This window comes from Gimesia algae (assembly GCF_007746795.1).
Taxonomy (GTDB): Bacteria; Planctomycetota; Planctomycetia; order Planctomycetales; family Planctomycetaceae; genus Gimesia; species Gimesia algae.
Genome location: NZ_CP036343.1, coordinates 2,460,711 through 2,518,381 on the forward strand (window position 1 = coordinate 2,460,711; position 57,671 = coordinate 2,518,381).

General features: G+C 48.4%; 52 protein-coding genes (2 of these 52 cut by a window edge). 25 read left to right on the forward strand and 27 right to left on the reverse strand.

The genetic code is table 11. The features are described from left to right. The 3 genes from Pan161_RS08890 to Pan161_RS08900 form a co-directional block, all read left to right on the forward strand. Nucleotides 1-834, forward strand: partial view of a DUF1553 domain-containing protein gene (locus Pan161_RS08890; protein ID WP_232103672.1) — the 3' end only. The gene continues 1,986 nt to the left of window position 1, outside the view; 834 of the gene's 2,820 nt are visible here — the last part of the coding sequence; its start codon lies beyond the left edge, outside the window; its stop codon occupies nt 832-834. A 44-nt stretch (nt 835-878) separates the two neighbouring features. Then, a complete protein-coding gene (locus Pan161_RS08895; RefSeq protein WP_145225975.1) occupies nt 879-2,333 on the forward strand; it encodes a DUF1501 domain-containing protein in 1,455 nt (484 codons plus the stop codon). 327 nt (nt 2,334-2,660) lie between these two features. Next, nucleotides 2,661-3,071: a hypothetical protein gene (locus tag Pan161_RS08900; RefSeq protein WP_145225977.1), complete on the forward strand. Its 411-nt coding sequence runs from the start codon at nt 2,661-2,663 to the stop codon at nt 3,069-3,071. Nucleotides 3,072-3,118: 47 nt separating this feature from the next. Here Pan161_RS08900 and Pan161_RS08905 read toward each other — a convergent pair whose 3' ends face one another. Together Pan161_RS08905 and Pan161_RS08910 are read right to left on the reverse strand one after the other, a co-directional pair. Next, nucleotides 3,119-4,480 carry a sigma-54-dependent transcriptional regulator gene (locus Pan161_RS08905; RefSeq protein ID WP_145225979.1) on the reverse strand — a complete coding sequence of 454 codons (1,362 nt, stop codon included), beginning with the start codon at nt 4,478-4,480 and terminating at the stop codon, nt 3,119-3,121. Further along, nucleotides 4,477-5,835 (reverse strand): two-component system sensor histidine kinase NtrB, encoded by a 1,359-nt coding sequence (locus Pan161_RS08910; RefSeq protein ID WP_145225981.1) that lies wholly within the window; start codon nt 5,833-5,835, stop codon nt 4,477-4,479. Before Pan161_RS08910 ends, Pan161_RS08905 begins: the two co-directional genes overlap by 4 nt. 650 nt (nt 5,836-6,485) lie before the next feature. Between Pan161_RS08910 and Pan161_RS08915 the strand changes: the two genes are divergently transcribed. Together Pan161_RS08915 and Pan161_RS08920 are read left to right on the forward strand one after the other, a co-directional pair. Further along, a complete protein-coding gene (locus tag Pan161_RS08915) occupies nt 6,486-6,944 on the forward strand; it encodes an Rrf2 family transcriptional regulator (RefSeq protein WP_145225983.1) in 459 nt (152 codons plus the stop codon). Next, nucleotides 6,944-7,639, forward strand: a complete 696-nt coding sequence (locus Pan161_RS08920; RefSeq protein WP_145225985.1) for a class I SAM-dependent methyltransferase — start codon at nt 6,944-6,946, stop codon at nt 7,637-7,639. Before Pan161_RS08915 ends, Pan161_RS08920 begins: the two co-directional genes overlap by 1 nt. A 409-nt stretch (nt 7,640-8,048) precedes the next feature. Here the strand turns inward: Pan161_RS08920 and Pan161_RS08925 are convergent, their stop codons facing one another. From Pan161_RS08925 to Pan161_RS31365, 6 genes are all read right to left on the reverse strand, one after another. Then, nucleotides 8,049-8,360, reverse strand: coding sequence for a P-II family nitrogen regulator (locus Pan161_RS08925; RefSeq protein WP_145225987.1), 312 nt, complete (start codon nt 8,358-8,360; stop codon nt 8,049-8,051). 108 nt (nt 8,361-8,468) lie between these two features. After that, nucleotides 8,469-9,452 carry a carbonic anhydrase gene (locus tag Pan161_RS08930; RefSeq protein WP_197995786.1) on the reverse strand — a complete coding sequence of 328 codons (984 nt, stop codon included), beginning with the start codon at nt 9,450-9,452 and terminating at the stop codon, nt 8,469-8,471. 109 nt (nt 9,453-9,561) lie between these two features. Beyond that, nucleotides 9,562-10,833, reverse strand: a complete 1,272-nt coding sequence (locus tag Pan161_RS08935) for a sodium-dependent bicarbonate transport family permease (RefSeq protein ID WP_145225991.1) — start codon at nt 10,831-10,833, stop codon at nt 9,562-9,564. Between the two features lie 633 nt (nt 10,834-11,466). Next, nucleotides 11,467-12,225, reverse strand: coding sequence for a TrkA C-terminal domain-containing protein (locus Pan161_RS08940; RefSeq protein WP_145225993.1), 759 nt, complete (start codon nt 12,223-12,225; stop codon nt 11,467-11,469). A 51-nt stretch (nt 12,226-12,276) separates the two neighbouring features. Then, on the reverse strand, nt 12,277-12,435 hold the full coding sequence (locus Pan161_RS08945) for a YqaE/Pmp3 family membrane protein (RefSeq protein WP_145232569.1): 159 nt from the start codon (nt 12,433-12,435) through the stop codon (nt 12,277-12,279). A 395-nt stretch (nt 12,436-12,830) separates the two neighbouring features. Next, complete coding sequence (locus tag Pan161_RS31365; RefSeq protein ID WP_145232571.1) at nt 12,831-13,073, reverse strand: Hpt domain-containing protein; 243 nt, start codon at nt 13,071-13,073, stop codon at nt 12,831-12,833. Nucleotides 13,074-13,116: 43 nt separating this feature from the next. Here Pan161_RS31365 and tnpA point away from each other — a divergent pair, with 43 nt between their 5' ends. Genes tnpA through tnpC form a run of 3 tightly spaced genes read left to right on the forward strand, consistent with a single transcriptional unit; the run spans nt 13,117 to nt 15,439 of the window. Continuing rightward, complete coding sequence (gene tnpA, locus Pan161_RS08955) at nt 13,117-13,464, forward strand: IS66 family insertion sequence element accessory protein TnpA (RefSeq protein ID WP_145225995.1); 348 nt, start codon at nt 13,117-13,119, stop codon at nt 13,462-13,464. Beyond that, nucleotides 13,458-13,820 carry an IS66 family insertion sequence element accessory protein TnpB gene (tnpB, locus tag Pan161_RS08960; RefSeq protein WP_145225997.1) on the forward strand — a complete coding sequence of 121 codons (363 nt, stop codon included), beginning with the start codon at nt 13,458-13,460 and terminating at the stop codon, nt 13,818-13,820. The genes tnpA and tnpB overlap by 7 nt, the downstream gene beginning before the upstream one ends. Before the next feature lie 44 nt (nt 13,821-13,864). Beyond that, nucleotides 13,865-15,439, forward strand: a complete 1,575-nt coding sequence (gene tnpC / locus Pan161_RS08965) for an IS66 family transposase (protein ID WP_232103241.1) — start codon at nt 13,865-13,867, stop codon at nt 15,437-15,439. An 82-nt stretch (nt 15,440-15,521) separates the two neighbouring features. Here tnpC and Pan161_RS08970 read toward each other — a convergent pair whose 3' ends face one another. From Pan161_RS08970 to Pan161_RS08985, 4 genes are all read right to left on the reverse strand, one after another. After that, complete coding sequence (locus Pan161_RS08970; RefSeq protein WP_145225999.1) at nt 15,522-18,752, reverse strand: PAS domain S-box protein; 3,231 nt, start codon at nt 18,750-18,752, stop codon at nt 15,522-15,524. 212 nt (nt 18,753-18,964) lie between these two features. After that, on the reverse strand, nt 18,965-19,261 hold the full coding sequence (locus Pan161_RS08975; RefSeq protein WP_145226001.1) for a hypothetical protein: 297 nt from the start codon (nt 19,259-19,261) through the stop codon (nt 18,965-18,967). A 130-nt stretch (nt 19,262-19,391) separates the two neighbouring features. Next, a complete protein-coding gene (locus tag Pan161_RS08980) occupies nt 19,392-19,559 on the reverse strand; it encodes a DUF1328 domain-containing protein (protein ID WP_002647858.1) in 168 nt (55 codons plus the stop codon). 647 nt (nt 19,560-20,206) lie between these two features. Beyond that, on the reverse strand, nt 20,207-21,673 hold the full coding sequence (locus Pan161_RS08985) for a sigma-54-dependent transcriptional regulator (RefSeq protein ID WP_145226003.1): 1,467 nt from the start codon (nt 21,671-21,673) through the stop codon (nt 20,207-20,209). Between the two features lie 450 nt (nt 21,674-22,123). Here Pan161_RS08985 and Pan161_RS08990 point away from each other — a divergent pair, with 450 nt between their 5' ends. Then, nucleotides 22,124-22,420 carry a PRC-barrel domain-containing protein gene (locus Pan161_RS08990; RefSeq protein ID WP_145226005.1) on the forward strand — a complete coding sequence of 99 codons (297 nt, stop codon included), beginning with the start codon at nt 22,124-22,126 and terminating at the stop codon, nt 22,418-22,420. 190 nt (nt 22,421-22,610) lie between these two features. On the opposite strand, the gene Pan161_RS08995 is transcribed toward Pan161_RS08990, so the two are convergent. Further along, nucleotides 22,611-24,071, reverse strand: a complete 1,461-nt coding sequence (locus Pan161_RS08995) for an ISNCY family transposase (protein ID WP_145232574.1) — start codon at nt 24,069-24,071, stop codon at nt 22,611-22,613. Nucleotides 24,072-24,366: 295 nt separating this feature from the next. Here Pan161_RS08995 and Pan161_RS09000 point away from each other — a divergent pair, with 295 nt between their 5' ends. The 6 genes from Pan161_RS09000 (at nt 24,367) to Pan161_RS09030 (ending at nt 28,602) form a co-directional block, all read left to right on the forward strand. Continuing rightward, complete coding sequence (locus Pan161_RS09000) at nt 24,367-24,753, forward strand: PRC-barrel domain-containing protein (RefSeq protein WP_145226007.1); 387 nt, start codon at nt 24,367-24,369, stop codon at nt 24,751-24,753. 128 nt (nt 24,754-24,881) lie between these two features. Further along, nucleotides 24,882-25,073: a hypothetical protein gene (locus Pan161_RS09005; RefSeq protein WP_145226009.1), complete on the forward strand. Its 192-nt coding sequence runs from the start codon at nt 24,882-24,884 to the stop codon at nt 25,071-25,073. A 109-nt stretch (nt 25,074-25,182) separates the two neighbouring features. Further along, nucleotides 25,183-25,389 (forward strand): CsbD family protein, encoded by a 207-nt coding sequence (locus Pan161_RS09010; protein ID WP_145226011.1) that lies wholly within the window; start codon nt 25,183-25,185, stop codon nt 25,387-25,389. 216 nt (nt 25,390-25,605) lie between these two features. Beyond that, nucleotides 25,606-26,577: a PRC-barrel domain-containing protein gene (locus tag Pan161_RS30495; RefSeq protein ID WP_197995787.1), complete on the forward strand. Its 972-nt coding sequence runs from the start codon at nt 25,606-25,608 to the stop codon at nt 26,575-26,577. A gap of 271 nt (nt 26,578-26,848) precedes the next feature. Further along, complete coding sequence (locus Pan161_RS09025; RefSeq protein WP_145226013.1) at nt 26,849-28,246, forward strand: DUF2254 domain-containing protein; 1,398 nt, start codon at nt 26,849-26,851, stop codon at nt 28,244-28,246. 80 nt (nt 28,247-28,326) lie between these two features. Then, nucleotides 28,327-28,602 (forward strand): GlsB/YeaQ/YmgE family stress response membrane protein, encoded by a 276-nt coding sequence (locus Pan161_RS09030; protein ID WP_145226015.1) that lies wholly within the window; start codon nt 28,327-28,329, stop codon nt 28,600-28,602. Between the two features lie 5 nt (nt 28,603-28,607). Here Pan161_RS09030 and Pan161_RS09035 read toward each other — a convergent pair whose 3' ends face one another. After that, nucleotides 28,608-29,213, reverse strand: a complete 606-nt coding sequence (locus Pan161_RS09035; protein WP_197995788.1) for an ANTAR domain-containing response regulator — start codon at nt 29,211-29,213, stop codon at nt 28,608-28,610. A gap of 504 nt (nt 29,214-29,717) precedes the next feature. Between Pan161_RS09035 and Pan161_RS09040 the strand changes: the two genes are divergently transcribed. Genes Pan161_RS09040 through Pan161_RS09055 form a run of 4 tightly spaced genes read left to right on the forward strand, consistent with a single transcriptional unit; the run spans nt 29,718 to nt 32,200 of the window. Further along, complete coding sequence (locus Pan161_RS09040; RefSeq protein WP_145226019.1) at nt 29,718-30,197, forward strand: alkaline phosphatase family protein; 480 nt, start codon at nt 29,718-29,720, stop codon at nt 30,195-30,197. Nucleotides 30,198-30,235: 38 nt separating this feature from the next. Continuing rightward, nucleotides 30,236-30,673 (forward strand): transposase, encoded by a 438-nt coding sequence (locus Pan161_RS09045; RefSeq protein WP_145226021.1) that lies wholly within the window; start codon nt 30,236-30,238, stop codon nt 30,671-30,673. Next, entirely contained in the window at nt 30,670-31,086 is a 417-nt protein-coding gene (locus tag Pan161_RS09050) for a transposase (RefSeq protein WP_197995936.1), read from the forward strand. The genes Pan161_RS09045 and Pan161_RS09050 overlap by 4 nt, the downstream gene beginning before the upstream one ends. A gap of 49 nt (nt 31,087-31,135) precedes the next feature. Next, complete coding sequence (locus tag Pan161_RS09055) at nt 31,136-32,200, forward strand: alkaline phosphatase family protein (protein ID WP_145226025.1); 1,065 nt, start codon at nt 31,136-31,138, stop codon at nt 32,198-32,200. A gap of 121 nt (nt 32,201-32,321) precedes the next feature. Here Pan161_RS09055 and Pan161_RS09060 read toward each other — a convergent pair whose 3' ends face one another. From Pan161_RS09060 to Pan161_RS09085, 6 genes are all read right to left on the reverse strand, one after another. Then, nucleotides 32,322-33,527 (reverse strand): AI-2E family transporter, encoded by a 1,206-nt coding sequence (locus Pan161_RS09060; RefSeq protein ID WP_145226027.1) that lies wholly within the window; start codon nt 33,525-33,527, stop codon nt 32,322-32,324. A 65-nt stretch (nt 33,528-33,592) separates the two neighbouring features. Next, the gene (locus tag Pan161_RS09065) at nt 33,593-33,808 is read right to left on the reverse strand and encodes a hypothetical protein (RefSeq protein ID WP_145226029.1); all 216 of its coding nucleotides are present in this window, start codon (nt 33,806-33,808) and stop codon (nt 33,593-33,595) included. Between the two features lie 44 nt (nt 33,809-33,852). Next, nucleotides 33,853-34,311, reverse strand: a complete 459-nt coding sequence (locus tag Pan161_RS09070; RefSeq protein ID WP_145226031.1) for a phage holin family protein — start codon at nt 34,309-34,311, stop codon at nt 33,853-33,855. Between the two features lie 201 nt (nt 34,312-34,512). Then, nucleotides 34,513-35,010, reverse strand: a complete 498-nt coding sequence (locus Pan161_RS09075; RefSeq protein ID WP_145226033.1) for a hypothetical protein — start codon at nt 35,008-35,010, stop codon at nt 34,513-34,515. 94 nt (nt 35,011-35,104) lie between these two features. Beyond that, on the reverse strand, nt 35,105-35,407 hold the full coding sequence (locus Pan161_RS09080; RefSeq protein ID WP_145226035.1) for a DUF883 C-terminal domain-containing protein: 303 nt from the start codon (nt 35,405-35,407) through the stop codon (nt 35,105-35,107). Between the two features lie 51 nt (nt 35,408-35,458). Further along, nucleotides 35,459-35,908 (reverse strand): CsbD family protein, encoded by a 450-nt coding sequence (locus Pan161_RS09085; RefSeq protein WP_145226037.1) that lies wholly within the window; start codon nt 35,906-35,908, stop codon nt 35,459-35,461. A 666-nt stretch (nt 35,909-36,574) separates the two neighbouring features. On the opposite strand from Pan161_RS09085, the gene Pan161_RS09090 reads away from it, so the two are divergent. The 5 genes from Pan161_RS09090 (at nt 36,575) to Pan161_RS09100 (ending at nt 41,909) form a co-directional block, all read left to right on the forward strand. Beyond that, nucleotides 36,575-37,549, forward strand: coding sequence for a PP2C family protein-serine/threonine phosphatase (locus tag Pan161_RS09090; RefSeq protein ID WP_197995790.1), 975 nt, complete (start codon nt 36,575-36,577; stop codon nt 37,547-37,549). Nucleotides 37,550-37,769: 220 nt separating this feature from the next. Further along, complete coding sequence (locus Pan161_RS30500) at nt 37,770-37,943, forward strand: hypothetical protein (RefSeq protein ID WP_197995791.1); 174 nt, start codon at nt 37,770-37,772, stop codon at nt 37,941-37,943. Nucleotides 37,944-37,946: 3 nt separating this feature from the next. After that, nucleotides 37,947-38,102, forward strand: a complete 156-nt coding sequence (locus Pan161_RS30505; RefSeq protein WP_197995792.1) for a hypothetical protein — start codon at nt 37,947-37,949, stop codon at nt 38,100-38,102. Between the two features lie 198 nt (nt 38,103-38,300). Further along, complete coding sequence (locus Pan161_RS09095; RefSeq protein WP_145226041.1) at nt 38,301-38,933, forward strand: sigma-70 family RNA polymerase sigma factor; 633 nt, start codon at nt 38,301-38,303, stop codon at nt 38,931-38,933. A gap of 54 nt (nt 38,934-38,987) precedes the next feature. Then, nucleotides 38,988-41,909 carry a serine/threonine-protein kinase gene (locus Pan161_RS09100; RefSeq protein WP_145226043.1) on the forward strand — a complete coding sequence of 974 codons (2,922 nt, stop codon included), beginning with the start codon at nt 38,988-38,990 and terminating at the stop codon, nt 41,907-41,909. 54 nt (nt 41,910-41,963) lie between these two features. On the opposite strand, the gene Pan161_RS09105 is transcribed toward Pan161_RS09100, so the two are convergent. From Pan161_RS09105 to Pan161_RS09115, 3 genes are all read right to left on the reverse strand, one after another. Further along, nucleotides 41,964-43,163, reverse strand: coding sequence for a serine/threonine protein kinase (locus Pan161_RS09105; protein WP_145226045.1), 1,200 nt, complete (start codon nt 43,161-43,163; stop codon nt 41,964-41,966). A gap of 418 nt (nt 43,164-43,581) precedes the next feature. Further along, entirely contained in the window at nt 43,582-45,960 is a 2,379-nt protein-coding gene (locus tag Pan161_RS09110; protein WP_145226047.1) for an ABC transporter substrate-binding protein, read from the reverse strand. Between the two features lie 486 nt (nt 45,961-46,446). After that, complete coding sequence (locus Pan161_RS09115; protein ID WP_145226049.1) at nt 46,447-51,642, reverse strand: PVC-type heme-binding CxxCH protein; 5,196 nt, start codon at nt 51,640-51,642, stop codon at nt 46,447-46,449. A gap of 353 nt (nt 51,643-51,995) precedes the next feature. Here Pan161_RS09115 and Pan161_RS09120 point away from each other — a divergent pair, with 353 nt between their 5' ends. Beyond that, nucleotides 51,996-52,616 (forward strand): GntR family transcriptional regulator, encoded by a 621-nt coding sequence (locus tag Pan161_RS09120; RefSeq protein WP_145226051.1) that lies wholly within the window; start codon nt 51,996-51,998, stop codon nt 52,614-52,616. A 65-nt stretch (nt 52,617-52,681) separates the two neighbouring features. Here Pan161_RS09120 and Pan161_RS09125 read toward each other — a convergent pair whose 3' ends face one another. The 4 genes from Pan161_RS09125 to Pan161_RS09140 all read right to left on the reverse strand — a co-directional run. Then, a complete protein-coding gene (locus Pan161_RS09125) occupies nt 52,682-53,863 on the reverse strand; it encodes a fasciclin domain-containing protein (protein ID WP_145226053.1) in 1,182 nt (393 codons plus the stop codon). Between the two features lie 180 nt (nt 53,864-54,043). Further along, nucleotides 54,044-55,066 carry a bile acid:sodium symporter family protein gene (locus tag Pan161_RS09130; RefSeq protein WP_197995793.1) on the reverse strand — a complete coding sequence of 341 codons (1,023 nt, stop codon included), beginning with the start codon at nt 55,064-55,066 and terminating at the stop codon, nt 54,044-54,046. A gap of 39 nt (nt 55,067-55,105) precedes the next feature. After that, nucleotides 55,106-56,911 (reverse strand): exo-alpha-sialidase, encoded by a 1,806-nt coding sequence (locus tag Pan161_RS09135; RefSeq protein WP_145226057.1) that lies wholly within the window; start codon nt 56,909-56,911, stop codon nt 55,106-55,108. 53 nt (nt 56,912-56,964) lie between these two features. Beyond that, a protein-coding gene (locus tag Pan161_RS09140; RefSeq protein WP_145226059.1) for a dihydrodipicolinate synthase family protein crosses the window boundary here: on the reverse strand, nt 56,965-57,671 show its 3' portion. It continues 181 nt past the right edge of the window; only the last 707 of its 888 coding nucleotides appear in the window; its start codon lies beyond the right edge, outside the window — the gene reads right to left on this strand; the stop codon is at nt 56,965-56,967.

A 57,671-nucleotide genomic window follows, 5' to 3' on the forward strand; every position in this document is an offset into this window, starting at 1 on the left:
CCATTGACCGCGCGGGTCATGGTCAATCGTATCTGGATGCATCATTTTGGTAGAGGAATTGTCAAGACACCCGAGAACTTTGGACGGGCCGGAGAACGCCCTACTCACCCGGAACTACTTGACTGGCTGGCAACTGAATTTGTCCAGCAGGGCTGGAGCCTCAAAGCCTTGCATCGACTGATGGTGACCTCCGAGACTTATCGGCAGACCTCAGCGGTGTCGGATGAGGCTTTGCGCAGAGACCCCGATGGCAGCCTGCTCTCGCGGATGCCTTTGAAGAGGATGGAAGGTGAGGTACTGCGGGATACACTGCTCTACCTGTCAGGCCAACTGGACGAAACTCCTTATGGTCCTGCAGATCCGGTCGATGTGCGCCGTGATGGTCTGGTAACATCTAAAGCTTCCGATCAGGGCTGGAGAAGAAGTATTTATGTATTACAACGCCGCACACAGATACCAACGTTGCTGGAAAATTTTGATTATCCACAGATGGGCCCGAACTGTATTCGACGCGGCGAATCACTGGTGGCGCCCCAGGCGTTACACTTATTGAACGATCAGATGATTCATCGACTGGCGACTGACTTCGCTGCAAAAATCCGCAGTCGGGCTGGCAAGAGTCCGGCTGATCAGGTGCAACAGATCTACCTGCAGGCATTCGGTCGGGAGGCATCCCAGGAAGAAATTTCCCTTGCTATCGAGACGATGAATGCATTGAATCAGGAATGGTTGAAAGCAAACCCAGCAACCAGAGCGGACGAAGCAGCTCTAAAATCGCTGGCCAATTATTGCCACGCGATCTTCAATCTGGCCGAATTTCAATATATCGATTGATTGAGTCTGTTGATCCATAATACTGCAGTAGAAAGTTTTGTCTTATGAATTCTGAAGCCTCTGTTCAAAGAGCAATTCCTCGACGCAGTTTTTTTCAGCAGGTCTCCACCGGTTTACAGGGAGCCGCCCTGACCTGGTTACTGCAACAGGATCTGTACGCAGAGAAAAAACCGAAACCAGTTCGTCAGACTCCCGTGTTCGGTCCCCAACATCGGCCCCGCGCCAAGTCAGTGATTCATTTATTTATGAACGGCGGTCCCAGCCAGATGGACCTGTTTGATCCCAAGCCTTATCTGGACAAACACCATGGCCAGGATTATTTTGAAAAAATCGCCGGTGAAGTTGAGTTCCCTGCGCAGGCAGGCGCGATCATGCGCAGCCCGTTCAAGTTCGAACAACATGGTGAATCGGGTATGTGGGTCTCGGATATCATGCCTCACCTGGCGAAGCAGGTCGATGAAATCACCATGATCCGATCTATGTATACAACCAATTTAACCCATGAACCAGCGCTTTACAAAATTCAATCAGGGAGTGAATTTACGGGGCATCCAGCCTTGGGGGCCTGGGTGTCTTATGGACTGGGAAATGAGAATCAGAATCTGCCCACCTATGTCGTTCTGGATGATCCACGTGGTCTTCCTGTAAACGGGATTGAAAACTGGCAGGCCGGATTTCTGCCGGCACAACATCAGGGCACACGCTTTCGCGCCACCGGTTCTCCCGTACTAAACCTCAAACCCGATTACGAACAACCTTCTGCAGTCACGCAACTCGAACGCGATCTGATTACCCGCCTGGATCGAATCCATCAGCGAAAACGGACACACCATCATCAACTGGAAGCGCGGCTTTCGTCATATGCTCTGGCTGCCCGCATGCAGATCGCGGCTTCCGATGCCCTTGATCTGTCACAGGAAACCCAGGAGACCCAGCAACAGTATGGTATTGACCAACCGGTGACAGAGTCTTATGGCCGTCGCTGCCTGATTGCCCGACGTCTGGTAGAACGAGGCGTGAGGTTCGTACAACTCTTCATCAACAGTCAGATCTGGGATACGCACAGCTCCATCGCAGCCAACCTGAAGAAAGCCTGCCAAAGAACTGATCAACCGGTGGCAGCATTACTTCAGGACCTGAAACAACGTGGTTTACTGGATGACACACTGGTAATGTGGGGTGGCGAAATGGGGCGTTTACCCATTGCCCAACTGGCTGCGAATAAAGATGCCAGTAAATCTGGTCGCGATCACAACAAAAATGCACTGTGTACCTGGATGGCCGGTGGCGGTATGAAAAAAGGCCTGGTCTGGGGCGCCACCGATGAACTGGGCTTCGCTGCGGTTGAGAACCGCGTCAGTGTTCCTGACTGGCACGCCACCATGCTGCATTTGCTGGGGTTAAACCACGAAGAACTGTTTATTTCACGCAATGGCCTGAAAGAACGTCTGACCGGAGTGGGGAATGACCCCCAGGTCATTCGAGGTATCCTGGCTTAACCAAACCCACTCAGACACAGCAGGCCCGTCCGAAGCCAGACGGAATCTCGATTTACTCAAGTGGTACCCAGACGATTTGCCTCTATCACATCTGGCAAAATGTTGTCTTAAAACAATTCTTAAAATATTCTCACAATTAATTAGCATTCCTAATCCAAAACGTTAGGATCATAGAAAACCCTCTCTAACCTGATTCTTTCAGAGTCAGGACAGTTGTCGATTATCATATTTAAAGTCCCAATTCGGGACAAACACAACCAATTTAACGTAGCAGCGAAAAAGCAGGCAGTTTCACACACAATTGATTCGGAACCGACAGGAGGCACCATGCTTAAACGTGTTACTTCGTGGTTGAATTCTTTACTGCTCAGCCCCCCTGCTTTGTGCGTTATGCTTGTTATTTTTTTTACCGGATCCCTGTTGCTCTGCAACAATTTGATCCAAGTCGATGCGGAGGGAAGACCGCTGACGCGAAAACGCACCGTGTTTGAAAACCACCCGGTTACCCAGGAATTAATTGAAGCCACCAGTGAATTAAACTGGCAAACAGATCCCGAGCAGGTAATCCGGGTAGACGAATTGTGTGAGGAACTTGCTCAAATGAAATTGGATCGAGAGCAGAATATCACTTCCGCTGCAGGCGTTTCTAAATCAACTGCCCATCAAGACTGGTTTGTTAATATCTCTGTTCCAGCCAGACAGACATCAATCGAGTCAATTCGACAGACGGAAATGTGACGTACCTTGCTGAACTGAGAGCATCAACACAGAACAGCAGCAGACGTTCAATGTAAACCGTAGCGGCTCATTTTATAGTGTAGCGTCCGCACACTGACGCCTAACAGTTTAGCTGTCTTTTCACGATGATAATCACAGGAAGCCAGAGCCGCAGTAATGGCTGCCTTCTCTGCTTCTTCGGTTACTTCCACAAGTGTTTTTACGGGAACCGATGCAGAAGACAAATCGGGATTCAATTCGACGGGTAAATCTGTCGCGTGAATGATTTCCCCCGGCAGAGTTACAACCAGTCGTTCAATGACGTTGCGAAGCTGTCGTACATTCCCAGGCCAGCGCGCCGTGATAAACTTCTGCATGGACTCGGGGGAAACCTGCTTCAAGGGACGGTTATGTCTCTGACAGAAGTGCGTCAGGAAATGCTCGATTAGCAGGGGGATATCATCTCTGCGTTCGCGTAAGGCCGGTATATGAATCGGGATCACATTCAATCGATAAAACAGATCCTCGCGAAACGAGCCGTCTTCAATCAGTGGTTCAACCGATTTGTTGGTCGCAGAAATAATACGAGCATCACTGATAAATATTTCTTCGCCACCCACCCGCATGAACTGCTGCGTTTCCAGAACCCGGAGTAAATCCACCTGACTTTTGGCTGGCATCTCTGTCACTTCGTCCAGAAACAGAGAACCTCCCTGAGCCTGCTCGAAGCAGCCTGGCTTCTGACGGGTAGCACCGCTGAAGGACCCTTTTTCGTGACCGAATAATTCGCTTTCAAGTAGAGTTTCGGGCATGGCACCGAGATTGACGGCAATAAAAGGACCACTGCAGCGATCGCTTAAATCATGTACGGCCCGGGCAATCAGCTCTTTCCCCGTGCCACTTTCCCCTTGAATCAGAATCGTCGCGTCGGTTCCTGCCACCTGACGAATCTGCTGAAACACATCATTCATCGCAGCGCAGTTCCCAATGATATTGGAAACTTCACCGGCATTAACAAGTCGATTCCTTAATTCCAGATTCTCAATCTGTAAACGATGATGCTCTCGCGCCTTGCGAACCTGATGCCGAATGAGGTCCAGATCCAGAGGCTTGGTGATAAAGTCAAATGCTCCCAGACGCATGGATTTCACCGCTGTTTCCACGGTTCCGTGTGCCGTAATGACAATCGCTGTTGTTTGGGGACGGATCCGTAGAATCTGATCAATCAGTTCCAACCCGTCCATTTCCCCCGGTAAGCGAACATCTGCAATGACCAGTTGAAAAAAACCTTCGCGGAATTTAGCAAGCCCTTCTTCCGCATTTTGTGCAGTCTCCAGTACATCGGCTTCGCGAGCTAAACCTTTTGCCAGCCCCGAACGAATATTGGGTTCATCATCAATGATAAGTATTCCAAATCCATCAGAGTTCATAGTTTCTCGTTTATTGGCAAGATCACAGAAAAAGTAGTTCCACCGGCACCCGTCTTCAAATCAATGGTACCATCATGCTGTCTTACAATCTTTTCACATAGAGCAAGTCCCATGCCGGTTCCCTCATTACGGGTTGTAAAGTAGGGGTCAAAGATGCGATCACGAAACTCGGCGGGAATCCCGTTACCAGTATCGGTCACCTTGATGCGAAGCCATTCCCCTTCTTGCTGCAAACCGATTGAAAGCGTCCCTCCGTCAGGCATAGCCTGAATCGCATTCAGTGCCAGATTCAGGAGCACCTGATCCATGTGAACAGAGTCAGCTTTGATCGCAGGGAGGGATTCCTCTGTAAGATTCACTTCCACTTTTACGTGTTGCTGTTCCGCCTGTGGACTCATGAACCTCGCTAATTTTTTGATCAAGACAGCTAAATCAACGTCTGAACGTCCCGGCTCAGACATGGAGGCATAGTCGCGAAATCCTTCCAGGACAGCAGTCAACCGTATAATTTCGGTATGGATCACTCCGAGCGTTTCATTGACTTCCGGGCTGGTTGTCTGGCCCATCAGAGCTTCATCCAACAGTTGAACATGCAGAGAGAGTGCGCTCAGTGGATTTTTAATTTCGTGTTGCAGTCCTGTAGCAAGTGAACCCAGGCCTGCATAACGTTCCATACGTCGCAGTCTCTGTTCCATCAAAGCACGCTCTGTGACATCACGAACGTGGATGACGGCCCCCAGTTCTTCCTGTTGTTCGTTCCTCAGTAAACTGCAACCCGCCCGGAGAGTCTGCTCATGCCCCTGAGTGGTAATCGTATAATCACAATCTCTGACGGGAGAATGATGCGCATTGACATGACTGCAGATCACCGAAAGTAGCGTATGCTCAATCCCAACCACAGATAATGGCTGATCAATAACATTACCATGTAGCCCGAGCAACTCAATTCCGCGCGGATTGATACTGGTGATGACTTCTTCTGGATCTGTCGTCAGGACTCCCTGATCCATGCTGGCCAGCACGTCGCTCGCCAAAACCTTGACCTCACGTAAAGAACGTTCACTATTCAGATAGGCGCGGACCAGCAAAGCCAGAGCAACAGCCGTAACACAGATATTCAGCACCAGCAGGATTGATAACTGTGACTGAAATCTTAATTCCCCCGCCAGTTCACGCGCTACAGCCAGATCACTGTCAGGCAGATCTCGAATGATATGCGCTACAATTTCCTGTTCATGTTGGAAATCCGCGAGAATCCAAAGTGTCACAATCAGTCCTGTCAGACTCAGGATGGTCAGACCACCAATCGCCAGTTGAAAACCGCGACTGACACGCGTCTCGTAGACATGAAACATCTATAGGATCTCTGGCCTCCCCACTTTAATCATTCAAGCGTTGATATATGCGTATACTTCTAAACCCACTGAGAACCACTGTGCGTCTGAAACAAATCAGACGCAACCCTTTTGTATACAAAATATTATACTCACCGTTTTTAATTTCTCAATCATTTAAAAACGGTGTCCTACTTGACTCACCACTCTGCAATTTATTGCAGGTGACATGCAGTTGTTTGCATGGACCGTTAATAAAAAAATAATCCATTTCAGGATTTCACATGAAATAACAACGAGAGTTAAAGGTTATACCGACAATCAAAACCAACTCTGTTATTCAAGTAACAGTCATAGCCCCTGAAAAGACTTGTGTTCAATCTGGACCGCTTTGCGATCTCCAAAGGAGACTTGATCGCCTGAAAAAACAAAGAATGATCGACTTGGGAATTTTTAAATCCATCAAAAACATACTTTTGGAAAGCAACGATCTGTTAAGAATCCAAAGTATCAAAAAGTGCGCCAATCGTTGAGAACTTTTCATAATCGTTCGTTCTTGGTTATGACAATTCTCTGGTGATTCGCCTTTCAACTGCCCGGTGCGGGAACACAGCTTCCCGAGAGTGATGAAGCCTTGACATTGATACGCTTCATGTAATACATTATGTTACATGAAACGCGGCAGCAAATTATCCGGTGTGCTTCACATCCTGCTCCACATGGCTGAGCAGACGAGTCCTATCACGTCCGAAGACCTTTCCAGGATCATGGCCACTAATCCGGTGGTCATCCGACGAACCATGGCAGGTCTCCGGGAGCGGGGGTATGTACAATCAGAAAAAGGGCATGGCGGTGGCTGGACTCTGTCGTGTGACCCATCAAAATTAACACTGCGGGATATCTATGACGCGCTGGGCAGCCCTTCGCTGCTTGCCATTGGCAATCGTACTGAATCGCCGGGCTGCCTGGTGGAACAAGCAGTAAATGCCGCTCTCCAACAGACATTTAAACATGCTGAGGAGCTGCTGCTCTCCCGCTTTGCTGAAATAACGCTGTCCAATTTGAGTGCCGACTATCACGCGCGATTCATTACACGTGGAAGTTCATCCCGATGTCACGGAGCACGTTGATGTCGCCTGACCCAACTGAATCCCCCTTCTCTGATGCGCGCGTTGTCGCTAACTATGCGGAAGGTCCCCCGCGGATTGTCCCAGGGTTTGCTGATATGCAGCGCATGGCGAGTCTCCTCCTGGCTGAGTGTGTACCGGAAAGAGGTCGTGTGCTCGTCCTGGGAGCAGGCGGAGGATTGGAGTTACGAACATTTGCGCAAGCTTATCCGAGTTGGATCTTCGACGGAGTTGACCCGTCAGCTGAAATGATCCGACTTGCCGAGCAAACTTTGGGACCGCTTGCATCGCGTGTCCGATTGCATCAGGGGGAGATTGACGTCGCTCCGGAAGGTCCATTTGATGCGGCGACCTGCCTCTTAACCATGCACTTCATAGAACGGAAAGAGCGGCGACGTGTAGCAGTCGAAATTCGCCGCCGATTGCGCCCTGGATCGCCTTTCGTGGTAGTTCACTTGAGTATTCCACATTATAAAGATGAAGCAGAGCGGGCCAGATGGCTGTCGCGATACGCTGCCTTCGCTGTCAGCTCCGGAGTCGAAGCCCAGAATGTGAATACTGCCCGTACCACAATTGAATCACATCTGAAAATACTCATGCCGGAGCAAGACGAAGCAATCTTGCGAGAAGCAGGATTCTCGAACGTCAGCCTGTTCTACGCCGGATTTACATTTCGAGGCTGGGTGGCATATGCCTGAGGTGATTTAGTCAGGTCCCTGTTACAGCGAGACCATCGGCCTTTATCTGAGACCGAAAGCGTATCACCTGCCAAAGTACTGACAGGCAGAAATGAGCAAGCCGATCGCTGTTGAGAAAAGAGAAACGTGCCCGCCGTGAAGCTCAGATCAATTGACAGAAATCACGCAGTTGCCAGTCACCCATCATGCTAGCTACCCGCCAAAGTAAGCACATGAAGGTGACTGGCAAACTACGTTAACTCCTGTTGAAGACTAAACGGAACATCCCACTTGCATAGGCATTGGTCATGCGCAACTGATTAAACTCAGAAAACCAGCACGACGGAACACAGCTCCTCATTACTATGATCAAACACGCTTTCAGACAACCATTTACTGGAACCGATTTGATCACAAGATGATTCCTGATTCAGGCAATAAACTTTCCGGGATCACGAACGCGAACGGACTCAAGATAAGCAGTGATCGCGTGTGTTTCGAAACGTGGCTGACGACAATAATCAATAATGGATTCCGCAATTTCAGCTGTTGTAATGATTTCGATCCTGGTTTGTGAGTGGCCAATAAATGGTTCATCATATACCTGGTGATGCCCCTGCCCCCAGCAGTTCATACATGTAAATCCTTTGATACCCAGTTCACGAAATTTATTTAACATCTCCTGTTCGAAATGAGTCTCAGTGATGATAATCACTTTTGCCAATTCTACTGTCGTAGCCATGTCACTATTTCCTGTGAGCGTAAGTTCAACCTGGATGTATCAATAAAATGAATGAGTGGATTGTCAAACTGAATGCAATGGAGCAGCACCACTTTCCAAGCCACTCATTCACTGGTGAAGTCTGCTGGTATTTTCCCTGTTCAATTTATTTTTCTGAACGGCTGCAGAAGAATCATTTCTTCCGGAAAGTCTCTCCCACACCTCCTCTGTATTCCGGTTAAGTCCATTGCTTGCAAACCGGGCTGCATCAAATGTATTCATCTTTTTCAAATAGAGTGACAGACACTTTGCCACATCATTTAAATCAATCACTCCCGGTGCGTTCCCCAGACCAAACAATAAAGAACCATCCCGGTGTTCGAGATCAACATGTAAGATACGGCAGGACGCCAGGTCGTATATGCCATACCAGACTGGAACTTTACGCGACAAACGCTTTACATATTCCTGGATTTTCCAGGCCATTACCGCCGCATTCACAAAGATGGAAGTATCAATCAATCGAGTTCGATCCAGTGATTCACGCAGTAAACGCCCCTGTAATAAGTCCGGATTGGAAGATAAAGCTGATGCCGCAATTTCAACCGATGGTGTAATTGAACTAATCAGTGAGCGAATCGTATTGTCTGCCGGTGTCGTATCCGGCCTGGGATTCAAATACTGATCGACGGCAGCTGAAACTGCACCACAGCCGGTATGCCCCAGGACAACAACCCCCTCGACAGTGGGAAAATGCTCTACAGCATAGGTAATACTTCCCAAACACTCCGTAGAAGCGACATTCCCTTCTAACTGAACTTCAAATATCTGGTTTGGCTGCTGCTGGAACAACTCCAGTACAGGAACACGAGCATCAGAGCAAGCCAGCACCGCAGCCTTGGGAAGTTGAGGTGGTATTTCTCCTGGTAATCCCAGTGGTTCAAGATAATTTTTTGCGATCCGTGTTTCTGTTTGACTCTCGGAATCAGTATCTGTTTTTGAAATCTGCATTTGCTGATGTTCACTTCTCAGTAATTCAACAAATTCCATATTGCCATGATTCAAGGCTTCTTTCATACATTGACATGTATGTTTCAAAGTGAAAGGAACCATCTGCATCTCCTTGCCACAGGTTTTGTTTAGATCCATTTCAGAAGTAATCACAAGTTTTAAAAACATGCTCTGGCTGGATCTCAGGACGTTCCAGCCAGAGCGATCATGGTCATGCCACTGGAAAAGTTTTCATGACCACCTGTGCAACCAACATGTAGACGGGAATACCGATGGTGACATTGTAAGTAAACGTGAGCCCCAGTGATGCTGCCAGAGGCAGCGTGGGGCTGGCTTCGGGGATGGCGAGTCTCTGCACAGCTGGCACAGCGATATAGGATGCTGCCCCACACAAAACGGCAAAAAGTGCATAAGTCCCCAGGCCAAATGGTTGCCCCAGAACGAGACTGTAGGCATGGGCAACCAGAATTCCTGTTATTGCAAAGACATTAGGAGCGAGGACACCAAACATGATGAATCGCCAGCCTGCGGTCTTCAGGTCTTGTAAACGACGGCAGGCTGTGATCCCCATTTCCAACAGGAACAGACATAACATGCCATGAAAAATATTAACAAACAGAGTATCGTCTGCCCGCGTGACAGCCTCCCCCTGCAGTCTCCCCAGAAATCCGATGATAATCCCGCCAAACAGCAGGTAAAGCCCGGGATTCAGAAAGACTTCATGCAGAAGTTCTTTACTGAAAACCGGTTGTTTTTCCGTCTCCCTATCCAGTTCAGCGGCCAGTTCACGCTTTGTGGCAGTGACCGTTTGCGTTTTCTCAGCAACAGCGGCGGAAGTATGACTATAAGTGGAATTTCCCCCATCTCGAGTTAGCGGCTTGCCTTCTTCGTCGACAGTAAATTCCCCACTACTGCCTGCTCCCTCCCAAGCCAATGCAGGCTGGATGGCAGGCTGATAGCCAGCTTCATGGGGCATATTCCCCTGAGGGTCCATGCCTTTCTGTCGTAAACGCGATACAAGATACAGGGCAACCAGGCAGCCCGGAATTTCCATCACGGCTAACATGACAGGCATATAAGCAGCATAGGCGATGTTGGCAGCAGCAATCACTCCCAGACAGGTCACAAAAGTACCTGCAGAGTCAGACCCATAAAATCCGGCCACCGTAGCCGCATCAACCTGACGCAACTTTGTAGTACGTCGTAAAATGAAATAAGCGATAAGACCAATACAAAGGTTCGTTACGAAGCCAATCGCCATAAAACCCAGAGCCTGACCAAACTCAGACAGAGAAAGCGAAGCCAACTCTTCACCACCATGCCAGCCAATTGCTACCAACAGGTAAAGCGTCAAACCCTGATACACGGCTTTCGGAAATTCAAATGGCACTTTCAGAATTGGAATCAAAAAACCCATATAGAAAAACAGAAGCAAAGGTTTGAAAAGATTATGAGCAAAATTATGAATGAACTCTTCTAACAATCCAGTGCTCCTCAGGGTGGCAGGTCTTGTCGGGACTTTGACCGAACAAGGAATTTAACAGCAGTGTAATTCACTCAGTATTGCGAACATGAAATAAACAACTTTCCCTAATGCAATCAGCATACCAGCAGAATCAATTTATTGATCACGTTGTCTCCAGATGCAATTACTCCCTGAAATGCAGCTGTTTTCATTAGAAATATTTTATTTTCGTATCAGTTCCCGGACCAAAAAAACGCGAATCATTTCGATCCCGCACGCAAACCCATGCAAGATACTGCACCCTGAATGCAATCCTGTGCAGAACAGACGAGTGAATGATTGGACGATCTTTGCCGCCCGCTAAACACACCCCAATCAAAGACAACAGCTTGAACTAAATAACGAGCGCAATGGCAGATAACGCATGTGAATATTTTTCTGCTGAGGTGAATTCAGAATGTTCAGCTCAAATGGGCTCGGTAAGATCTGATAGGATCTGTCTACATGGAAGCTATGCATGACCAGCTGTAGATGCCCTTAGAGACATCAATAGGTCATTTAAGACTGAGCCCTGTTTTACTGTAGCATCTCCAGGGCCATTTGGACCGAGGATATTAGATTGAGAGACGCTATGGTTAAATGTGATGCGTTCTAGATCTGAGAGACCTGTTCCTGTTCGCTGCGTTTCTGTTCATCCACCGCTTTATGGTGTTCCCAGTTACCGGCAGCTCCGGAACGTCGCTCATCCAGGTTTCTCAACACATCGGCTTTTCCATAAAGCAGGACGCGATCGTCGATCTCCAGATGTGTCTCACCCCTGGGAGCACCGATGTAGCTTGTGTCCGGTTTTTCAATCCCCAGTACCAGTATCCCTTCAGAATCCAATTTGAGTTCAGTCAGTTTTTTTTCAGCAAGCCAGTCGTCCGGGTTAACATTCAGCTCCACCACAATGTAGTCTCCCGTCAGATGTAGCAGCCCCGCATAATCTCGAATTTCAAGATCAGTCCAATGCTGCAGCGCATTCTGAATAATTCTGGAAATATGACGGTCAATCCATTCGCTGTAAGCAAGCATCCACAGGAGTGATAAACCACCGGCAAGAAGAGCAATGCGGACCCAGAGAGTTGAACTCGACTCAGCCCCGACAAAGGAGATAATGAGAGAAGAAATGGCCGTTACAATTCCCGCGTTTCCCAGAATCATCAGCGTCATAATGATCCGGCGACGAACAGGGTGACGCATGACTTTTTCCGTCTCAGTGGTTGTGAAGCCTGTACTGGTAAAAGCAGACCTCGCCTGGAATCGTGCCAGTGGAGTGGAAAGTCCTGTCAACGTTAACGCCACTGTCGCCACTCGAACCACAATGATCGATACGACAATAATCACTATCAGTGAAATGATTGCAAACATGTTTCTACAAAATTCATTCTTTTAAATTGAAAGGGATGACCTACGGTGCCGTTATTTTTTCGCAATGACCCATACGGCGTGGACAAGCCCGGGGATATAACCGCACAGAGTCAAGACAATATTCAACCAGAAATGCATTCCCAGTCCGACCTGCATTAATACTCCCACTGGTGGCAAAATGATTGCCAGGATAATTCTTAAAACATCCATGAAAGTAGAGGACTGAGGCTGAACGTGTTGAGGGTACTGAGTTGACATATTCTATTTCCTTTCTGAGAGGCAGAGTACAATCTGCTGGGACGGCACTTGAAACGGATTCTGATTTCACATTAGTTTAAAAACGATTCAGATTCACTTCCGGATCAAATTTTCAATGTGACTTGGTAGAGTTAGAAAGCACATCCCATACCAATCCCACGACAATGTGAACACAAACTGTACAACCGTGAAAAGCAAGGGTTTTTTTAAGATTTTGAACTGGAAAACACCGGAAATGGAGCGCGACCCTGGCAGCATGGCAACCGGTTTGAATGCAGATCCCGCAGTTCAGAACTACAGGGTGAGGAGATTCTGACTCGATAAAAATCAGCCCGACCGTGTGTCAATCAGGAATTCTCAGACTTCCAGGCGGAAAGTTCCTCACTTAGTCGAGCGACCTCTGACTCAAGCAAGGGGATCGCAGGAGGTACTTCCAGCAATTTTCCCTGATGGCCGTAGTCCTCGATTGTTTTTGCTGCTTCGACTGCTGGATAAGCATTAAAGTTGGCACAAAGTCCTTTCAGACTGTGTGCTGCCCGCGTCAGTTCTTCGTAACCGGCCCACCAAATACACCTTGACGTGTATCGTATTCTGAATGTGTTTCAATCACCAGCATATTCAGGAGCAAAAGCGATGTCCGCATCCCAGCCAACCCCGCGTGCCGACCAGCGACGGAACCCGAACCGTGAAGCGTTCTGGCGACAAACCCTTTCAGACCGACTGCAGTCCGGACTCTCGATCCGTGCCTTCTGTCAGCGTGAGGGACTCAGCGAACCAGCTTACCACTACTGGCGGCGGGAACTGAAAAAACGCGATGCCGCGAAAACCGCTGCAGCTTCCTTTCTGCCCGTTGAAGTCCATCTCCCTGCCACGTCGATTGAAATCGTCTTCTCCCATGGCACCACGGTTCGCGTCGGTAACGGCTGTGATCGGACCACGCTCGAAACCGTGCTCGCCGCATTGGAGCAGCGCGCATGCTGAATCTGCCGACCCGCATTTATTTCTGCACGGTCCCCACTGATATGCGTAAAAGTTTTGACGGCCTGCTGCGAATGACCGAAGTCTACCTGCAGCAAAACGTACTCGACGGGGGATTGTTTGTGTTCCTCAACAAAAAACAGGATCGCATCAAGCTGCTGTACTGGGACCACGATGGTCTGGCCATCTGGTACAAGCGGCTGGAAGCGGGCACATACCAGCGTCTCTCCAGCCCGGAGGGCATACACGGCCTGCAACTGTCCTCTACCGATCTGGCACTCCTGCTGCAGGGCATCGACCTGACCAGCGTGCAGCGCAGAAAACGCTATCAGATTTCAGAAAAAGCATCGACTTCATAAAAAAACAGTTCCCGCCTGATAACGATTATGTTAAGACGTGGGACATGAACCAGAAACGATCTTCACTGCCGAACGACGTCCAATCCTGCCATGACATGATTCATAAACTGGGTGAGACCGTGGGAGAGCAACAGCGGGAAGTCGAGCAACTCAAACATTTCATTGATCGGCTGCTGCGACAACGCTTTGGTGCCCGTTCTGAAAAGATCGCCCCCAATCAAATGAGTCTGTTTGACGAACCCGATACCCTGGAGGAAACAGCCGATCCTGAGGACGATGAACCTCCTCCCACTGTGGTTTCCGCACATCGCCGTCGTGGCGGCGGCCGCAACAAGCTACCCGATCATCTACCCCGGGAACGGGTAGAACATGACCTGACCGAATCGGAAAAACGCTGTCCCTGCTGTGACCAGACACGGCAGCGGATCGGAAAGGTCAGCCACGAACAACTGGAATTCATTCCCGCCAGCCTGAAAGTGATCGAACACATACGTTTCAAATACGCGTGCCGGGAGTGTGAAGAGCATGTGGCGCTGGCTCCAGCTCCTGCCCGGCCGATTGCCAAAGGCTTTGCCGGGCCCGGCCTGCTCTCAACGATCCTGGTGGGGAAATACTCAGACCATCTCCCCCTGTATCGTCATGAATCGATTCTCAGCCGGAACGGCGTGCAGCTTTCACGGAGCACGATGAGCCGCTGGGTACTGGAAACCGCGGAATTACTGCAACCGTTAACCGATCTGATGAAGAACCGGGTTTTACAGTCGCATGTCGTGCATACGGACGACACGACGATTCCCGTCCAGGACCAACGGCTTTCCCGCACGCGGACCGGCCGGTTCTGGGTTTACTGTGGCGATGCCGCGCACCCGTATTCGGTCTATGATTTCACACCGAACCGGGAGCGCGCCGGTCCCCAGGCGTTTTTAGAACACTTTTGCGGTTATCTGCAGGCAGACGCGTATGCCGGCTATGAAGAACTATACCGGTCAGGCAGGATTCAGCAGGTCTTGTGCTGGGCGCATGCGCGACGTAAGTTTTACGATGCGCGGACCGTGCAGCCGGAAGCCGCCCATCGGGCATTATTGTTTATTCAACAGTTATACGCGATTGAACGGGAAGCCGACGAGTTGAAGTCGGATCTGCCACAGCCGGAGGGTCGTGAACGCTGTTGGCAGCACCGCCGGCAGTTACGACAGGAAAAGGCGTTACCGATTCTGGAACAGTTCCGTGACTGGTTGACGGAAACCGTGCGCAGTCTGTTGCCGAAAAGTCCGGTGGCAGCGGCGATTCAATATCTGTTAAGTCGTTGGTCCGGTTTTACGCGGTATTGTACAGAGGGCATTCTGTCGATTGACAACAATCTGGCCGAACGCACCTTGCGTCCCTGTGCTATTGGCCGGAAGAATTATCTATTCGTCGGCAGTGATCGGGGCGGCGAGGCCGCCGCCGTGCACTACAGTCTGATGGCCAGTTGCAAAGCAAACGAAGTAGAACCGTTTGCTTATCTGAGAGATGTGCTGAGTCGGATAACCGATCACGCCTCCGATCGTCTGGAAGAACTGCTGCCGGACCAATGGCTGAAGCAACACCCCGAAGCTCACTACACCCGCCGACGCTGAACCGACAGTGATTCAGTTACTCATGACTCTCAAAGGCATATCTTTCGATGCCCGTTGATAGACCGTGTATTTCCTGAAACGGTTACAGTTCTTCTACATCACCTGCTACTGCCTGATCATTGATTTCTTTCAGAAGCCCGGGGGCGTCCTCGAAAAAGAAATTGACCATATCGTTCAGGATTGCCATATCATCACCAACCCGTTTGAGGGCTGCCCGCATATCGATGACGGGCCGGGCATCTGCCTTCGGCTGATTAGATGGGGAAGCATTTTGTAATGATTCGTTTTCCGCCTCCTCATAGGAGAGTTTTGAACCAGCAAAACTGCTCCCGCGTAAGCTTTTCTTCTGATAACGCATTGCCAGTCGCTCCAGTACCAAAATCAGTTTTTTGGCATCAATCGGTTTAGAAATGTAACTATCCATGCCAGCAGCAATACACTTATCGCGATCCCCGCGCATCGCGTAAGCCGTCATAGCAATAATAGGAGTGTGCTCCCCAGAGTCATATTCGTTCTCGCGTATCATGGCAGTCGCCTGCAGACCATCCATCGTTGGCATTTGCACGTCCATCAGCACCACGTCAAACGACTCATTTCGCAGATAATCAACGGCTTCCCGTCCATTATCGGCAATCACACACTGATGCCCCCGCTTCTTCAGAATCGCGGTAATCACTTTCTGGTTCGCAGGAGTATCTTCAGCCACCAGAACTCTCAAAATCTGTTTTGATTCTCTGATTTGGGACACACTGGACCGTTCCAGTTGAGGGCCTTTCAAAGCAGTCATGATGGCATCCAGAAGATCAGATTGAGAAACCGGTTTTTCCAGAAACGCGGAAATATCAAGCCCCTGGCATCGTTCACTGAAAATCTGGTGATCGGCTGAAGAAAGCATGAGAATCGTCGCGGAATCAAGCAAGCCTTGCTTACGAGCCCGCTCAAGTAGCATAAAACCATCTGTTTCAGGCATCAGAGCATCAACAATCACCAGAGGATAAGCCTTGTTCTCGTCATTAACTGCGGACAGTCGATCCAATGCTTCTTCCGCTGAGTCCACTGGAGTCGGCGACATGGACCAGTTCGACAGCATTTCTTCCAGAATCACACGATTTGTCTGGTTATCATCCACCACCAGTACCGGCAGATCGCGTAATTCAGATACGGATGATTTTTCGTTTTCGCTATCAGATTCTTCAGGTTCGGCGACTGTCAGGTTGACCTGAAAAGAAAAGCAACTCCCTTTTCCTGGTTCACTTTTCAAGTACATTTCCCCTTCCATCAAACCGATCAGTTCGTGACAGATCGCCAGACCTAAACCCGTGCCAGAATAGTGTCGCGTAGTCGAAGCATCAGCCTGTGCAAAGGGCGCAAATATTCTTTGCTGATCTTCTGCAGCGATTCCAATACCAGTATCAGATACGCTGAATTCCAACTGGGTCATTTCTCCCGGCTGAAGTTGAGGTGGTGAATTTGCCTCGGTCTGGTTTGGGGGATCTCCAGTCGTTTCGTCAGTCAACTCAATCAGTTTGACATCAACAACCACTTCACCCTGTTCTGTAAATTTAATTGCATTTCCAGCCAGATTTGTCAGTATCTGACGCAAGCGAACCGGATCGCCCAGAACTCGAGAAGGTACCCGCTTATCGATGCGGCAGATTAATTCCAGTCCTTTCTCACAGGATCTCAACGAAAGTGTTTTCACCGCTTCGTCGAGCATATCTCGTAGATTAAACGGCACGGGTTCCAGCTCAAAACGTCCCGCCTCCAGTCGAGAAAAATCCAGTATGTCATTCACCAGCAAGAGAAGGGAATCTGCTGAATCTTTGGCTGTCTGTAAATAATCCCGTTTGAGTGGCGTCAGGTTTTCCTGCAACGTCAATTCGAGCATACCCAGTATCGCATTCATCGGCGTTCGAAGTTCATGGCTGACATTGGCCAGGAATTCGCCTTGAGCACGGGTAGCCTGTTCGGCTTCATCCTTGGCTTTGCTGAGTTCCTCTTCACGGCGACGCCTGGCGGTGATATCTCTTTCGATGCTTGATGAACCCACAACCAGATGATCTATCCCACGTATAGGGGAAACAGTAATGGCGACATCGATAATAGTACCGTCTTTTCGCATTCGTTTCGTCTGAAACTGATCCAACCTGCGCCCTGTTTTCATCGCTTCCAGAATTTCAGATTCTTCCCGGCCCATTCCCGGAGGTAGCAGAATTGAAACGGTTTCACCAATTACTTCCTCTTCCAACCATCCGTATATTACCTCTGCTCCGTTATTCCAGGAAGTGATCGTGCCATTGGGAGCTTTACCGATGATCGCATCCCCCGAAGAATCCACAATAGCAGCCAACCTGGTTCGTTCTTCCTGCCATTGAACACGTTCGATCACATGTCTGATCAGGTTGCTGACTCCGCGCGACAGCGCCAGCAGATTCGGATCGGGAGAAGCAAGCTTGGTATTAAAGAACTCGACCACAGCAATCACATCGCCATCGAGCTTAACAGGAAATGCAAAAGCAGATCGAACTCCCAGTGCTGTAAAGTCTCGCTTCTGATTTATGATCTCTTCATTTTCAAAGTCCGTAATCCAGACAGGTTCGCCACGATTCCAAACGTACCCGGGCAGATCTTCGCCGCGTTCAAATGTCTGTTTCTCTGATTCGGCGCGTAATTCCAGAAAATGATCTCGACTTGCCAGATACCAGATACGAGATGAAACCAGTCGATTCCCTCCCTGGTCTCGCAGGTAAGCATGACCAACGGGCCAACCTGAAATTTCGCCCAGATTGGCGACACAAATTCGCAAAGCATCTTCCAGGGCATCGCTTGTCGAGGACGAAAAACTCGCCTGTTGCAATAAAGCCGCCTCAAGTTTCTCGCGTGCAATGAGCTGCTCAGCTTCTTTTCTGTCAGATACATCTCTTATAAAAGCATTGAAGATAATCTGATCATGCCAATCGATCTGTGTGACAACCAGTTCAATCGGAAACTCGTGTCCGTTTCTGCGAAGAGCCGTCAACTCCAGTTTGTTGTTGATTACCCTTCCTTTTCCCGTAGTTTTATATAACCGCAGGCCATCCAGATGCTGCTCTAGATACTGAGAAGGCATGATCAATTCCGAAACCGCATTTCCGGTCGCTTCCTCTTGGGACCAGCCAAATATTTCTTCGGCCCGCCGATTCCAGTCAACAACATAACCGTCCATGTTCATGGTAATAATCGCATCCATTGCGGAATCGACAATTGTCTGCAACCGGTCATCGGAAGCCCATAAAGCATTATTCGGGGATTCTGGCTTTGGAGAGAGTTCCATTCGTTTTTGTGCCCGACTGGAAAAATTGATTAGTAATTTTAGTGAATTCTCTGAAGAAGAATGGCATTAATTTAACAGAATGGAATTAAAATATCCACGACCACCCAGAGTAGGCGGGAACTCTAAAGAGGGGCTAGTTTAAAAAAACGCGATTATAAGAAACAAATTCCAGCATTGCATATCCCGAATACAAATTCAATCCATTTGTTAATTCACTTGGGTGTTTCTAAAGCTTCTGATTGATCACGATTGAGATCTGATTCTCCCTTAAAAGGCTCATCAGAATTTGCAGCATCTTCTGTATTGTCGAGTAACTTGCGTCCCTCTCTGGCTGCATCTTCAACGAATTCTTCTCCTTTTTTGACTGCCTGTTCCGTATCTTTTTTGACTTCATTTTTATGGATCGTCATGGTTGCACTGTCATCCATCTCAGCAAACGAAATCCAACCACCTAATACCATGGCAGCAACCGCGACAATGATCAGAACGATAATGATTACGTTTTGCATCTGTTTTCTCCAGCAAATTGACCTGCGACTTGACAGGTATGATAAACCGGACCGACGACACTCTTTTGAATGTCGCCGGTCGGTCGTCTCAGCAGTTTCGAATCAAGCACTTTAGGCTTTATTCAAACACTTATTCTGTGGGAACTCTCTTACCCGTCAGCAGGCTGATTACCGCTAATACGAGGAAGATAAAGAAGCAGATCTTTGCTGCGCCATAGGCCATTCCGCCAACCAGACCAAACCCAAACAGACCTGCTACCAGAGCAATTACTAAAAACATTAATGCCCAACTCAACATGGTGATACCCTTTCAATTAGTGGGATTGTAAGTTCCTTTGAAACCGGGTTTTCAATTCCGATCCGGCTGGGAGTATTGAATTTCAACTTCACCAACCGACCAGGAATACCCTGGCTCACTCAATTTACATGTTTCAATTTCAATCACATTCCTGCGATGTTAGAGGACTTCGCAATCGCTGTGCCAAGTTAAAACCACAAGACAATAAATTGACATAAGGCTTTACAAGAAAACATGATAGAACTTTGCTAAATTCTGTACATGAATCGAGAACTCATGGTTTCAATGAGCATGATCGATTGCTGATCGCTCGCTGGGAAGCTTGCTTGCGCGTTAAGCGACCGTTTGCAGATCTGTTAAGAACTGGCTCCCCGGTCCAGAACTGTATGAGTAAATACAGGAATCACGGGGAGCATTTGAGCGGAAAATCTCGCTGCCTGCCGACAGAAGCGTTTTCAAAAACGGCTCAACCTGGAGCGCATCCATTAACGTCTCTCGATCTATGAGACTCAACCCAGAGATTCCTGAAGACGCTACATTAAACCCGAGCAGAGGCTAGACTGTGTCCAGTTTTACTGTAGCGTCTCCAGGGCCATTTAGACCGAGTATCATAGATTGTGAAACGCTATGGTTAAATGTGATGCGTTCTAGTCATCATCAATACTGACGGTTTTCTCAAGAGAGATGCCAAACTGGGCAATACGATCTCGAATCTTGCCGCGAGTGATGCCAAGAATTTCTGCGGCGCGAGTCTGATTACCGCCCGTTTCATTCAGAATTCGCGTCAACAGATAGCGTTCCATGGCTTCCAGTGTTTCGCTGTAAAGATCTGTTGATTGTTGCGCGAGTCGTTGATCTACAAACAAACGTAAATCAGCTAATGGTAAATCATCACCAACGACGTCAGTTTGGGGCTCTAACGAGGCAGTCTGCGTGCTGAATCGCCTGGACAATTCATCCGGTAAAAATGAAGGAACAATGATCGGAGAAGTACTCTTCAACAGAGACTGCCGAACCACACTTTGAAGTTCCCTGACATTTCCAGGCCAGGGATACTGAATCATCAACTCCAGAGCCTCTGAAGAGACCCCTTCTGTTTCTGTACGCCCCATTTCGAAACAGGCTTCATTCAGATAATGCTCGACCAGTAATGCGATGTCATCACCCCGTTGACGTAAAGGAGGCAGCGAAATCGTCATTCCATTGAGACGGTAGAACAGATCTTCTCGAAATGAACCAGCTTTAACCATCTCTTCCAGATTGCGGTTCGTGGCTGCGATAATGCGGACGTCGGTTTCGATCGTTTTATTACCACCGACCCGTTCAAATCTCTGTTCCTGCAGCAGACGTAATACCTTTCCCTGCGTCAGTTGTGACATATCTCCCACTTCATCGAGAAAGATTGTCCCGCCATTACATTGTTCGAATTTACCGATTCGCTGTCTGTCTGCACCTGTAAATGCCCCCTTTTCATAGCCAAACAGTTCACTTTCCAGGAGTGTTTCCGTGAGAGCGGCACAATTAACGGCCATGAAACTTTCTTTAGAGCGGGGACTGTGCTGATAGATTGCCCTGGCGACAAGTTCTTTACCAGTACCACTTTCTCCACGGATTAGAACGTTGACGTTTTCCGCAGCAACGCGTCCGATTGCCTTGAATACCTCAAGCATTTGTGGACTGCGACCTACAAACTGATCTCCTTTACTGGATTTAGTATCGCCTACCGGCAATGCAACCGGGATATTCATCAACCGACGTGTCTCAATCGCCTTGTGGACCAGTTGGTTCAGTTTGGGAAGATCCAGTGGCTTGGCAAGATAATCAAACGCCCCCAGTTGCATGGCTTCGATGGCAAGGTTACTTTCGCTGGAAGATGTAATAAACACGACTGGTAAACGTCGATCCAGTTTATGGATATCACGAAAAACATCTAATCCAGAAACACCGGGCAACATGATGTCCAGTAGCACAACTTCAGGAGAACTCGCGCGAATCGCTTCCAGAGCCTCATCAGCTGTGCCTGCAGTGGTGACGTCTACATTCACTTTTTCGAGTGACCGTCTTACCATTTCCCGTACCGTACGGTCATCATCCACAACTAATGCCTGAGACATAATTTATTCCGAACTGATTATTTATTTGAAAGTATCGCTAGTGCTGAACTGCGCCATTCTAGCAATACAATTTCTGCATTACAAAGATAAGAAACGAAAATCCATGACAATCCGTTTTCCTTCTCTGCTAAAAGAAGAAATATAAATGGAAATCCGATTTATGATAGATTGACTGTATATAGCCCCGCGTTACACTTTAAGTATCAATGACCAGCTCCCGGAGTAGGTCACGAGCAGGCCTATGACAGCCCTGCGGCGAACTAACCATGTACGCCGCAGGGCTTTTTTTATTGACTGACTGGGTTTCATTGACGTGCTGACTGATTGTCAAGCATCCCGGTTTCTCAGCGGTCGATCAGAATATGTAATAAATGAAATCTCCGAGGCAAAGATTAAGACCAAGAATAATATGAAAACAGTAATTTTGACAGAAAATAAAGAGCCTTGTGCATGGTAAACAATGAAATCCCTCCTAAATCAATGGAAAATCCACCGACTGGCACACGATCTGCATTTCGTCTTCAGACAGAACCAGGAAAGGAGACAGAAATGTTTCGAAGCACAAATGAACTCAAAGGATACCAAGTTCTGGCTACCGATGGAGAGTGCGGAACCGTTAATAATTTTCTATTTGATGATGAAACAAACATCATGCGTTATCTCGTGGTAGATACCGGAGGATGGCTTTCAGATCGTCAGGTTCTCATCTCCCCTGTCGCTATTGAACAGCCAGATTTAGATAGCTAGTGGGTGTCCCGAAAGTGGGTTCGTGCTGAATTTTATGTGTTAACGCGATGGTAGTGGATCGTGGAGATTGTTGATATCGGGTCTCCGCTGGCTGCGTTCGGGTGATTTTGGCCGGGATTTCGATTTTATCTGGCACTACAGCGCGTACGCTCTTCCCTGGCTTTGCTCTCTCGTATGGATCGCGACTGTCTCAGGCCGCTTTGCGGCGACTGTGAGCGGCGGCCGCGTTTTGGTTCTCCCGGGCGATGAGCATCCGACCGAGCGTGTGCAGGTTTCGCCCCAGAATACCCAGTTGCATGTAGCGTTCAAAACCGATCTCCGAACGGTCGCGACATCGCTTCATCGCGTTCCCGCTCTGCAACGCTCCGATCATTGATTCCACTCCCGAATGATTCTGCTGAGCCGATCGAAACTCGTCATCGGCCTGGACCAGTTGAACCGCCGACTGCTTGACGCCGGTTCTGGGAAGACACAGATGATCGACAAGCTCAGACAATTCTCTCTGGTTGTCGGGCGAATGAAATCCACGGTCGAACGACAGACGCTTCACACCGTTTTGAAAGTCATTTTGCAAAGACTTCGTTTCACGGACTGCCACTTGTTTGTCGCCTTCATCGCGTTTCATCAAAACGGCGCGCACAATGAAGCCAGCCGCATCTTCGAATACCAGAACCTGTCGACCAAACTGCATCGGCTGACCGGCTTTGCCACGTTTGTAAAGCTGAGTGTGCGGCTCGAAAATACTGAAGAGCTTGTCGCTGTTGGCAACTGCTTCGCCGTGGATGATACGTCGCCGGGTCGTGTCCGCGACGCGTTCTGTGCGTAGGATCAACGCCTGCAGCGTGTTCGGCCCGAACAGGTCGGCGATCTCCGGTAATCGCTGGCCCGTGACCAGGCAGAGGTCGCGCGCACGCTGCGTCAAGATGTCCGCTTTCTGCAGGAGTTCGCGGTAAAGCGGCTGGAGCCGCTTTTTGTAGCGGGGGCCTTTCTTTGTCGCGATGCGATTGATGTCTCGATTGAGTTGTTTGATTTTTTTCAAGAGGTGAGCATACTGACGCCATCCGTTCACGCCATGTGCTTCGGCCAGCCTCACGCACTGAGGAATGATTTTCCGCAGCCCGTCGTACAGCAAACTGCTTTCCGTGGGATAATGAATGTTCGTTTCCATCACGAACGAATCGGCGCGGACCTTTTCGATCGCAGTGGGATCAAACGAGTGTCCTGCACTGACGATGGCCTGGTTGATGCGTGCGATGGTTTCCGGTCGCAGGAGTCGAATGTTGTTGCGGATGGTTCGCCATTTGAAGGGCCTGTCATCGCAGTCGCCGACTCCCATGACGGCGCGCAGCTTGCGGTGATTTTCAGCAAGGTCCTGCAATTGATCGTAGGTGAAGTTGCAACCCAGTCGCACGGCTGCCAGCACACAGATATGCCAGTATTCCATCCCCGTTCGACCTGTGTCGGTGCGACTGTCACCGTTAACGTCGGCGGCGATCCACTGCAGAATGTCATCGACAAGCCTGCGGTCCGAATACAGGAACTGCAGAGCGCGAAGAATGGGAACGATGCGATCCCGCGATTCCAGATTTAACTCCACCTGTTCGATCGGAACGCTGTCCAGTCGCAGCTGATTCGAGTATGATTTTCGCATCATTGGCTCCTCGAAGATTGAACGTGTTGATTCCGTTTTAACTGTCTTTTCAACAAGTAATACGGATCAATGCCTCATCTTCGAGGAGCGTTCTCACAATTTCACGCTATTATTTACGAACCAAAACGCTTTCGGGTCAGACACTAGCTATGAATTACCAACGGTACTTTCAAAGGCAAATATTGAATCAGCGCCTTTAGTGGAGACAGACCAGCCTGTTTCACGTCAGTACGAATCAGCATTAACGTCATTCTATAATTGGCCTGTTTACTGGGGGAGTTCACCCACTCCTATTATGAATCGGCCCACGGCGACTGCTGAACTTGAAGAACGCGTGGCTTCGAGGAATGGTGATCCCCACTTACGGAGTGTTGAGGAAATCACTGGTTACAAAATTCAATGTATGGAAGAGTCGCTCGGGCATGTAGAAGACATGATCGTGGATACAGAAAGCTGGAGTTTACGATATCTTGTAATTGATACCCGTAACTGGCTGCCAGGTAAGAAAGTGATCATTGCATTCGACTGGATCACTCATTTTACCTGGGACGATCGCAAGGCACATGTGGATTTAACAAAATCACAGGTCGAGAATGCTCCGGAATATGATCCTCGCCTGCCTGTCAATCGTGCATATGAAGCTCAACTCTATGATTTTTATGGACGTCCCACTTACTGGTAGAACAGCAGGAATTTCCTGAATACCAATCTGGCGTGACAAAGCTGTCTAACCTTAGTTTTTAACGGGCTACCGGTGCGCCTATAGCGAGCCAGGTCAGTTCTAAGAATGATAAATAAGAGGAAACCGTTATGAGAAATCACATCATCAATTCATGTTTTTTATCGCTGTCTCTGCTACTGATGTCGGCAACTTCGTTCACCCTGGCGGGCTGTGAAGAAAAAGAAAAAGTTCTTGATATTGAAACTCCCAACGGAGAACTCGAAATTGAGCGAGACAAATCCGATGGTGACATCGGTGTGGATCTCAAAAAGAAAGAATAGCTCCCAAGGAGCTGTTCTCAAGATTGATGTTCGCTGAGCATCGTTCTGGTCTCAGCAGCATGTTACTGATTTAAAAATTTTACTTCCAAAATTTTAATGTAGGAGAAAAATGATGAATTCAGATCAATTCGAAGGAAAATGGAAACAGATCAAAGGTCAGGCTAAACAGAAATGGGGAGAGCTGACTGATGATGAAATTAACCAGATTGATGGTAAACGCGAAGACTTGGTCGGAAAAGTCCAGGAACGCTATGGCATCGCTAAAGAAGAAGCAGAAAAACAGGTTGCTCAGTTTGAAAGCTCTTGCCATTGCTAAGACTATAAAACATGGTCGTTAATTAAACTATCAACAGCTGATAATAATCCATGTAGATAACTCAGGACTGCCGGCGAATATTCGCTCATACGGATTTAAATACCTATCGTTTAGATTCAGTCTGCTGTCTTATCTCATTCAAAATATTATCAGCTGTGATAGTTACTTCTGGTCATATCTAACTTCAATTTCTAAGATTCCCGAGGGAGAAATAACATGAAACGTTCTACTGCACTCGCAAGTATTTTTGCGTTTAGCGTCGCTACTCTATGCCTGGCCGGAAGCACCTGTGCTTTTGACAATCCGAATGAAGAGAAAGCAGCAACGCCTGATAATTCCAAAGCACACACGGGTGATAAATCTGAAACGAAACGTATGAAAAAAGCGGGAATTGTGACTCGCTCAAGTAAATTGATCGGTATGAACATCGAAAACCCTCAGGGACAGAGCCTGGGCGAAATCAGCGATCTGGTTATGAATACTTCGACAGGGGAAGTCCGATATGCGGCTGTCACCTACGGAGGTTTCCTGGGTTTGGGAAATAAAATGTTTGCAGTGCCCTTTGAAGCCTTCAACATCAAACAGAAGACTGATTCACCAAATGAGCACACACTGATTCTCAATGTGACGCAGAAGCAGCTGGAAGGTGCGACTGGTTTTGATGAGGATCACTGGCCAGACTTCGCGGATGCAAGCTATCTTGCTGATATTAACAAACGGTATGATGTAAAACGTAAAAAAATGAGCAAGAACGAAAAGCGTCAGGCCAAAACCAGTAAATTAGACTCCAAAACATCGGGAACGAATGTACGAGTCAGTCAGTTAAATGGCATGAACATTCAGAATTCACAAGGAAAAAGCGTTGGTGAAATCAAAGATATTGCCATCAATGTTACACAGGGAAATGTTCAATATGCAGCAGTCACCTACGGTGGATTCCTCGGCGTCGGTAACAAAATGTTTGCAGTGCCGTTCAAAGCCTTCAAATTGAAACAGAATCCAGAAGACCCTGAAGAGCAGATTCTGATTTTAAATGTCACACAGCAACAGCTGGAAGGTGCACAGGGATTTGATGAGGATCACTGGCCTGACTTCGCAGATCCGGATTTCTCCAAAGAACTTCATAAACGTTACCGCATTGATATCAATGGTAAAGATCGTGATTTGAAAGTAAAACTCGATACCTGAGTCAGTGCCAGAGCGTATTACATTTAACCCTGGCGTCTCTCAATCTATTGTACTCGGCCCAATGGCCTTGAAGACGCAACAGTAAAACTGGACACACTCTAGAATTTAACAAAGCTCCAGAGTTCCGAACGCTGTGAGGAGTGATTTACTGCTCACAGTGTTTTTTTCTATCATTTTTAACCATCACCGTATCATAATTGAATACACTTCATTCGTAACTATTCCTGAACCACTTAAGCAACACAGCAACGATGAGGAGGAACATCTGCGGATGAGAGCTCGATTTGAGAATCTATGGGATTCATTCCGGACCAGCTTCTGGTTCGTCCCCACGATCATGTCCTTGATGGCCATTTTGCTGGCGTTCGGCACGAATCAGTTGGATAGTATGCTGATTACGTCAGACCATTCACTCACTTGGTTTTCTACTACTGCGCACGCTGCCCGCTCGACATTATCCTCGGTAGCCGGAGCAACCATTGCGCTGGCGGGGGTCGTATTTTCCATCACAATCCTGTCTTTATCAATCGCGTCTTCGCAGTATGGTTCCCGGCTGGTGCGAAATGTCATGGGAGCCAGCATTGCTGATCTGGTGATAGGTCAATATGTTGGTACCAGTCTGTATTGTATGCTGGTCTTGCAGAATGTAAGAGAAGCCCATGGAGACAGTCCTGCATTTACTCCTCAGGTAGGAACTGCTGTGGGATTGATTCTGGGACTGATCAGCATGGGCATGCTGATCTGGTTTATTCATCATGTAGCAACCGCCATACAGGCCCCCACCATTATCACTGAAGTCTCTCGTGATCTGGAAGAAGCCATTAATCGCCTGTTTCCAGAACGAATGCAAGAGGAAGCACAGAATAAAGCTGATGTGGAACAGCCTGAAGATCTGAAACGTCAGACATTCAAGGAAATCTTATCCGGAGTAGGGAAAAATAATGTAACCGTTCCCTCAGAGCAGGAGGGCTATATCGAGGGGATCGATGGCGGCAGCCTGATCTCTCTAGCGACGGAACTGAACGGTGTCGTTGAATTGCTGTGTAAACCTGGCGATTACATTACCAAAGAACGATTGCTGGCGCGCGTCTGGTTCCAGGATCCGACTGAAACAGAAGAGGAGCGGGAAGAGCAGGCAACATCAGTTACCAATACCATTCATCGTGTTATCATTATAGGGTCCCGTCGCACTCCACGGCAGGATGTGAGTTATGCAGCACTGGAGCTGGTTGAAATCGCGGTGCGGGCACTTTCTCCGGGTATCAACGACCCCTTTACAGCGATGAATTGTGTGGATCGACTGGGAGGTGCAATGGGTCGGTTTGTAGAGCGTGCCAGACCTGCTCAGATTCAGCGGGACAGCGAATCAGTACCACGGGTATTAGTAACCTCTGCAGATGATTTTGCAGAGGTTTTGACTTGCTCATTCGGAATGATTCGCGAATATGGCGCCAGTAGCACCGCAGTTGCTCTCAAGATGCTGGAGGCCTTGTCTGGAATTGCCAGCCATGCCTCTCGCCCCGAAGACCTGAAGGTGATCCGTGAGGAAGCCGAAGCATTACAGAACGCATTTGAAGACCACCACACTATACAAGCAGACCGAAATAAATTTCAGCGGGCCTTACATCACTTAAAGGAGATATTGGAACCGGGACTTCCTTCTAAATAAGAGCAGAACCTGTCGTAGGCTGGGGCCTATCAATTTTTTTTCCCACTTAAAAATGTCAATCACGAGAGAGGAACACGATTATGGGAATCTTTCAATTTTTATTATTACTTCTCGTTGCTGCCATCTGTGGCGGTATTGCACAATCACTGGCAGGATATTCGCGTGGCGGTTGCCTGACTTCCATCGCACTGGGATTCATTGGCGCTTTGTTAGGCACCTGGCTTTCCAGTATACTGGGGCTACCTGAATTAATGACGGTGGACTTTGGGGATCAGCCATTTCCGATTCTGTGGTCGATCATCGGAGCTGCATTATTTGTATCGCTACTGAGTCTTATTTCATTTCGCAAGAAATGAAAGGTTCAGTCTTTCTGAATAAGATCGAACGCGCCTTCGGCGGCAATGATTGCCTGGGCAATTTCAATCAGTTTCATGCGTTTATGACTGGCCATTTTTTGAAGTTGTCGGAATGCTGTTTCTTCATCCAGACCAGCTGTTTTCATCAGGATTCCCTTTGCCTGTTCGATAGTTTTCCGAGCACATAAAGCGGCACGCAGGTCCTGGTTTTCCTGTTTGAGTTCAGCGAATTCTGCAGCTCGACGATGCACTAATAGAATACTGGGAGCAAGGTCGATTACCCGAATTGGTTCTACGAGCCAGGCCATAATATGATCAAGTGCAGCAGTCTCAACCAGTTCCAGATCACTCTTGGGGGTGACGATGATTCCCGGAATCGGAGTATCTTTTCCCACCAGAGTCAGTGCGCGTATTCCATCCATATCTGGCATTTTCACACCACTGATAACGAGATCCGGAAGCTGACGGGTGCAAGCCTGGATAATCGCCTCCCCTGTTTGAACAGTCCCCATGATCTGATGGCCCAGTTTACGAACTGCTTTCTGGATAAGCTGCAGAGTTTCACTGTTACCATGTGCAATCAGAACCTGCAGAGATTCCATCTCCATCATCGAAATTTCCTGCCCCCTGATAGATTTCAAATTCATATAAAAAAATACAATCAGGTCCTATTAAACCATATCGTCAGTGTTTACACCATCTCTCCGGTTTTTAAAATACGCGATATTTTTATGATATCGATTAATCGAATCAGAGTTCTATTTTTGAACTTCAGGAAGTACCGGTAGACTCAATGTTTAATATTGCTGAGACATCTAGACTGTGTCCAGTTTTTTGTAGCGTTTCCACGAGCATTTGGACTGAGTATAATGACACGAGAGGCCCTATGCTTAAATGTGACGCGATCTAGACTGTGTCCAGTTTTACTGTAGCGTCTTCAGGTCCATTTGGATCGAGCATATTAGATTGACAGACGCTATGGTTAAATGTGATGCGCCAAAGTTACTCGAATTGTCCTTTCTATACTGAAATGGTAATCCCATTATTTCTCTCTTGATTTATTGGTCGGTACTCACACAGAAACCAGAATTCCGACCTGGAGCGATATCGCGAATATGAAAAAAGTCATATTAGTCATTATTGATGCACTGGCATCCCGAGTTGTCCAGCCAGCGTTGAGAAAAGGCTTGCTGCCTCATTTCCAGCAACTCATTGAACATGGTGTATTGAGCGAGGAATGTACCTCCATTTTCCCATCCATTACACCAGCTGCCACCTGTACCCTGGCTACAGGAGCATATCCGTTCGAGCATGGAATCAGCGGTGCTTACTGGTATGACCGCGATTGGGATGAAATCGCTTATTTTGGTTCCGATCTGCAAGCAATCATGAATGAGGGCATGGGACGTTATATTAATGATTTTCAAATTAAATTGAACAGAGATCGTCTGCTGGTTCCTACGATCTTCGAATACATCGAGCAGCATGGATCTCTGACGGATGCGGTAGTCAACTTTATGTGGTATCGAGGTACCGTGGCACATGAGACTAGAGGGTATCCGAAAACTAAGAAAAGGGTGAACAGTCTGGCCTGAGATTTGCATGATTCTGCTCTCTGAAAGGAGGCTTTATCATGCCCACACGATCCCGTACAGAGCTAAGCCGGCTCGTCGACACGGGATCCAGGACGGACCCAACTGTAGAATTAACCGATAAACAATGGAGTTTAATTGAGGATTTATTCCCTTGGGAACCTCCGGCGCCCCAGGGTGGACGTCCCAAAGCAAAACCCAGAGCCTGTTTCAATGGTATAATGTGGATACTTCGGACAGGAGCCCGCTGGAAAGATTTACCAGAGAGGTATCCTCCAAAATCGACCTGTCACGACCGTTTGAAGGAATGGTCGGAGTCAGGTCTGTTCGATCAAGCATTAGAACGATTATTGAGAGCCTTGGAAGAATCGGAGATATTAGACCTGACAGAAACCTTTGCCGATGGCACATTTGCTTCGGCAAAAAAAGGGGTAAACAGGTTGGACCGACACGCCGTGGCAAAGGAACTAAGATTATGATTTGCGTGGACGCCCAGGGGATTCCCCTAGCAGTCGAGACGGAATCAGCCAACCGTAATGAAGCAATTCTGGTCGAACCGTTGATTGCAAAAATGACATTGAAAAAACGACATCCTCAGCGATTGATTTACGATAAAGCGGGAGATTCACAAAAATTGCGAGACTGTTTGGCTGAGCAGAATATCGATTTTATTTGTCCCCACCGGGACATCAAAAACCGAAAGCAGAAAAGCCAAGATGGTCGCAAGCTCCGACGTTACAAGCGACGTTGGATTGTTGAGAGGACGATCTCCTGGTTACATAATTATCGGCGAGTGGTGACACGATGGGAGTACCACAATCACCTTTACACAGGCTTTGTAAAGCTGGCCTGCCTGTTCACCATTATTAAACGGTTTTCGGACCACCTCTAGTACTCCACTGCTCCTGAACCTGACTCCCGGGGTGAAACTGGCGGAATCGATGACCGGGCCGCATACCATGTTTCTGGGCGAATTTGTTTCGACGCCGCTCTACGGCAATACCCTTTCGGCACGAGGTGGAGTAATGAGAAGATTCGGCTTCCACGATGATACCACGGCCGACTATCTACTGGGGATGGCTGAGCAGAACTGTCTACCCGATTTTACCCTGGCTTATTTTCCCAACAATGATTTTGACAGCCATTCAGAAGGACCAGAAAACGCGGTTTCGACTCTGCAGGCAGTCGACACTCACCTGGGAAAACTGATAGAAATCCTCGGCGGCATTGACCAGTTTCTGGAGAAGCATGTCATCCTGATTACAGGAGACCATTCACAGAGTGATCTGGATGATGATCCAGGAATCGATTTAAATGAAGTACTCGAGCAGTTCCAGGTCGTAGAAGCGGGGAAACCCTGGAATAGCTCTGAAGATTTAATGGTCTGCCCGAATATGCGATCCGCGCAAATCTATATGCAACCGGAATTATGGCAGCGTCGACATTCGGTGATTGACTGTCTGTTAAATTGTCCGGAGATTGATCAGGTTCTGTGGTGTGATCATGACAGTGGATTGAATGGCACAGATCAGCCAGCGTTTTATGTCCATACTCAGGATCGTGGAAATCTGGTGTTTAAACCGGCTCCAGACTCAAATGGTCATGCCCGCGATATCTATGGAACGGGCTGGATCTGGGACGGTGATTTAAATGCCGTTGATGCAAGTGTTACATCAGATCATCAAATTGAATTTGGTGATTACCCCAATGCATTTGAACGAATCGCAACTGGCTTTTCTGAAAAGACCGGGAATATCTGGGTGACTGCCCGCCTGGGTAAAGAATTCTGCCTACCGGGCATTAAGTGTAACCCTGAGGGGTCACACGGTTCGCTGCATTTCTTAGATTCAACTGCCCCCCTGATCGCAGCGGGACTGCCAGTTAATTTCGCGTTGCCGGCTGCACCTCGTATTATCGATATGACGCCGATCTGCCTGCAGTTGCTGGGACTGAAACCATCACGCCAGCCTGGCGACAGTGCGATTAACACTCCTATGAACGGCTAGGCTGTGTCCAGTTTTACTGTAGCGTCTCCAGAGACATAGGGACCGGGTTTAATAAAACGTGAGGCGACATCATCAGTTGAGGTGTCAGTAGTTGTAGAGGATACAGTTCAAGCCGGGCAGCTTAACCGGACAGAATGCGGGCGACAGGCTGCAGAGATTTAAAATGATCACAAGAGATCTTGACCATACCGATCAGGGGAACAGCCAGTAGAATACCACCGACTCCCCAGGCCCAACCCCAGAAAATAATACAGATAAATACCAGTGCCGGGTTAAGCTTCATCGAACGCCCTAAAATCATGGGCGTAAATACATTCCCTTCCAAGGTGTTAATCACGATATACATCAACGGCCCAATAATGGCTTCTGCTGGCGTATTCAAATAGACAATCCCGATCAAAAAAGTAACTGCTGCACCAATAAATGCTCCCACAAATGGTATGAAATTGAGAGTGGCTGCCATGATCCCCAGAAGGATGGGATCGGGGAGCCCAAGCAACCACATCACAGTTCCGATGATAATACCCAGACAAATATTGATTGCTGTAATGGTCACCAGATACCGGGAAATACCGAGCTCTACGTTACGAATCATCGTCACGAGGCCTCGTTTATCTTCGAGGGTCGGCATTAATTCGACAACGGAATTCAAGGTCCGATGCCCCATCGCCAGTAGAAGATAGACCAGAACCACGGTGATGGTAACACCCGCCAGAAAATTAACAGTTGAGCTCAAGAGGTAACTGGTTACCGGGGGCTGTTGAATTGAGACCTTGACTACATCGTCTTTTTCTTTTCCCGAAGCAATATCAGAAACCTGAGAGGAAGCCTGATCGATTTTATCTACCGGGTCGATGATAAAACGCAGCTTCTGCTCTGCTTTTCTAAATGTGGCTGGAGCACTCGACAGCCAATCAGATACTGGAGACGCCAGTACATAACTCATAAAACCAAGGGAAAAAGTGAGGGAGAGTACAACGATCGCAGCAGCAAGCCACTCAGGTATGGGAGTGATCCGTGTCAGAAATCGAACTAATGGTGCCAGAAGAAAGAATAGAACAATCGCCAGGGCGATGGGAATAAGAATAGCCCGAGCAAAATACAAAGCGTGTACCACGCCTAATGTTGCCAGAATGGCCAGAGAGACCCGCCCGTAGTTTCTATTTTTGATCTTGTCCATCAAAACAAGAGCAGACACAGCTTGTTCTTCCCTGAGCTGCTCTTGTATCTGAGAACTCGACGGATCAGTATCAGTGTCATCGTTCACCTGAGATTCACCACGCTTGGTCTGGCAATCAGGTTCTTGAGAGGACGTAGTCAGGGACATGGGCAATTCTCCTTACGGGCAAGCATCAAAGCAGAGAGTTCCCCCCCTGATACACTGATGAATTCTTACCAGGGTTTTAATTTCCAACCCACGATAAATCCAATTCCAAAACACCAGAGAGCAGCTGTCCCAGGATTCTGCTTAGCATATGTGGAAACATAGTCGACCAGATCATCTACCGGTTGCAGCTGTTCAGCAACTCCGGCGGACGTAGCATAGTTTTCTGTTGACTGGCCCGTTGATTGGGCATGTTGAGAAGTAGTAGCATTCATATTCATCATTGATTTCCTTTCAAATACCTAGTTTAAAATTGTGAGCACGCATGTCAGACAGCATTTTGCCGATTACGATGCTTTTGAGAAATGATCGTTTTAATCCATTGGATATTACTGCGTAATTCCCTTCCGGAGCGTTGCACTATACTTAAGCTTTTAAGCAAACCCCTCCAGGCATAAAATAATAAACCGGCAGCAATGCACAAGCCTGATACTGCTACGGTCAGCATGGAAGATGCCAGTGTAAACTCAAAAGTATTACTGAGCCACCACGAGCAAGCCAGCAGTAATACTGGAAACGCGCCAATACACAAACCCAACCCCAGCGCCATAAAAACTACAGGTATTACCGACTCCCGCATCGCATCTCGCGTATCAACTGAGAGTAATTCAACCTGTAACTCTCCGAGCGCCAGCAGATCTGCTCCCAAGTCTCCCAGGTCACCTCTCATGTCAGGCTTAGATTCTGACTGAAATGTTCCATTTTGCCCTATCATCGTTTCACCCACCAACCTGCAAATAATCCTGCCAACAAACTGAACTTCAGAGCCTCGCCTGGCTGATTACAGATCTCCTCTCGCAAATGCTCTTTCCATTGCGTAATGAGAGACATCGGACTAATTTCGTTTGGGGCACGTTCAGGCTGAGAGATTCCCTCTGCCATCTGATTTGCATGTTTTCTGTTTTGAATTTGACCATGGTACATGTTATTAAAATCTCCGGTCGAGCTGATTCTCATACGAGTTAGAAGAAGTAGAACCTGTATCATAAGCTGTAGCGCCTGACACACCACTCCCTCTCTGCTCCTGACTTAATATGGATGTCAAATGTCTGGCGACTTGTGCGGCTGCAGCCCGCATCGCAAGTCCGGATAAAAATGTAAATGCTGTTCTGACAACCCCTGTTTTCGCATCATCGTCAGCATCTTCAGCTTCTTTATTGATTACCAGACGTTTCTTTTTAGCCAGCTTTAACAGCTCTTCAGTGTAAGGATTACTAACCTTTAACTTCCTGGGGACGATAAGAAAACCAAAAGCAGCAGCAGCGCCGACGCAGGCCCAGGGATAATGCCTGATATAATATTGCCAGTCAGTAAGTTTCGAAGCAGATTGCTTAATATGATAAACATCATCGTCCAGCTCCCGCCGGATTTCATGCATGGTACGGCGAATCTCTTCTGCTCGATTGTTTTCAGGCTGACTGGCCACTTTTTTGGCTCCTGTCTGATAATTTATATCGTCCCGTTAATTGCTAATCTGTTCAACGCTGGATCGTACTGATGTCACTTAGACTGAAAGCGAATCAGGAACGAAAATGCTTTCTCAGAGAGGCTGGCACAATCTCAGACAGAGAATCACGGACGCTGTTTCCCACGCGGTCCATAAAGGCTTCATCGCGTGTAAAGTATCTTGATGACCCACGAAACATTGACCCTAATAACAGCCCTGCTCCTATTCCGACTCCCAGGCTAATCAGTACTGATTTGACCGGTTCCTCTTCCACATAATGACTTACCTGAGAAGATTTAGAAGTTACAGACTTCTTAACCTGATCATGCGAGGCAGGTACAATGTGTTTTTCCAGATCTTCGTATTGATGAATCATGTTTCACTCCCTGTTAGATTCAGATTTGACTATTTGCTATTTAATTATGAATTAGCGACGCCAGACCAGGCTTACAATCACACCTGCGATCAAACCAGTACCAAAGGCAACTGCCACTGACTCGGCAGGATGCTTACGAACGGTCTGCTCTGCTTCTCGATACCCTTTTTGAACAGTCTGATTCACCTGCTCATATTGCTCTCGCGCCGCTTCTGAAGCATGTGAGAACTGTTCTCTCGAGTTTTTGACAGCTTCGTTGAACGTTTCTCCGACCTTTCCCGCCATCGATGATGCCGAATGGGAAAGACTTTCAACCATGGAATCGAGTTCTCGTTGGATGTCGCTTCTTGTTTCACCTGTTTTCTGCTGAATCTTCCCAACAAGTTGATCCGTCTTGCCTTCCAGTCCATCTAGATCACTCGAACTGAGCTGGCTCCATTTTTCCTCAATACGCCCCCGAATTTCATTCCAGTGACCGCGAAGTTCTTCTCGAGTGGTCATTTTCCTCTCCTTATCTTATCAGTTGGATTACTTAACTTAATTTGAAACGCTGAACGTTAATAAAACTAAATTGCAAGTCGTATGCCACTTTGTCTTTCTACTACCCGTCCCTTGGATCAAACAGGTTAAAATCACATAAAAACCCTTCTTACACAGTCCGAAGTTACATTTTTATCAGTTTTAAATATTTAATCTGGAGCCAGATTGGGGCCGGATTTTTCATTTTTGAGCGGTCGCCAGTGTGCCAGACTGACTCGCTTTCGATCAAAATCATTCGCTCGTGATAGAAAATCGCAGTCTTCTTTTGAAAACGGATTTTAAATGTGAGTGATTCGACAGAAATTCGATCCCTGACATCAATCGCAATAGATGTTGAAGTGTCAATACTGCCAACAGGTTACATATTAGTACCGTTCTCCCCTGTTTTTTTGCAGACCTGAGAACTCAGGAAAAGCGGAATACAAAATGCGTCTTCTCTCCAGAAACAGGACTGTGTCAGATACGTAAATCACACTTTGTTTTGGCACTCATTGACGGGCCGCTGTCATGCGAGGTTTTTCTGAGAAACTGTTTCTCAAGTTAGCTGCACCAGACATGCCCGACGAATTCACTTGAGAGATGAGGCTTTTGAATCAAGGGGCATGCCACAACAGAGGAGAATTAACAATGACTGGAAAAATGGACTGTTATGGTCTATCTCGCAGTGGCGCACGACATGCCGTCAATCAGGATCAATTTCTGATTGCCGATTTGGAAAAATCAATGCGAATTCATTCAAGCAGTCTGAGCCTGGATCATAATTCCAGACTGTATGGTAGCTCGCAGGCAAAACTGCTGATGGTAGCTGATGGTGTAGGTCAGTCTAACTCTGGGGACCTGGCAAGTCGTCTGGTGACAGACTGTATTTCAAGGTATCTTCTGAATGAAATGGAATGGTTTCTGCGATGCAACGAGGATACAGACGCAGAATTGTATCGAGAATTCTTAACTGCCTTCGAACTCTGTCAGGAGCGACTGGAGCACGATATTCAGGATCACCCGGAACGCTCGGGGATGGAAACGACTTTAACACTCGCTTATCTGACCTGGCCTCAGTTGTATCTCGTGCATGCCGGTCACAGTCGCTGTTATCTGTATCGAAACTCACAACTGCATCAATTAACGAGAGATCACAGTTTTGCAGAACGACTGATAACCAGCGGCGCATTGGATGTCGATGATGTTCCGGAGATCTGGCAGGAACTACTGGTCAATTCTATCGGGGGCAATGAAGACAGCGCATTAAATCCTGAAATCGTCAAAACAGAGATACGGGTGGGAGACACATTGCTCTTATGCACTGATGGTTTAACCAGAGAACTTCCCGATCTGATTATCGCCGAAATTCTCGGCAAGGACTTGATGGCTGATGAAACTTGCATTCGCCTCGTGAATCAGGCAATAGCTCAGGGCGGGACAGATAATATCACAGCAGTTGTCGCCAGGTTTCTGGATCTGGGTGATCAGGATGTCTCTCTGACTGTATCTCTCGATGCCGATACCGGAACACCAGAGCATTCCGTTGACTCTACTGATAAAGACAACAGTCAGAAACCGGAAACAAACCATGATCGGGTTAAACAACAGGATCAGGTCCTGTGAGGGAATGGAGCATCGTTTCCCGCTCATTTCATCTGGCTTCGTCTGGCAGATTGACTTCGATGCACATGACAGTTGTGGCATGTAACACACTTTTCGAGATTGACGAGGCGAAACCCACTACTGCTGGATTTCAGCCTCTATTAATTAAGATTCCAGGCAAGTGACTTAGATTCACGGACATAGTATTTGCTCTTCCAGATCGCTTTGAATCCGGACTTCAGTGATTCGAAAGGCTGGCGAACTGGATATCGATTTCCTGAATGGGAATCGCTCTGCTTACAGGCGCGGTCTGGCGTTCCACAATTATTTTAATAATCGTTCTGGAACAAATGTCACCAAGTGGGCTAATCGACTCGATCTGTTCGGCCAGTTGAATCTCTCTGGTATGGAATGACTGGTGGTCGGTCTACGATCGCTGGACAAGGAACTGACGGCGTCTCGATTGTTTACCGATTATGAATTCCACAATCGAGAGTGGCTGGATGGTCTGAATGTGAATATTCAGACTCTGTTTTTTGAGGTAGATCCGTCACTAACAGCAGTAAAAACGTAGAGATGAGTAACCTCTCATTAACATGTTGCAGAATATTGAGATCTGTCGAGCGTGACCGGGGCTGAAATCACGCTTGAACAGCACGACTTGTCGAAATTACAGGCAATCGGGTACAATCACTTCAGACTGCTCCGGATGATTCTGGATACCTGACGCGAGTTATGAACTCGACTCTATAACGACTGGGAGATTTGTTGATTGTTTGATGAGTACGAAGACCCTGAGATTTTTCTCAACCGGTTACGAGAGAATCCGGAGGGGGTGCTTGCGGACGAATATAACCGCTACCGGGACCGTCTGTGGCGTATCATCAATTTTCGACTGGATACACGCCTGCTGGGGCGCGTCGATGCGGATGACATACTACAGGAAGCGTATCTTGACGCGTCCACTCGGATCGAACATTATCTGAATGATCCGGCGACCACGTTTTTTATCTGGCTGCGAACGATCGTCGGACAGACTATGATTGACGTACATCGACGACATCTGGGTGCTCAAAAGCGAGATGTGCGTCGTGAAGTAAAAGCAAAGCGTCGCGTTTTTTCAGCCTCAACTTCCTTTCAGATTGCGAATGTCCTTCTAGGTGACATGACTTCACCCAGTCAGGCGGCCCTTAAGGAAGAACTGGCGATTCAGCTGCGGGAAGCTCTGGAAACATTAAATGAGATTGATCGAGAAATTCTGGTCCTGAGGCATTTTGAAGAACTATCCAATCTTGAAGCATCAGAAGTTCTGGAAATTGAACCCAAAACAGCCAGTATGCGATATTTTCGTGCTCTGACCAGATTACGCTCCATTCTGGTCCAGATCCCTGGTATTATAGAGTAAAACCTTCATTGAAGCGTATTTCTTTACAGATCGAAATCGTCAGGACAACAGTTAATGTTATCACCCGATTCCCCTCAATCGATCAAAAATCTGACACCACCGGCAGCCCCTGATCTGGATCAGATCGCTGACGAATTTATTGCTAATATTCGTCAGGGCGAAAAACCGGAAATCTCTGATTATGCAGACCGTTATCCCGATCTGGCCAGGGAAATCGAAGAAATCTTTCCCGCGATAGTTGCCTTGGAAGGTGGAAAACATGCCGCTCAGGCACAGGGAAAAGTCTCACTGGGTGCCAGTGCACCAGAACAACTTGGGGATTTTAAGATTGTCCGGGAAATCGGTCGCGGTGGCATGGGTGTCGTTTACGAAGCAATACAGGAATCGCTCAATCGTCGTGTCGCATTAAAACTGCTGCCACGACATTCGTTGCTCGATAACAAACAATTGAAACGATTTCGCAGAGAGGCAGAACTGACCGCGTCCCTGCATCACACGAATATTGTTCCGGTATTCGGTGTGGGTGAAAACGGAAACTTCCACTACTATGTGATGCAGTTGATAGAAGGTGTGGGGCTGGATGAACTGACACAGAAAATCGTCGCTACCGCTGTGGACAGTCATGTTAAAGTAAAAAAAATGAAACCGGTTTCTGAAACAGAGACCGGTAGTGATACTGTCTATACTCCCTTTGAACCTGGTGACGAAAATCGATCCGACGATCAACCTGCTGCAGAACACCTTCATTCGGCAGAATTTGAAAAGTTTGTCAATTCGCCTTACAAGATTGCGACATTAGGAATTCAAGCGGCAAATGCCCTGCAATATGCACACGACCGGGGTATTCTGCATCGCGACATTAAACCAGGTAACCTGCTCCTCGACCGCGAAGGGCTATTATGTATCACAGACTTTGGACTGGCACGTGCCGCCGAACAGAGCGACGTCAGTAAGTCAACCGATATCGTGGGAACGCTGGGATATATGGCTCCGGAAATGTTTCGGGGAGAGACCTGCCGACAGAGTGATATCTATGGACTGGGAATCACGCTCTATGAGCTTTTAACGAAACGTTATGCCATTGAAAGGACCAGCCGGCATGCCATGATTGAACAAATCACTCATGGCACGATCACCTCTCTGAGGCGAATCAATCCGCGCATTCCACGCGATCTGGAAACCATCATCCTTAAAGCCATTACTCCCGATACGAAACACAGATATCAGTCAGCCAGTGAACTTGGAGAAGACCTGAACCGGTTTCTGGAAAATCGTCCTATCCGGGCAAAGCGCATATCGCCAATCGAATATCTGTGGCGTTGGAGCTGCCGCAATCCTGCAGTCGCGTCTCTGTCAGGACTTGCATTAATGTTGATGCTGGCTCTGGGAATTTCCATGGCTGTGGGATTTGACAGGGAACGGCGGGAACGAAAGCGGGCAGAATCATCTGCCCAACTGGCGACAAATGCCCTGGATCGTGTCTTTGACCGCTTTGTCCCCTCAAGATTGCATACACCAGAGATTTCCGGTGCCGGAGACGGCTATGCGGAGCCGGTGCTCTCACGTGAATCAGCAGACCTGCTGGCAGGCATGGTTCAGTTCTATACGAAGCTGGCGGAATCAACTGGTGAGCAGGAGGAGTTTCAAAACAAAGCTGCGAACGCACAACGTAAAGTGGGAGATATTCATCGCCGACTGGGAGATTTCAATTCTGCTCTGACAGCTTATCAGAAATCACTCAATCTTTATCAGCAGAATACTGGTGAATCGAATGCGTTGACCATCGCTACCTTATATAATGAAATCGGTCGCATTTACCGCTACCTAAGTCAACACAGTGAAGCCACTGAAGCACATGGGCGTGCAGAAAAACTGCTGCAGGCAAATCTTGCTTCTGACCTGAAGCAGGCAGATCTTCAGTTTGAACTGGCACGGACTTTTTTCCTGAAAGCCATTCAGTTTCATCCGGATCAACTAGGGAACATGACCTCTGACATACGCTTGCAGTCTCCATCCGGCAGATTCGTCCCGTCAGAGGAAGAACGCACACAACTTCAGCAAGCCATTGAAATTCTGGAAGCTTTGATTGAGTCAGATCAGACCAATCCGGAATATCGCTATTTACTCGCGCTTTGCCTGCAGGAACAGCTTCCCGCCGATTATGTACGCTCTCCAGGTGAAAAAGGCAAACAGGCCCGCGCTTTTGAGATTCTGGAAACGCTGGTTCAAGAGCACCCCCATGTTGCAGACTATCGTCAGGCTATCGTGAAATCGTTTGGACGTCTCGATATCCGTCGTTTAAATCCGGCAGAAATCGATGAATCTGTCATCGAGCGCCTGGAAAAAGCGATCCAGCATGCCAGCCGCCTGGTCTCAGATTATCCCACAATTCCAGAATATAAGATTTCCCTGATTCACGCACATAACAAGCTGGCACATGGTCTGGATAAAATGACCACGCAACAAGGGGGCTCAAACGAAATTCGGACACGCCACGATACCGCCGAACTCTCCCTCCGTACCGCCCTCCGATTGCAGAAAGAACTTATTATTCAGTTCCCGGAGGCACCAGAACACCGAATCTGGAAAGCCAAGTTTGAAAACGGACTGGCTGAGATTCTGTATAAAAAAGGAAGTGAAACCGAAGCCATCAGCCTGCTGGAAAGCGCAATTAAAACGTTGCAGGCTGAACTAAAAACAGATCCAGACTCATACAATATCCATAGCGTTCTCTTAGGTTCAATGGAAGAACTTGCCCGAATCTACCACCATGTCGGCAATGAAGTTGACAGTTGGCTGATGTGGGATAAATACGATCAACTCATGGGAGAATATAAACGGAAATTTCCTAACGCCGTTCATCGCATGTCAAATGAACATCCCCCGCCGCCACATGGAGGCCCGCGACCTCAGCATGGCAGGCGTCCTCCCCGGGGACCAGACAGACCTGGTCCTCCCCGGTTTAACAATCGTTGACTCATTTCAAATCAGTCGAATAGACGCACCGATTTTACTTTTCCTGAAGTCGGGTCATTTCCCACAACCATTCGATTCTGAATTCATACGAGATTTGACCGCACGGCTGTTCAGAAAACGGACCAGAGAGACACTCAGTTCATCGGCCGACTGATAGCGGTTCTGCTTTGATCGATCAAGGCAGCCGATAATGATATTTTCCAGCGCAGCTGGAATCTCTCTGTTGATTTCGCGTGGACGTGTATAACTCCCGCTGAGAATTTGCTCGACGAGAGCGTTGGAACTCTTGTCCTTAAATATCGGAGAGAGCGTAGCAAGTTCATAAAGAACACATCCCAGGGAATAGAGATCGCTGCGTTCATCCACATCACCCTGGATACGTTCTGGAGGCTGATTCAATAGAGACTGAACCCTCTGCTGCCTGAATGTTCCTTCCAGATGTTGTGGTAAACAGAAACCTGTCAGCCAGCAGTGTCCATCCTGGTTCAGAATAAAATTGCCCGGTCTCAAATCACAATGCAATGTGCCACGGCTATGAGCAAATCGCAGTGCATTGGCTGCTTGCAATCCCAACGTGGCAATCGACCGCCAATAATTCTGCCTGAATACTTCCAGCACTTGAGGAAGTTGTTCCTCAAACAGATAACCGACCTGCGGTTCAAATTGATCCTGGTATACAGTTCCTGTTTGCTTCTGCGTCAGACCTCGCAGAACCTGATCCAGACTGATTCCTGGAACCAGTTGCATGACTGCATAAGCATAACCCTGAGCTGCCTCAGTGCTCTCAACTGAAATAATATTCGGATGCCTGAGTCGAAAGACCAGACAGGCTTCACGAAGAAAACGCTCATGTAGACGAAGAGAACATTCAGACTTCCAGGGTAAAAGTCTGACAGCGACCTTTCGTTTGTGTGGGCCTTGCACAGCGGCATAGAGGATTGAAGTACGGTTGCGGCTGATTTCTTTCAATATGCGACAGTTCCCTAACTGGGAAATCATGAAATCAGCGGGAATCTGTTTCCTCAACCTGGTGAATTCCTGATTCGTTTTCCACTCTTCCATCGCAATCAGGACAGGGAAACTTTCACGAATTTCGTCAGCATATTCCGGACAGGCGTTTGCATATGCTTCAATAGATGGATTCAGCCAGCGGCGATGCTCTTCTACAAACCGGGAGGCCAGAACCTCTAGTGTCATTCGCTCGGAAGTGGCTTCCGGTCGATCGATAATCCCAGATGATGTTTCAGAATGCATGTTGCCCCCTCAAGGAATTCTGAAGTCAGCTGGATTGTGCCCGGTTCACCATCGTAACTTTAACTTTCTTCCCCTTACAACAGTCTCGTAGTGCTGTCATCTTCATTGACAACAGCGTTCTCAGGGACAGTTACTCTTCAGATCAACCGGATCATCTTGGAACGAAAGCGAATAACAACAGTTTCAGCAGATCGGATAACACAGATACCTGAGCTGGCTTCAAGTGGCCCCATCTGGTTTCATCAGCAAGACTTACGATCTACAATCGCTGGAAGGCTGGTAATAATCAAACGGGCCCGCATCTCTATAACGAAAGTGCTTTCAGGTAAGCTACCGGCATTTTTATTGATTTTTAATAAAGGGATGCCAGTGAACGATTCAACACAAGACAGCAGACTGCGATCCATTCAGATACGCCTTACTGCATCTCCAGTTCTTTGTACTGGGCTTTTTGATTCAGGATCGTTCCCCACACGCGATTAGAAGCCTGATGTCGTGAGGGACCGAAATTAATAATCGGGCCGATCCCCAGATCCAATCCGTTAATCTGTTCAAGGGCGTTGATCAGATTTTCTGTGGTCAGGGCTTTGCCGGATTGTTCCAGACCTTTTAAGCCTTCCACCAGACATTCAGCCGCAATGAACCCTTCCAGAGAAACAAAACCCGGCTTGGAAAGGGGGTAGAACTTTTTCATGGCATTACGATACCGTAATACTCCCGTGGCATTCGAAAGGTAGTAGGGTACGACCTGAGTCACAATCACTCCTTCCGCATATTGAGACCCCATTTCTTTAAACTGCTGGGCCAGCAGATCACTTCCCACAAAAGACACAGCCGCAGTCTGAATATTCAGATTACGATCTTTGAGCTTCTGTACCATTAACGCTGCCGGCTTATAAGTTGCCACCATAATTAACGCTTCGATGCGATCCTGATTCTGTTCAATCTGTTTGAAAGCGTCTGAGATTTGCGTTGTGTTCCGTTCATAACCAACTCTGAAAATATTTTCCGGTTGGATTTTGTATTTTTCCAGGGCTTTCGCCACACCTGCAAAACCATCATCCCCAAAGGAATCATTTTGAGCAAATACCGCAATTTTTTCGGGAGCAATCCGCTTCTTCTCAACAAAATAATTGACCATCGCTGCAGTTTCATCGGCATAACTGGCGCGAAGATTAAATACATAGCGGTCGGGTGGATCGCGTCGTAAACTTTGGGCACCACTGAAAGGTGCAAAGAACAGATATTGATGTTCATTCGCATAAGGCACCGTTATTTGAGCAGTCGGTGTGCCCACATTGCCAATTACCGCAAACACCTTATCTTTTTCAAACAATGCGTGCATATTCTCCAGCGCCTGGTCTGGTTCATATCCATCATCTTTCACAACCAACTCAATCTGACGGCCACCAATACCGCCCGCTTCGTTGATCGATTTAAAACAGGCTTGCATCCCCATGACCATATTGGTCCCCAGTTCCTTATTGGCACCGGTCATGGCAGTTGAAGTCGCCAGGATGATTTTATCATTGGTGATTCCCTGGGCGGCGGGTCCCACCTGCTGTTTCGGAGAAGACGGTTCAGTCGCTTTCCGGGGATGATTATTGTTCCAGAAATAGTATGGAACCAGAGTCAGCAACAGAAAGGTCACCAGAAAAATGACTGTTTTAAAAACGGTCCCGTGCCAGGAAGCAGCTGTCGAGGCTGGTACCGGATCTCGTTCCAGTTCTTCCCTGCTCAATATTTTTGTATCACCATATTTTTCTGCACTCGCCGTGATTGCCTTCAGGTCCTGCAACATTTCTTTGGCAGACTGATAGCGGTCTTCCGGTTTTTTGGCCATCGACTTACTGACGATGGCAGCACATTTATCAGGGATGCTGGAATTCACCTCGCGGGGATCGAGAATGTCCGCATGGCAATGGGCATACATGATCTGCACAATGCTGCCAGCATCTTCATAAGGATGCTCTCCTGTCAGCAAAGTGTAATATGTCGCCCCCAGAGAGTAGATATCGCTTCGCATGTCGACTGGCTTGGACTCGCATTGCTCGGGACTCATAAAGTAAGGCGTCCCGATCAGCTGGCCATCCTGCGTCAACTGCATCGATTGTTGAATAATTCGTTTCGCCAGACCAAAATCAGCGACTTTGATCGTGCCATGAGCGGACTGCAACAGATTTCCCGGCTTAATATCACGGTGGACCAGACCGGATGCATGGGCCACCATCAAGCCCTCACAGGCATCTGCGATAATGCGGGACGCTTCCAGAGGAGAATAAGGACCGATCGACTCCAGATGATCATCAGTACTGCCACCCGTCATCAGTTCCATCACGATGTAATGGACGTCTCCTTCCTGGTTGATTTCATGAATCGAAACCACGTGAGGATGTGTTAAGCGACCGGCGGCTTTGGCCTCTGCCAGAAACCGATCCAGCATCATCTTGTCTGAAGCCAGTTCGGCAGGCAACAGTTTGATGGCCACGTCACGCTCGATCGTTGTATCATGCGCCTGATAAACAACCCCCATCCCCCCCTGCCCCAGGAGACCGGTGATCGTATATTTGCCCAGCTTCTTCCCGATCCAGGCGGCCGCTTTCTCTGCGGAAGGCCCTTCCAGATGAGGCGCGGATTTACCGGTGATACTGTCACCGCCAATCATGGTTTTGTCAATTTCGTTGATGTTGATCGGCGGAATTTCATCGACCGTTTCTTCCTGCTCAGGATCGACGGGGGGAAATTCATCGACAGTTTCTTCACCATCTACGGGATCTTGATAACCTTTTTCCGACACGGGTCAGTTCCCAGATTTCGATTTTCTCAATCGAGTAATATTTCAGCCCTGGAATACAGGTTTCCAGTCAGGCATCTCTCATACGACTGAAATATACATTTCAATCAACGACCTGTGTTCTATTGAACACATAATAAAGGCCATATTAGTGAGGCTTTTATTGATATACAAAATCATCGTTCATAAAAATATTTACGCAATCGTTTTTTTTCAAACTCGCCTGAATATTCATGAAAATTAAATGAGAACAGGGAATGTTCGCTCTCATCTCTTGTATCTACCTCCAATAACGGCAGAACGTTGGAGTTGACACCTGTTATTCAACAATTATTTCGGGAACCAGCAGAGTTTTCTCTGCACGGGAAACAGGGATTTTGGAAACTGAAGAAACAGAATAACCGTTACAGAAGACTGCCTGCGAGACACAAGCTGGAGCAAATTCACAGCTAATAGATGGTATTCTGCTTGAGATGCCTCAGTCATTACTTATTGACTGGCAACCCGGAGCCGGACTGTTTTGAGATCCAGAAGCGCTTTATTAATTTTACCATCGCTGCGGACCGTCAGACGCGTTTTGCCACTGGGAACATTGAGCGTCCCGAGTTTGCGGTTCTGATAAACATCCCAGCTGCCCGTTGCGGCGACGGACCAGATCAGTCTCTGACCGGCGACTTCCAGCTGCATGAGATTACCGGCGACTCCCTGTGGACAGGCATATTCCAGGTAGACATCATATTTGCCGGACTTTGGAACCTCCATCGTCCAGACGGCGCGGTCGTTTTCACTCTGCCAGTACCCCAGATTCTTATATTTGTTTTCAAACTTCAGCGTTTGACCATAAATCTCAGCAAGTTGAGGAGTCAGAAAATAATCTCCTCTGAGTGCTTCCGCTTCCACGACAGCAGGTTCATTGCCGTTAAACGTTTTGCGGGGTAATTCGGTTGCGTTCAGATAGGCAATCACATCTGCCAGATCCTGCGGAGACATGTCTTTTTCCAATCCTTCCGGCATCAGTGATTTTCCGGTACTGAGCAGTTCTTCCAGATCGTTGCGTAACAGCGTTTTTGATTTACCATCATTTTGAATCAGTGTAATACTTTCCCCACTCTCCGATGCAAGCAGACCGTTATAGGTCAGTCCGTTGACCGTGACTGCCAGATAGCTCACATATTTATTTTCAATCGCCCGGTTGGGATCCAGTATCGCGGTGATAAGCGCTCTGTGTGACTTATCAGTAAGCGCCGACAAATCCGGACCGATTGGTTTTCCTTCCTGATTCAGTTGATGACACACGGAGCAGCGTTTGACAAAGGTCTGATGTCCCGACTCTGCATTTCCTTTGAGATCCAGCACCGTTGAATACTCTTCCACAACTTTCAAGCGATTGGAATTCAAGGATGAAGACAGTAGCTGTTCTGCCCGCTTTTGAATCTGACTGTCTTTACTGCTCAGCAGGAGCTGGCGACTTGAAGCATCTATTTCAGCAGGAAGAATGGTTTTCTGTTCCAGCGCAGCCAAGACGGATTGGCTCCAGGCACTGCGACTCAGCAGAGCGTTCAAGACTTCCGCTCGTAAGCCGGGACCAAAGCTCCTCCAGCGTTCGAGTAAAATCTCTGGCGTCTGTGAATTGCCGAATTGCGTCAATGCAGAGACAGAGGCACTCTGTAGTTCACGTGAATTTCGAGGGGAAAGCAGACCTGCCAGCAGTTCAAAATCCTCATCGCGGTGTGTAAAACCGCGACCGAGCAGCTGGATTACCTGCTGGCGCTGTTGCACAGAAGCAGTTTCATCCGCAGCGATAGTTCTTGCCTCAGCAAACAGGGGTTTCAGTTGATCAAGTACCTTCTGCCATTGTTGATTGGATTTCTGATAAAACTGTGCAAGAGACTGATTCCGACGCCCCAGCGACTGGAGTAGAGTGGAGATGGCCTGAAACTGCCACGGCTCAAATGATTTCCCGGCAGATCGCTTCCCGACGATTTCATAGATTCGCGCTAACGTCTTCTGATCATTCTCAGCAACAGCCATCGCAACCAGAGCATTAAAGCACTGTGCAGGAGGCTGTTTCCCCTTTAATTCCTGAAAGAGCGCGGTGGTGAAGGAATCCAGGTGGGAACCAGCCGAACTCAAAATCGCAGTCCGCAAATAAACATCCCGATCATGCGGTAATACCAGTCGTGCCAAAGCGACTCCCGCTTCCTCTGAGTTCCATTCCCCCAGTGAATAGGCAAGTTGCATTTGCACCTGAGGATCGGAACCGTTGACCATGCTCAGTAACTTTGAGCCGATTTTCGGTGTATCATTCACGAAGCGTTCACCAATACGAATTGCATGTCGACGTACTCCCGGATGGGGGTCAGCCAAAGCGGCGAGTACTTCTTCCGCGGTAACCTGACCTAACCCGTCCAGCGCACACAATGCATGCAAACGGGCCGTCGCTGCTTTGCCGTTTGATACCATCTTCTTCAGATCTGGTACAGCAGATTTCTGTTTCCTGGTGACGAGCCATTGATGGGCCATGTCGCGTTGTGTGCCATTAGGACTTTCCAGCAGCTGAACCAGCTTGGAATCCGTCATCTGATCCAGTCGTGGAATAGAACGCAGGGTCGTTTCATCTTTCACGATCCGATAAATTCTCCCCTGCTCTTTCCCGGCACGCAGATCCAGTTTTTCCTGCATTTTCTGCGGAATCCACTGCGGGTGTTCAATCACATGACGATACATGTCTGCCACCCAGATCGCCCCATCAGGGCCGGTGCGTGCCATCGTGGGGCGAAACCAGTTATCGGTCGAAGCCATGAACTCAGAATCCTGTTCATTTTCTGCCCGCTGGCTGGTGAACGTCGTCCCTTTAGCAGAAACGATTTCACGATGCACCAGATTATGAACGGGTTCACAGATAAACGAATTCCCGACAAAATCGGGTCCCAGTAATTCATCCCGATAGAAACAGAGACCACAGGCCGAGGTAATGCGATTGACTTTATTGAAATCATTAAAACGCACCTGCGTCCGACTGATAGGAAAAATAGTAGCAGCGCCGGGTCTGACCGAAACCTGGACCTTGGCATCCGGTGCAATCAGACTTTTATTGCGGCGGAGATAGTGATCTGCCAATGCATAATGAAACGCGGGATTACTGTTGTTGCTGCCAAACCAGTTGCCCCAGTCATCCCGTTCCCGGCCAAACTGAGTCTGTCCTGACTGCGGATCCATTAATCCCGAGTCCGGTCTGATGCGCAAATCACGACGACCAAACGTCAGCTTCTCACCCGTTTTTACCGAAACCAGATTGCCGCCGGAATCACCATTCGCCAGATAGATCCAGTTATCCAGCCCCCAACGCAGTCCGTTAACGCGATGCTGCTGGTTCCCTTCACCAAAGCCGGAATAGAGCGATTCGCGCAGATCCGCTTTCCCATCTCCGTCTGTATCTTCCGCATAAAATACTTCGGGAGCCGTCGTCACAATCGCTCCCTTACGCCAGGACATGATACCTGTAGGATAGCCCAACCCCTCTAAAAACAGAGTCGATTTGTCATACTTGCCATCACCATCGGTGTCTTCCAGATAGCGGACACTCCCGGCGAATTCCCCGGTTTCATCGACACCCAGTGGATAGTCGGCCATTTCCGTGACCCAGAGTTTTCCATCTGGCCCCCAGTCAAAAGCCACCGGATCCTGGACCAGAGGCTCAGCAGCAACCAGCTCCACATGAAAACCAGGTTTGACTTGAATACTTTTCAGCGCTGCCGAAGGTGACTTGGGCCGAGGTCCCTGTAACTCCATCAATTCTTCATACGATTTACCGGCGACAAGATGCTTCAGCTTGGCTGTATCTTCATTTTGAACCCAGAGATGTTTTGAGTGGAACCAGGCACCGTTATTTGTACCATTCCGAGAAATTGCGGGGACTTCATCAGCCTCACTTCTCTGCTTGTTAAACAACTGACTCCAGCCCTCTTCAAGTGATTTAAACAGATGCAGCGAATAACGGCTCTCATTGGAAAAGAGCGCATCCTCGTAGCCATCCTCATTAATATCCACAAACCGCAATCCGGCATCACGGCCTTTACCATCAACCAGGAATGCCTCTTGCGGCAGCGACCAGGGAAGCCGCTGCCATTGGGAATTCTTCTCAGACCATGTAAAGACAGCCTGCTGCTGTGGATTAGAAATGATCAACTCGCACTGACCATCATGGTTCAAATCACGCAGGCGGAATCCCAGATCGATACCTTCCTTCTGAATAAACAATGACTCTTCTGCTGAGGGTAAACCGGCCAGGAGCATTTTATCTTCGATCCAGCTGTTGCCGTCGAAACGCCATGCATTAGATTCATCAGCGGTCAGCGTGAACAGCACCACCTGATGATTCAAGATCCCAAAGCGGCTGCGAATGGATTGTGTGCCGTCGGTAGCAGGCTGAGTAACCAGTTGCGTCGGGAATTCACTTTCGACCCAGTTATTTTGAGCCGGATTCCAGATTCGGGTTTTCTGCACGCTCCGATTGCCGATGACGACATCCATAAAACCGTCACTGTTCAAGTCTAAGAGACGCACTCCATTATCAGCCCCCTGCTGATTTCGCAGGGGTTGACCGGCCAGCAGGTTCTCGTTCATGCGATCCAGCACTTCACGAAATGAGAGAAACTGCACCGCGGCTCCATGTTTCACTGTCGCATGATCGATCAACTTGATGACCTGCTCATTACTGATCCAACCATGCGGATGAAAGACCAGATTGAACGTTCCCTGCTTGACAACCGTCGCATCAAGCACGGCTGTCCAGTCACGCACCGTCAGTGGGTTCATCGGTTTCTGGCGATGCTGGGCTGACCAGTCACTGGGAGTCACGCAGGAAAATTCCCAGCACAGCCGCGAAATCGGGTAGGGATAGGGATAGTCAAATATCGTATTCACAAAACCCCGATCAACGGGAACATACTTCTCAATGCGTCCCTGACCATCCGGATCGACAACATACTCTTTCGGCAGTTCCGGATCTTTGTCAGTGAAAACTTGAAATACCGAAGTATCGATCTGCAGGAAGTTTCCTTTCGGAGACTGGCTGTTGAAGATCTCGGTAAAAAAGCGGGGACTGACGGTATTCAGTGAATCACAACAGGGCATCCGATACGCCACGGGCTGACTGTGAGGGATCTCGTTCAACAGATCAACGCAGCGTTCCACCGTCCCTTTGGCTTTTTCAAAATCGCGATCTTTCAAAAGTGGACAGGGATGATCATAGGTGTGCACCTCAATGCTGACCCCCTCTTGAATCCATTTCTGGAGATGGGGATCTTCTGGATTCACGCGACAGGTCATGATACTGACGCCCGCGTTACCGTTGATTTCTTTGAGTCGCTCCAGAATCGGTCGTAAATAGGTTTCGTACTTCTGAACATCGCGCATGTCATCGATGGCAAGCACACAGACCGCTTTGACGGAAGGATCTCCATACCACTGCGGAGTCGTCAGCTTGGGAAAATGCTGCGAAACGTAATAAGGATCATCCTGATCCAGGTAAACCAGACGGTTACCTGTTTCGACTGTCTTCTCTGCTGCCCTGAGCGAGGAAGTCAGAAAAACGACAAAGCCCACTATCAGAATCGTGATCCTTCGGATCCGATTCCGGTTTGAACGGGCGGATTGAAAAACATCTGTGACTGACAGAAGCATCTGCAATTCTCCGGTATATTGTAGATTACCATACTCACTAAAGAGTCTGGGGGCCGATGAGTTTTCAGGAAACGCTCTTCTTTTCAGTCTGGCTGTCCGGTTACGGCATGTCAACCGAACAAACCCATTATTGTATACAATTCCACCCAATCCTGCATTAACCCTGAATTCTATTGCGGTTTCATGAAAACTAATTCCGTGCCAATTATTAACCTATTTTCATAAAAATCTGCTAAAATGGATGAAAACGAAACCATTAAATAAGAATTGCAATATTGTTCACAATTATGCAGAATAGGTTAATCACGCACATACCAGAAAATCACCCCGTCTGAAATGAGCCAGGAAACATCATGCCCCAGATCGAGTCAACAGCGAGCCAGAGTCAGGACATCGTCGAGCAATTACGGATGGAGATAATTACGGGACGCTTTGAAGAAGGCATGCCGTTAAGAGAAGTCAGTTTAGCAGAACGGTTCCAGGTCAGCCGGGCTCCCATTCGCGAGGCGCTCAAGCAACTGTCTCACGAAGGGATGGTCGAATCCAAACCGAACTGTGGCATGCGCGTGGCCCCTGCTTCTTCTGAATCCATGCAGGAACTGGTAATCCCACTCCGGCAGACAGTGGAATCGTTTGCTTTAAAGTCCATCTTCACCGATTTGTCAGCAGAGGATTTTCTTGAGTGGGATGAACTACTTGATGAAATGAGAGCCGCCTGCGAATCCAGGAACTATAGTCAACTCACAGAACTCGATATCAAGTTTCATCAGTCGATTGTTGCGAAATCACCTGAGCAGGGACTGATGTCGATCTGGGTCACACTCGTCTCCCGACTGCGTCGGCATTTCCTGGCAGGATTCCAGAAACCCAATGACCCGATGAAAATCTACTACGAGCATGTCGCGATTGTCGCCATGTTTCGAACCGGCAAACTGGAACCCTCGCTGCAGGCTCTGATTTCCAATATCGATTAAAAAAGAACTCCCGCAGTTACCAGACAAGAAGTAACTACGGGAGCCCCGATTTACAGCTTAGTGATTTACAGTGAGGACAGTTCTGTATAAGCATGATCCAGAGCATTTCTCAGTCGCCATGCCTGTTGAGAAACACAGTTCATCTGCTGCGACTCATTCAGTGCATGTTTCATGTTCATGCGAATTGCAGTCGGCATGCTGTCCATACTTTTCAAAATATCATGCATCGTGTTCTGATAGAGCTTAGTGGATGCGTGATGGTCCCCACAATTATACAGGTTTGCTCCACGTGCCACCGCATGCTTGATCTTCTCGCGGGCTTCTAAAGCGCTGTACTTCTTGTCATCCGGAGGCATGATCACAGTATCTATTACATGAATCACACCGTTGGAAGCATCAAGATCGGTGACCAGAAGCTTGGCGTTGTTGACTTTGGCAACCCCATCCACCACTTTGATCATGACTGGTTTACCCTGCAGTGTTTTCGCTTTCCCTGCTTTTAATGCATCTTCCGAGTAAACACGCCCTGCGACGACATGATACTTCAATATCGCAGCCAGTTTGTCTTTGTTCTCTGGCTTCAACAGGGAGGCAATCGTTCCTTCCGGCAGTTTTGCGAACGCATCATCGGTAGGAGCAAATACGGTAAATGGTCCCTGCTCAGATAGAACACCTGCCAGGCCTGCTGCCTTGGCTGCAGTAATTAAGGTTTGAAACTTTTCTGCTTCTACTGCTGTGGTAACAATATTTTTGTCACTGGGAAGAATTACTGAATCGATGACGTGAATGATCCCATTGGAGCACATGATATCAGTCGCTTCGACTGTTGCCCCATCAACCTTCACACTATCATCTCCAGCGGTGATATCAACTCGCTGGCCATTCAGCGTTTTCGCTCCCTTCAGTTTGATAACCTGTTTAGCGGGTACTTTACCTGCAATCACATGGTATTTCAGGATGGCGATCAGTTGATCTTTATTCTCCGGCTTCAATAATGTTTCGACGGTACCGGCTGGTAACTTTTTGAAGGCGGCATCAGTGGGAGCCAGTACGGTAAAAGGCCCCTTGCCCTGTAATGCACCAACAAGATCAGCTGCCCCCAAAGCGGCGGCAAGTGTTTTAAAAGATCCTGCTTCAACAGCAGTTTCCACGATATCTTTCTTTTCAGCGGCCTGAATCAGCGTGGCTGATAATGTGACAGCAAAAGCGGTGGCCACAGCCGCTGACTGCTTTAGCAAGCGATTCATCAAACAGACTCCTTGGGTGATGAGAAATAATTGACTCGGTTTCTGAGTTACTAATGTGAAACATGAGTGGCCACTACAGTTTCCAAGCTAATAATACCTTAGAACACGAAGGCTATTTGACAAGCAGCCGTTTGCAAAGAATTCTGAAATGCGCGAACCATGATCTGCATCGAGCATTTATCAGGGAACAGAGCAATCCTCAGAGAGATTATTTAATACAGGTGTTTCCAACCCGTTCTGCTGTAAATCCAGATCCAATTCAGATTGGTGGCAGCGTTTCCAATAGGATGCCAGGAGTGAACTGGTGACCGCACTCCAGGGACCGAAGACAGCAGAACCCAATGCAATAACCGGGTTTTTCAAAACATTAACCGCCAGGCCAGTCGCCATGCCCCCATTCTGAATCCCCACCTCAAAAGCCACGGTTCGACAGTCCTTGTGACTCAACTTCAGGCACCAGGCCGCCCAGTAGCCCAGTGTATAACCGGCTGCATTCTGACAGAGTGCTGCCGCAAATAATGCCAGTCCGACTGCAGCCAGTTCCTGCCTGGCAAGCGCGATCGTAATGGCAATGATGAGGCAGATCGAAAACATGGCAATCCCCGGAAGTATTTTTCCTAACCTGTTCATAAATCGGGGAGCAGTCTGATTCACAAACAAACCCAGCAGAACAGGAACCAGAACCATGAAGAGAATCGAACGCATCATCGGCAACACAGGGATCGGCACATACTGCCCTGCCCAGAACTCCATCAATAGTGGTGTCAGAAACGGAGAAAGCATTGTGGAGCAGGCCGTCATCGTGACAGATAAGGGAACATTGGCCCGGGCGATGTAGGCGATCACATTAGAAGTCACTCCTCCCGGGCACGATCCGATCAGAATCAGTCCGGCAGCAACTTCCGTGGGCAGTTGAAATAGAACCACAAAAATCCATGCCAGAAAAGGCATGATCGAAAACTGGCAAATCACACCGATCAAAACCGCGCGAGGCATTTTTAATACTCGACGAAAATCGGCAAACGAAAGCGACACGCCCATCCCGAACATAATCACCTGCACCAGCGGCACAATTGCCTGACGTGGTTCCCAGCCCCCGTGATTCCAGTCATATAGCCAGGGAAAATAATAGCCACTGACAGCAAACAGGAGCACCCAGAGAGTAAATGGAATTTGTATCAGGCGGAATAATTTCTGTTTCACGAAGCCAGTCCCTTCTTCCAGCTGAAACTGGTCCAGTCACTATTCTGCGTTACCATCTGTAGCCGTTGAGCCAACCTGTAGAGATGTGATTGGTAGAATCGACAAGCCACAGTCTTCTTTCCCGATCGAGTACACGACATACAGCTTGCCATCATACTCATGAGCATAAGGATAAGACCATTGCTTACCTTTCGCGAGCCCTTTGAAGCGCGGGGCCTCCGATTTTCCATGGCGAATTCTCCACATCTGGCTGAGCGTGGATTCGCCTGGCTTGCTGACGGAAATCACCAGCGTATCTCTGTTCTTCAGATTGGATACGAGATACTGCTGCCCGGTACTAAGTGTTCCCAGGTACGCCTTGGCACGCGGCATGGGCAAATTGGCAGGCCGTGCGCTGGACCAGCTGCGGCCATTGTCCTGACTGATGGAAACCCAGGCCGTTCCACCGCCCCCTCGAATAATCGCCCGCACATTCTTCCCGTCAACAGCGACGGTGGTTTCTGCAAAAGAGGGTGAAAGCTCAGGAGGGAAGGGAATCAGAACTGTATCCCAATGCAAAAGATCATCACCATGGCTGATGGCAACGACAGGCAGTCCATCCTGATCCTGTCCGCCGGTAATCAGATTCCCATCGGGCATGCGAACCGGTTCATCGTAAGGCCAGCAGTTCTGCATGACAATGCCCTTTGATTCCCAGCGATCATTTTTTTCATTGAGTACAAACGCCTCACCCCTCAGACCGGGAAATCGTTTTGCTGATTTACCAACTCCAAATCGACTGCAGATCGTCCATAACTTCCCCTGATGTTTCAGCAGAATGCCATGGCTGTGTCGGTCTGGTCCTTCAAATCCTGGCCCGATGACTTCCAACTCCGACCAGGTCTTGCCGCCATCTTCAGAACGCCTGCCCTGCAGCGTCTCATGCGGTCCATTCTCATTAGTCGGACTGTTGGCCCAGTTTGCATATAAGACACCATTATGAGCAATGATGGCGGCACCATGCAGAAATTTATAGCCATCTTTTTCAGCGCGATGAATTGTCTGATGGGTCATTTCCGGTACAAAAGGAATCTTTTCCAGATCAGCGGGAATGGGTGGTCCACTCCACAGAGCAATCGGCTCGGGCAAGGGTTCAACCTTACCAGGACTTGGCAGTTGAGCGCCCCCTTTGATTTCCAGATCGTCAATCAGATACCACGCATCCTGCGCCAGACGCGTCCCCGAAACCAGCGCGAGGCCCGCCAGATCAAGATCAGTGCGGTAGGCGTGCAGAGTTCCTGTGCGAGAAACAGGCAGGGTCAGCTCTCCCGGTTTCGATAACCAGAAATCAATGCCAGGTTGCTTAGCATCTACCAGGATACGCAGGCGATGCCAGATCGGATCTGTCGGATCTGTTGAGGGTTCCACGTCCTTTGAGATCACGCGCCACGAACGTGTGCGACCATCATACTGTTGCAGTTTGCCCTTTTGAATACACAGGTTCAACTGGCTGGCATCAGTGCCTTCCGGTGCGAAGGTCCACAGATTCAAAGAACGCCCGGCTCCGGGAGAAAATGCGAACGAAAGCTCAATCATTATTCTCTGTTGTGGCTGAGAAAACGGTCTGGTGATCGCCGTCAAACCTCCCGATTTCGAACGCACGCTTTTCAAGGCATGGTTCGATTCCTCTGCCCCCTGCGCGACGACTTTGACGTTGGGTGAAGTTTTCGGCAGAAAAACAGACCACCCCGCGGGAACCGCCCCGACCTGATCGGATTCAAATCCACTTAGATAGAGCAGATCTTCGGCTGCGAATGCCTGAAGCGGTAACAACTGCAAGATGAGCAGGACGAGCACAGGTTTCATATGAGGTTCTTTCAAAGTGAATTAGTTCGATTGAAGGTTTCCTGTATCTTACTCTAAATCAACCCCGCATTCAGTAACGCTTCCCGAATAGGACCTTTCTGGTCAATGGAAGTGACCGGCATCGGCGGACGGGGAATCCCCCCCTCGCGCCCCTGCAATTCCATGCAATAGCGGGTATTGGCAGGCAGGTTATCATCGAAAATGGCATTCCAGATGGGAAGCAGCTTTTCATGCAGTTCCAGCCCTTTTTTGTGATTGCCCGCCTGAACCGCGTCCCAGAGTTCGACACACAGAGTGGGTGCGGCAGTCAGTATCGCAGCGATAGAGCCTACCGCTCCCAGCGCGAAAGAAGGATACAGCAAGGCATCGACGGCCGACATGATCCGCGCACGATCTCCCGACATCAGTAGCAGGTCCGCCAGCAGTTTCATGTCACCTGCACTTTGCTTGACACCAATCACACCTTCTACTTCATCAATGATCCGAGTCAGTAATTCAGGAGAAAGATACGTCCAGGGTACAACATTATAAATCATGATTGGTAATTCAGTAGCAGCCGCAATTTCATCGAAATGCCGAACCATCGCATCATCATTCGGACGGAAAACATAATGCACGGGAGTGACTTGAAGCGCAGCAACCCCCAGGTCTCTGACTGCCCGCCCCCGCTCAATCACGGCAGCGGTGCTGTTAGCAATGATGCCGGTAATGACGGGCACGCGCCCCGCAGCAGTATCAATGACAACGGAAGTAATCAGAC

Coding starts and splice junctions, on each gene's coding strand:
- Pan161_RS08985 (WP_145226003.1), bottom strand. CDS start 21,673: ATGTCTCAGGCATTAGTTGTGGATGATGACCGTACGGTACGGGAAATG.
- Pan161_RS09010 (WP_145226011.1), top strand. CDS start 25,183: ATGATGAATTCAGATCAATTCGAAGGAAAATGGAAACAGATCAAAGGT.
- Pan161_RS09000 (WP_145226007.1), top strand. CDS start 24,367: ATGAATCGGCCCACGGCGACTGCTGAACTTGAAGAACGCGTGGCTTCG.
- Pan161_RS08915 (WP_145225983.1), top strand. CDS start 6,486: ATGAAACGCGGCAGCAAATTATCCGGTGTGCTTCACATCCTGCTCCAC.
- Pan161_RS09085 (WP_145226037.1), bottom strand. CDS start 35,908: ATGACCACTCGAGAAGAACTTCGCGGTCACTGGAATGAAATTCGGGGG.
- Pan161_RS08945 (WP_145232569.1), bottom strand. CDS start 12,435: ATGGATGTTTTAAGAATTATCCTGGCAATCATTTTGCCACCAGTGGGA.
- Pan161_RS08975 (WP_145226001.1), bottom strand. CDS start 19,261: ATGCAAAACGTAATCATTATCGTTCTGATCATTGTCGCGGTTGCTGCC.
- Pan161_RS09065 (WP_145226029.1), bottom strand. CDS start 33,808: ATGATGAATATGAATGCTACTACTTCTCAACATGCCCAATCAACGGGC.
- Pan161_RS09120 (WP_145226051.1), top strand. CDS start 51,996: ATGCCCCAGATCGAGTCAACAGCGAGCCAGAGTCAGGACATCGTCGAG.
- Pan161_RS09115 (WP_145226049.1), bottom strand. CDS start 51,642: ATGCTTCTGTCAGTCACAGATGTTTTTCAATCCGCCCGTTCAAACCGG.
- Pan161_RS08995 (WP_145232574.1), bottom strand. CDS start 24,071: ATGCGAAAATCATACTCGAATCAGCTGCGACTGGACAGCGTTCCGATC.
- Pan161_RS09035 (WP_197995788.1), bottom strand. CDS start 29,213: ATGATGGAGATGGAATCTCTGCAGGTTCTGATTGCACATGGTAACAGT.
- Pan161_RS09025 (WP_145226013.1), top strand. CDS start 26,849: ATGAGAGCTCGATTTGAGAATCTATGGGATTCATTCCGGACCAGCTTC.
- Pan161_RS09100 (WP_145226043.1), top strand. CDS start 38,988: ATGTTATCACCCGATTCCCCTCAATCGATCAAAAATCTGACACCACCG.
- Pan161_RS08910 (WP_145225981.1), bottom strand. CDS start 5,835: ATGTTTCATGTCTACGAGACGCGTGTCAGTCGCGGTTTTCAACTGGCG.
- Pan161_RS09135 (WP_145226057.1), bottom strand. CDS start 56,911: ATGAAACCTGTGCTCGTCCTGCTCATCTTGCAGTTGTTACCGCTTCAG.
- Pan161_RS09080 (WP_145226035.1), bottom strand. CDS start 35,407: ATGATTCATCAATACGAAGATCTGGAAAAACACATTGTACCTGCCTCG.
- Pan161_RS08930 (WP_197995786.1), bottom strand. CDS start 9,452: ATGGTTCCTTTCACTTTGAAACATACATGTCAATGTATGAAAGAAGCC.
- Pan161_RS09125 (WP_145226053.1), bottom strand. CDS start 53,863: ATGAATCGCTTGCTAAAGCAGTCAGCGGCTGTGGCCACCGCTTTTGCT.
- Pan161_RS08905 (WP_145225979.1), bottom strand. CDS start 4,480: ATGAACTCTGATGGATTTGGAATACTTATCATTGATGATGAACCCAAT.
- Pan161_RS09045 (WP_145226021.1), top strand. CDS start 30,236: ATGCCCACACGATCCCGTACAGAGCTAAGCCGGCTCGTCGACACGGGA.
- tnpA (WP_145225995.1), top strand. CDS start 13,117: ATGTCCGCATCCCAGCCAACCCCGCGTGCCGACCAGCGACGGAACCCG.
- Pan161_RS08925 (WP_145225987.1), bottom strand. CDS start 8,360: ATGGCTACGACAGTAGAATTGGCAAAAGTGATTATCATCACTGAGACT.
- Pan161_RS08990 (WP_145226005.1), top strand. CDS start 22,124: ATGGTAAACAATGAAATCCCTCCTAAATCAATGGAAAATCCACCGACT.
- Pan161_RS08920 (WP_145225985.1), top strand. CDS start 6,944: ATGTCGCCTGACCCAACTGAATCCCCCTTCTCTGATGCGCGCGTTGTC.
- Pan161_RS08970 (WP_145225999.1), bottom strand. CDS start 18,752: ATGGAACTCTCTCCAAAGCCAGAATCCCCGAATAATGCTTTATGGGCT.
- Pan161_RS09105 (WP_145226045.1), bottom strand. CDS start 43,163: ATGCATTCTGAAACATCATCTGGGATTATCGATCGACCGGAAGCCACT.
- Pan161_RS08900 (WP_145225977.1), top strand. CDS start 2,661: ATGCTTAAACGTGTTACTTCGTGGTTGAATTCTTTACTGCTCAGCCCC.
- Pan161_RS09050 (WP_197995936.1), top strand. CDS start 30,670: ATGATTTGCGTGGACGCCCAGGGGATTCCCCTAGCAGTCGAGACGGAA.
- Pan161_RS09040 (WP_145226019.1), top strand. CDS start 29,718: ATGAAAAAAGTCATATTAGTCATTATTGATGCACTGGCATCCCGAGTT.
- Pan161_RS09055 (WP_145226025.1), top strand. CDS start 31,136: ATGACCGGGCCGCATACCATGTTTCTGGGCGAATTTGTTTCGACGCCG.
- Pan161_RS08895 (WP_145225975.1), top strand. CDS start 879: ATGAATTCTGAAGCCTCTGTTCAAAGAGCAATTCCTCGACGCAGTTTT.
- Pan161_RS09090 (WP_197995790.1), top strand. CDS start 36,575: ATGACTGGAAAAATGGACTGTTATGGTCTATCTCGCAGTGGCGCACGA.
- Pan161_RS08980 (WP_002647858.1), bottom strand. CDS start 19,559: ATGTTGAGTTGGGCATTAATGTTTTTAGTAATTGCTCTGGTAGCAGGT.
- tnpB (WP_145225997.1), top strand. CDS start 13,458: ATGCTGAATCTGCCGACCCGCATTTATTTCTGCACGGTCCCCACTGAT.
- tnpC (WP_232103241.1), top strand. CDS start 13,865: ATGAACCAGAAACGATCTTCACTGCCGAACGACGTCCAATCCTGCCAT.
- Pan161_RS09060 (WP_145226027.1), bottom strand. CDS start 33,527: ATGTCCCTGACTACGTCCTCTCAAGAACCTGATTGCCAGACCAAGCGT.
- Pan161_RS30495 (WP_197995787.1), top strand. CDS start 25,606: ATGAAACGTTCTACTGCACTCGCAAGTATTTTTGCGTTTAGCGTCGCT.
- Pan161_RS09030 (WP_145226015.1), top strand. CDS start 28,327: ATGGGAATCTTTCAATTTTTATTATTACTTCTCGTTGCTGCCATCTGT.
- Pan161_RS08940 (WP_145225993.1), bottom strand. CDS start 12,225: ATGTTTGCAATCATTTCACTGATAGTGATTATTGTCGTATCGATCATT.
- Pan161_RS09005 (WP_145226009.1), top strand. CDS start 24,882: ATGAGAAATCACATCATCAATTCATGTTTTTTATCGCTGTCTCTGCTA.